Annotated in this window: 46 protein-coding genes (1 of these 46 running past the window's edge); 35 read left to right on the forward strand and 11 right to left on the reverse strand. The window is 45.8% G+C overall.

Going from position 1 to position 57,671, the window contains the following annotated elements:
• The first annotated feature begins 744 nt into the window (after positions 1-744).
• The 7 genes from NV381_RS31810 (at position 745) to NV381_RS31840 (ending at position 8,719) form a co-directional block, all read left to right on the forward strand.
• The gene (locus NV381_RS31810) at positions 745-2,448 is read left to right on the forward strand and encodes an alkaline phosphatase (RefSeq protein ID WP_258217414.1); all 1,704 of its coding nucleotides are present in this window, start codon (positions 745-747) and stop codon (positions 2,446-2,448) included.
• A gap of 85 nt (positions 2,449-2,533) precedes the next feature.
• Complete coding sequence (locus tag NV381_RS31815; RefSeq protein ID WP_258217333.1) at positions 2,534-3,235, forward strand: ABC transporter ATP-binding protein; 702 nt, start codon at positions 2,534-2,536, stop codon at positions 3,233-3,235.
• Positions 3,236-3,264: 29 nt separating this feature from the next.
• On the forward strand, positions 3,265-4,452 hold the full coding sequence (locus NV381_RS31820; RefSeq protein ID WP_308862381.1) for an ABC transporter permease: 1,188 nt from the start codon (positions 3,265-3,267) through the stop codon (positions 4,450-4,452).
• A 16-nt stretch (positions 4,453-4,468) separates the two neighbouring features.
• A complete protein-coding gene (locus tag NV381_RS31825; RefSeq protein WP_258217335.1) occupies positions 4,469-5,302 on the forward strand; it encodes a hypothetical protein in 834 nt (277 codons plus the stop codon).
• Between the two features lie 187 nt (positions 5,303-5,489).
• On the forward strand, positions 5,490-6,233 hold the full coding sequence (gene nfsA, locus NV381_RS31830) for an oxygen-insensitive NADPH nitroreductase (RefSeq protein WP_258217336.1): 744 nt from the start codon (positions 5,490-5,492) through the stop codon (positions 6,231-6,233).
• Between the two features lie 165 nt (positions 6,234-6,398).
• Complete coding sequence (locus NV381_RS31835) at positions 6,399-6,602, forward strand: hypothetical protein (protein ID WP_258217337.1); 204 nt, start codon at positions 6,399-6,401, stop codon at positions 6,600-6,602.
• Between the two features lie 395 nt (positions 6,603-6,997).
• Positions 6,998-8,719 carry a methyl-accepting chemotaxis protein gene (locus NV381_RS31840; RefSeq protein ID WP_258217338.1) on the forward strand — a complete coding sequence of 574 codons (1,722 nt, stop codon included), beginning with the start codon at positions 6,998-7,000 and terminating at the stop codon, positions 8,717-8,719.
• 85 nt (positions 8,720-8,804) lie between these two features.
• Here the strand turns inward: NV381_RS31840 and NV381_RS31845 are convergent, their stop codons facing one another.
• The 3 genes from NV381_RS31845 to NV381_RS31855 are packed head-to-tail and all read right to left on the reverse strand — an operon-like array spanning position 8,805 to position 11,664.
• Positions 8,805-9,587 (reverse strand): ABC transporter permease, encoded by a 783-nt coding sequence (locus NV381_RS31845; protein ID WP_258217339.1) that lies wholly within the window; start codon positions 9,585-9,587, stop codon positions 8,805-8,807.
• A gap of 29 nt (positions 9,588-9,616) precedes the next feature.
• Positions 9,617-10,609, reverse strand: a complete 993-nt coding sequence (locus NV381_RS31850) for an Ldh family oxidoreductase (protein ID WP_258217340.1) — start codon at positions 10,607-10,609, stop codon at positions 9,617-9,619.
• A gap of 20 nt (positions 10,610-10,629) precedes the next feature.
• Entirely contained in the window at positions 10,630-11,664 is a 1,035-nt protein-coding gene (locus tag NV381_RS31855) for an aliphatic sulfonate ABC transporter substrate-binding protein (protein WP_258217341.1), read from the reverse strand.
• A gap of 118 nt (positions 11,665-11,782) precedes the next feature.
• Here NV381_RS31855 and NV381_RS31860 point away from each other — a divergent pair, with 118 nt between their 5' ends.
• Positions 11,783-12,688, forward strand: a complete 906-nt coding sequence (locus NV381_RS31860) for a LysR family transcriptional regulator (RefSeq protein WP_258217342.1) — start codon at positions 11,783-11,785, stop codon at positions 12,686-12,688.
• Between the two features lie 70 nt (positions 12,689-12,758).
• Here NV381_RS31860 and NV381_RS31865 read toward each other — a convergent pair whose 3' ends face one another.
• The 6 genes from NV381_RS31865 to NV381_RS31890 all read right to left on the reverse strand — a co-directional run bounded on the left by NV381_RS31865 (position 12,759) and on the right by NV381_RS31890 (position 19,663).
• Positions 12,759-13,523 carry an ABC transporter ATP-binding protein gene (locus NV381_RS31865; RefSeq protein WP_258217343.1) on the reverse strand — a complete coding sequence of 255 codons (765 nt, stop codon included), beginning with the start codon at positions 13,521-13,523 and terminating at the stop codon, positions 12,759-12,761.
• Positions 13,524-13,726: 203 nt separating this feature from the next.
• A complete protein-coding gene (locus NV381_RS31870) occupies positions 13,727-15,121 on the reverse strand; it encodes a sulfatase (protein WP_258217344.1) in 1,395 nt (464 codons plus the stop codon).
• A 122-nt stretch (positions 15,122-15,243) separates the two neighbouring features.
• On the reverse strand, positions 15,244-16,170 hold the full coding sequence (locus NV381_RS31875) for a TauD/TfdA dioxygenase family protein (RefSeq protein WP_258217345.1): 927 nt from the start codon (positions 16,168-16,170) through the stop codon (positions 15,244-15,246).
• Positions 16,171-16,203: 33 nt separating this feature from the next.
• The gene (locus NV381_RS31880; RefSeq protein ID WP_258217346.1) at positions 16,204-17,763 is read right to left on the reverse strand and encodes an extracellular solute-binding protein; all 1,560 of its coding nucleotides are present in this window, start codon (positions 17,761-17,763) and stop codon (positions 16,204-16,206) included.
• A 54-nt stretch (positions 17,764-17,817) separates the two neighbouring features.
• Positions 17,818-18,684 (reverse strand): carbohydrate ABC transporter permease, encoded by an 867-nt coding sequence (locus NV381_RS31885; RefSeq protein ID WP_258217347.1) that lies wholly within the window; start codon positions 18,682-18,684, stop codon positions 17,818-17,820.
• Between the two features lie 16 nt (positions 18,685-18,700).
• Entirely contained in the window at positions 18,701-19,663 is a 963-nt protein-coding gene (locus NV381_RS31890; RefSeq protein WP_258217348.1) for an ABC transporter permease, read from the reverse strand.
• Between the two features lie 311 nt (positions 19,664-19,974).
• Here NV381_RS31890 and NV381_RS31895 point away from each other — a divergent pair, with 311 nt between their 5' ends.
• The 8 genes from NV381_RS31895 to NV381_RS31930 all read left to right on the forward strand — a co-directional run bounded on the left by NV381_RS31895 (position 19,975) and on the right by NV381_RS31930 (position 28,627).
• On the forward strand, positions 19,975-20,748 hold the full coding sequence (locus NV381_RS31895) for a gluconate 2-dehydrogenase subunit 3 family protein (protein WP_258217349.1): 774 nt from the start codon (positions 19,975-19,977) through the stop codon (positions 20,746-20,748).
• 48 nt (positions 20,749-20,796) lie between these two features.
• Positions 20,797-22,518 carry a GMC family oxidoreductase gene (locus NV381_RS31900; protein ID WP_258217350.1) on the forward strand — a complete coding sequence of 574 codons (1,722 nt, stop codon included), beginning with the start codon at positions 20,797-20,799 and terminating at the stop codon, positions 22,516-22,518.
• A gap of 36 nt (positions 22,519-22,554) precedes the next feature.
• Entirely contained in the window at positions 22,555-23,283 is a 729-nt protein-coding gene (gene tatC / locus NV381_RS31905) for a twin-arginine translocase subunit TatC (RefSeq protein WP_258217351.1), read from the forward strand.
• Positions 23,284-23,370: 87 nt separating this feature from the next.
• Positions 23,371-23,571, forward strand: coding sequence for a twin-arginine translocase TatA/TatE family subunit (locus tag NV381_RS31910; protein WP_258217352.1), 201 nt, complete (start codon positions 23,371-23,373; stop codon positions 23,569-23,571).
• Positions 23,572-23,827: 256 nt separating this feature from the next.
• Positions 23,828-25,459, forward strand: a complete 1,632-nt coding sequence (locus tag NV381_RS31915) for a helix-turn-helix domain-containing protein (RefSeq protein WP_258217353.1) — start codon at positions 23,828-23,830, stop codon at positions 25,457-25,459.
• A 142-nt stretch (positions 25,460-25,601) separates the two neighbouring features.
• The gene (locus NV381_RS31920) at positions 25,602-26,606 is read left to right on the forward strand and encodes an ABC transporter substrate-binding protein (RefSeq protein WP_258217354.1); all 1,005 of its coding nucleotides are present in this window, start codon (positions 25,602-25,604) and stop codon (positions 26,604-26,606) included.
• A gap of 23 nt (positions 26,607-26,629) precedes the next feature.
• Complete coding sequence (locus NV381_RS31925) at positions 26,630-27,649, forward strand: FecCD family ABC transporter permease (RefSeq protein ID WP_258217355.1); 1,020 nt, start codon at positions 26,630-26,632, stop codon at positions 27,647-27,649.
• Complete coding sequence (locus tag NV381_RS31930) at positions 27,650-28,627, forward strand: FecCD family ABC transporter permease (RefSeq protein ID WP_258217356.1); 978 nt, start codon at positions 27,650-27,652, stop codon at positions 28,625-28,627.
• A gap of 342 nt (positions 28,628-28,969) precedes the next feature.
• On the opposite strand, the gene NV381_RS31935 is transcribed toward NV381_RS31930, so the two are convergent.
• A complete protein-coding gene (locus NV381_RS31935; RefSeq protein WP_258217357.1) occupies positions 28,970-30,256 on the reverse strand; it encodes a glycoside hydrolase family 18 protein in 1,287 nt (428 codons plus the stop codon).
• A gap of 227 nt (positions 30,257-30,483) precedes the next feature.
• Between NV381_RS31935 and NV381_RS31940 the strand changes: the two genes are divergently transcribed.
• The 18 genes from NV381_RS31940 to NV381_RS32025 all read left to right on the forward strand — a co-directional run bounded on the left by NV381_RS31940 (position 30,484) and on the right by NV381_RS32025 (position 54,744).
• Positions 30,484-32,316, forward strand: a complete 1,833-nt coding sequence (locus NV381_RS31940; protein ID WP_258217358.1) for a sensor histidine kinase — start codon at positions 30,484-30,486, stop codon at positions 32,314-32,316.
• Entirely contained in the window at positions 32,294-33,352 is a 1,059-nt protein-coding gene (locus NV381_RS31945; protein ID WP_258217359.1) for a response regulator transcription factor, read from the forward strand. Before NV381_RS31940 ends, NV381_RS31945 begins: the two co-directional genes overlap by 23 nt.
• Positions 33,353-33,499: 147 nt before the next feature.
• Positions 33,500-34,462 carry an ABC transporter permease gene (locus NV381_RS31950; RefSeq protein WP_258217360.1) on the forward strand — a complete coding sequence of 321 codons (963 nt, stop codon included), beginning with the start codon at positions 33,500-33,502 and terminating at the stop codon, positions 34,460-34,462.
• A gap of 22 nt (positions 34,463-34,484) precedes the next feature.
• The gene (locus NV381_RS31955; protein WP_258217361.1) at positions 34,485-35,354 is read left to right on the forward strand and encodes a carbohydrate ABC transporter permease; all 870 of its coding nucleotides are present in this window, start codon (positions 34,485-34,487) and stop codon (positions 35,352-35,354) included.
• 38 nt (positions 35,355-35,392) lie between these two features.
• The gene (locus NV381_RS31960) at positions 35,393-36,949 is read left to right on the forward strand and encodes an extracellular solute-binding protein (protein ID WP_258217362.1); all 1,557 of its coding nucleotides are present in this window, start codon (positions 35,393-35,395) and stop codon (positions 36,947-36,949) included.
• 56 nt (positions 36,950-37,005) lie between these two features.
• Positions 37,006-39,768, forward strand: a complete 2,763-nt coding sequence (locus NV381_RS31965; RefSeq protein WP_258217363.1) for an MGH1-like glycoside hydrolase domain-containing protein — start codon at positions 37,006-37,008, stop codon at positions 39,766-39,768.
• Positions 39,769-39,846: 78 nt separating this feature from the next.
• The gene (locus NV381_RS31970) at positions 39,847-40,104 is read left to right on the forward strand and encodes a hypothetical protein (protein ID WP_258217364.1); all 258 of its coding nucleotides are present in this window, start codon (positions 39,847-39,849) and stop codon (positions 40,102-40,104) included.
• Positions 40,101-40,484, forward strand: coding sequence for a retropepsin-like aspartic protease (locus NV381_RS31975; RefSeq protein ID WP_258217365.1), 384 nt, complete (start codon positions 40,101-40,103; stop codon positions 40,482-40,484). Before NV381_RS31970 ends, NV381_RS31975 begins: the two co-directional genes overlap by 4 nt.
• A gap of 417 nt (positions 40,485-40,901) precedes the next feature.
• Entirely contained in the window at positions 40,902-43,181 is a 2,280-nt protein-coding gene (locus NV381_RS31980) for a helix-turn-helix domain-containing protein (protein ID WP_258217366.1), read from the forward strand.
• Positions 43,182-43,658: 477 nt separating this feature from the next.
• Positions 43,659-45,215: an extracellular solute-binding protein gene (locus tag NV381_RS31985; protein WP_258217367.1), complete on the forward strand. Its 1,557-nt coding sequence runs from the start codon at positions 43,659-43,661 to the stop codon at positions 45,213-45,215.
• On the forward strand, positions 45,196-46,161 hold the full coding sequence (locus NV381_RS31990) for an ABC transporter permease (RefSeq protein ID WP_258217368.1): 966 nt from the start codon (positions 45,196-45,198) through the stop codon (positions 46,159-46,161). The genes NV381_RS31985 and NV381_RS31990 overlap by 20 nt, the downstream gene beginning before the upstream one ends.
• 3 nt (positions 46,162-46,164) lie before the next feature.
• Positions 46,165-47,037 (forward strand): carbohydrate ABC transporter permease, encoded by an 873-nt coding sequence (locus tag NV381_RS31995; protein ID WP_258217369.1) that lies wholly within the window; start codon positions 46,165-46,167, stop codon positions 47,035-47,037.
• A 22-nt stretch (positions 47,038-47,059) separates the two neighbouring features.
• Positions 47,060-48,328, forward strand: coding sequence for a sulfatase (locus tag NV381_RS32000; RefSeq protein WP_258217370.1), 1,269 nt, complete (start codon positions 47,060-47,062; stop codon positions 48,326-48,328).
• 21 nt (positions 48,329-48,349) lie between these two features.
• Complete coding sequence (locus NV381_RS32005; protein ID WP_258217371.1) at positions 48,350-49,771, forward strand: sulfatase family protein; 1,422 nt, start codon at positions 48,350-48,352, stop codon at positions 49,769-49,771.
• Between the two features lie 43 nt (positions 49,772-49,814).
• A complete protein-coding gene (locus tag NV381_RS32010) occupies positions 49,815-51,344 on the forward strand; it encodes a sulfatase (RefSeq protein ID WP_258217372.1) in 1,530 nt (509 codons plus the stop codon).
• Positions 51,345-51,447: 103 nt separating this feature from the next.
• Complete coding sequence (locus NV381_RS32015) at positions 51,448-52,689, forward strand: DUF1080 domain-containing protein (RefSeq protein ID WP_258217373.1); 1,242 nt, start codon at positions 51,448-51,450, stop codon at positions 52,687-52,689.
• Between the two features lie 24 nt (positions 52,690-52,713).
• Positions 52,714-54,582 (forward strand): alpha-L-fucosidase, encoded by a 1,869-nt coding sequence (locus NV381_RS32020; RefSeq protein WP_258217374.1) that lies wholly within the window; start codon positions 52,714-52,716, stop codon positions 54,580-54,582.
• Positions 54,583-54,597: 15 nt separating this feature from the next.
• On the forward strand, positions 54,598-54,744 hold the full coding sequence (locus NV381_RS32025; RefSeq protein WP_258217375.1) for a hypothetical protein: 147 nt from the start codon (positions 54,598-54,600) through the stop codon (positions 54,742-54,744).
• Positions 54,745-54,901: 157 nt separating this feature from the next.
• Here the strand turns inward: NV381_RS32025 and NV381_RS32030 are convergent, their stop codons facing one another.
• On the reverse strand, positions 54,902-55,714 hold the full coding sequence (locus tag NV381_RS32030; protein WP_258217376.1) for a hypothetical protein: 813 nt from the start codon (positions 55,712-55,714) through the stop codon (positions 54,902-54,904).
• 430 nt (positions 55,715-56,144) lie between these two features.
• Between NV381_RS32030 and NV381_RS32035 the strand changes: the two genes are divergently transcribed.
• Positions 56,145-57,671 carry the 5' portion of a cyclic nucleotide-binding domain-containing protein gene (locus NV381_RS32035; RefSeq protein WP_258217377.1) on the forward strand. 2,148 nt of this gene lie beyond the right edge of the window, so only the first 1,527 of its 3,675 coding nucleotides appear in the window; its start codon is at positions 56,145-56,147; its stop codon lies beyond the right edge, outside the window.

Consider the following 57,671-nt stretch of genomic DNA (forward strand, 5'->3'; position numbering starts at 1 on the left):
GAACCTGTTCGTCAGTCGACCTGTAATGGTGAAGTGAAGAGCCGTATGCGTTAATAGCGCACGTACGGATCTGTGAGGGGTAAGGGGCGCAATCCAAGAGAAGGAGAGGCCCCGCCTACTCGACTATGTGGGGCGAATGATGAGAATTATGAACAAAACAGAGCGATAGCGGAAGCAACTGTTCCGTTATCGCTCTGTTTTTGTGTGCTTTCTAAGCCATAACGGAACAATTACTTCCGCTAATTCTTCGACTAACAAAGAAAAGCACATGGCAGGTTTACTTAAATAATCGGTGTTGGATGGCAGGTTTCGTTAATATCGGCACTGACCTTTAATCGCTTCCTACGTGACTAGGGCGGGGGATCTGGAGGTATCACCGCAGTCAATGTGCAACTGATGGAGAGATGCGCTCTGAATACTTTCAAGGAGTTCATGGCTATAAATGCCGGATCGAAGACTGGTTAAGAGTAAGAAAGCACGCACAGTAAATAGTAGAACAAAGAGAACATCGGTGTGGGAGGGGGAGGAGTGATAATGAATGTATCTTCATCAAACGGGCTTCGAATAGAAGCCATTCTTTCAGCAACTTAATATAATCTTAAACTGTAGTTTACAATCGGTTGACAATCCGGGGGCCAATTTATATTAGGATATTATATGAACATACATTAATTTATCTGGGGGGACTTTGTTTTGAACAAACTTACTAAAGGATTACTCGCTACCAGCTTGCTTCTATCTATAATGCCAATTCCATTATCCAGTGCTGCGGATGAAGTTAAAACTACAGATTCATCGAAACCAACAGAAGCAGCAAAGCCAGCAGCACCAGCAACAGCATCCAAAAACCTTATTGTTTTAATTGGTGATGGAATGGGACCTGCACAGGTTACAGCTGCTCGTTATTTTTCCAAAGCTGCGCTGGGTAAAGACAAATTGAATTTAGACGGCTATTATGTTGGCCAAGCTACTACATATGCAGATCCAGGTGAAGATGGCGGAGTATTCGTTTCCGGAGCGGTAACGGATTCGGCTTCAGCCGGAACAGCTTTTGCAACGGGTAACAAAACATACAATGCGGGTATCAGTATTTCGAATGAAGATGTTTCCAAACCGTTTGCATCCATTATTGAAGCTGCGGAAGTAAAAGGCAAAGCAACAGGTTTGGTTACTACAGCCAGAATTACCCATGCTACTCCGGCTGTTTATGCCTCCCATGTACGCTCCCGTGATAATGAGAATGCTATCGCATCCCAATACTTGGATAGTGGCGTAGACGTACTTTTTGGCGGCGGTAAAGATTTCTTCGTAGGCAAAGAAGATAAAGGTAAGCGTACAGATAAAGGAATCATTGGCGATTTTGAAGCAAAAGGCTATAAAGTCGTTGAAAATACAGACAGCTTAAAATCCTTGACTGCTAAAAACGAAAAGGCTCTAGGATTGTTCGGTAGATCCCATGTAGCTTATACGCCTGACCGTGACAATACGATCCCAAGCCTTAGCGCTATGACGGAGAAGGCGATTGAAATTTTGTCTGCTCAAAAAAATGGCTTCGTCATGATGATCGAGGGCGGACGTATTGACCATGCTTCCCATGCGAATGACTTCCCAACTGCAGTACAAGAAGCTTTGGATTTCGATGCAGCTGTGAAGGTTGCTATGGATTTTGCTAAGAAAGATGGCAACACATCCGTTGTTATTACAGCTGACCATGAAACAGGCGGACTATCCTTGTCCCGTGACAACATCTACGAGCTGAATATTGATTTGTGGGGCAAGCAAAAGAAATCATCCGAGTTTATCAACGCCGCTCTAGCTAAAGCCAAAACGGTTGAAGAAGTTCGTGCTATTGTTGCTGAAAATACTTGGATCACTGATTTAAGCGATGAGGAAGCTGAGTTTATCATTAAAGGTGACGGTTCCTCTTATAAGCAAGAAGGTGCGTATAACGAAGTCGTGTCCAAACGATTGTTAGTTGGTTGGGCTGGTCATGGTCACTCCGCGGTTGATGTTGGCGTATGGGCTTACGGTCCGATAGCTGATATGGTAAAAGGCAACATCGATAACACACAAATCGCATTCGCTGGGGCAAAAGTTGTAGGTCTGGATCTTGCTGCTACTTCTGCTGAAATGCAAGCTAAATACTTGTACCCTAAGTTTAAAATTACCCGCGAAGGCGCTGTACTTTATCCGGTAAAAGCATTAGCTGACAAATTGGGTGCAACAGTAGCTTGGGACGAAGCTTCCCACAGTGTAAAAGTTACTAAGGGCGCGCAAACCTTGACAGTTAACGTAGAGAACAACAGCGTAACACTGAACGGAAAAGAATCTTCACTTGCAGCTAACCTGGATAATGGAACGCTTTACTTGTCTCTTGATGCATTCAACCAACTGACAGGCATGAGCATGAAATGGGATGCTTTATCCGAGCGTCTAATTTTAAAGTAATTCGATAACGGCTAACTATACTATACCGAAGCAGGAGAACTTTTTAGAGTTCTCCTGTTTTACTCTTGAGGTGAAATAAGTGATCATGATGGACCGTGTTGTCAAAACCTTTTTGTTGAATGGCAAAAGCCTGCCTATACTTGATGTGCCGCATTGGGAAATAGAGCGGGGACAAAGAGTTGCTATTATAGGACCAAGCGGTAGCGGTAAAAGTACGTTGCTGCATTTGTTAAGCGGTATTCTTAAACCGGATAGTGGAAGCATAAGCGTCGATCTTAAGCCGTTGCATGAATTGTCTGAAGCTGCCCGGGATCAATACAGAGCCGAGAAAATCGGTTATATATTTCAGGATTTCCATTTAATTCCATCTTTGAGCGCGGAGCAAAATATTGAGCTTGTGCTCCCATCGCATATAGCAAAAGCAGACAGAAAAAAGAAAGTTCATGAATGGTTACAGAAAGTAGCCATGCTCGATAGAAAAGATCATAGACCTGCTCAATTATCTCGCGGTCAACAGCAGCGTATAGCTATCGTAAGAGCGCTTATCAACAAGCCGTCTCTCATTTTAGCCGATGAGCCTACGGGAAGTCTTGATTTTGAAACAGCCCGACAAATTATGTCTCTGTTAATCGATCTATGCGATGCAGAAGGAAGCACTTTGGTTGCTGTCACTCATGACTTGCATTTATCTGAGCTTTTTCAAAAAACCATTCACATCAATGAAATCAATTCGCTTGTAAAGCGTGATATATCGAAGAACATAACCAATGAAATAAAGGTAGGCTAACCATGTTGAATCTTATATGGAGAAACATTGTGTATCGCAAGACGCTGTCTCTTTTGACTATCATTTCCGTATCGCTGACGGTTGCGCTGGTAGTTATTCTTATGCTCGCCAAAGCGGGAATTGAAGAAGGAGCAGCGAAGGGCTACGGTCCTTTTGAGCTGACTGTCGGCGCCAAGGGGAGCGAATCTCAGCTTGTTTTAAATTCGCTGTATCATGTGGGCACGCCAACAGGAAATATCCCTCATCCTATTTTGGAGAAGCTGCAGAGCAATAAAGAGGTGGATAAAGCTTTTGCTATGACTACGGGCGATAATTATAACGGGTACCCTATTGTCGGTATCGAGCCCGCCTATTTTCCGGTAAGATATGGTGAACGAAGCTTGGCAAAAGGAAGGCTGTACAATCAGCTCGGAGAGGTTGTTATAGGCTCGCATGTCGCGAAGATGGCAAGCTTGAAAGTGGGAGATACATTTAAAGGCGGACATGGTCTTGTTGAACATCATGAAGCGGAAGAGATGGAGCATTCGGATCACGATGCAGAGGAAGAAGAAGCGCACAGCCAATTTATTTATACGGTAGTGGGTATACTCCCCACTCTGAATAGTGCGGATGATCGGGCGCTTTTTACAACCCTCGATTATGCTTGGAAGGTTCATCACAACGAGAAGGCCGAGCAGCAGGAAATAACAGCTATTTTAGTCAAACCGAAGTCTCTGGGGGGTACTCAAGCGATTAAGCTGGAATATGACAAGCTGAATAATATCCAGGCGGTTTATACAAGTAAAGTCGTTGCAGATGTAGTCAATATGGTTGACAGAGGAACTGAATTAATTACAGTCGTAACCGTATTATGTATTTTGCTTGCCACCATTTCTATTGCGCTGTCACTGGTCGCCGCTATTCATGAGAAACAAAAGGATGTTGGTTTATTGAGATTGATCGGCAAATCGGCTTCTTTTATATGGGTTACATTAATTGGTGAAGGGCTGCTTATTACAACCATCGGTCTGGTATTAGGTGTTTTTATAGGTCACCTGGGATGTTATTTGGGCAGTAATATGATGTTTGAGTTCTCGGGTATTCATATCAATGCGTTTGCTATAGAAGCGACCGAGCTTTACTTAGTAGCAGGTACTATCGTGCTAGGTATTCTAGCCTCCGTTGGTCCAGCTTATCGGGTGTACAAGGTCGAAACTCTTCAATTATTTAGAAGCTAACCAGGAGGTGGACATCATGAAGTGGATAAGTTTGTTTGTAGGGCTTGGTATTCTTCTATCCGCGTGTGGAAATAAAGGTTCCGAGCAGCAGGTTCATACGTTTTCTGAAGCAATACCGTTAGTGCAGCCGCAAAAGTCAGCTTCTGCGAGCCCGGTTGTCACCGAAGATAAGAAGCCAGCAGCAGAGAAACCGGAATTGAAAAAAGCTGAACCAGCTGCTTCAGTCGATGCTCCCGTAATTCCAGTATTGAATAATAGCGTCACTTCTCCCCCAGTTGATCCCCCGAAGGAACAGGAGCAAGTGAAGGTAAAGCAAACGGACCAACCCGTTAAACAACCGGAACAGCCGGTTAAGCAAGCTATAGAGACGGCAGCAGCTGTAAAAGTCGAACCACAGGTTGATACTGCAGCTGAGGAAAAGAAAAACACCGAGAAAGAGAAGCAAGAAGCAGCACCTGCGAAGAAGCCGGCGGCAAGCGCTAATCAATCAGAGATTAAATGGGCGGAGTTTTTCGACAACGATAAGCAGACAACTCCGTCGGATAAGTTTTGGGATTTAAGTGGGAAACAGGTGGAAATCAAAGGATATATGGGTGAAGTGCTGTCGATGGAAAAGAACTGGTTCCTGCTTATCCCTCAGCCTGGAGCCGAATGTCCCTTTGATAATGGAGATGAAACCTATTGGAACCAGATCATGATCGTCTATTTACCCAAAGGGGATAAGCTTCGGTTTACGACAGGTCCTCTAAAAATCACCGGCAGACTGGATGTCGGGATTAAGGTTGACGAGTCCGGTTATAAGACTATGTTCAGGATGTATGATGCAAAGTTTGAAAAGATAAAGGAATAGTAATAAGTAGGGAAGTCCTGATCCGTAAAATGAAACGGTGACCCCAAAGATTGGCGCTTTAAGCATAAGCCGATCTTTGAGGCTGCCGTTTATTTCAGTTCGAGGTTTAGCTTGCTTTCGGTAATCGAATCCTAAATAATGGGTAATATAGGACAGAATCATACGAAGTGAGGCGGGATGAAGGGAAATGAATGAGGTTATCGATTTATTAATGAAACACACATCCATGCGCAAATTTACAGAGCAGCCTGTCACCGACGAACAGCTTCGCGCCATTGTAACCTCGGCACAGAGTGCCTCGACCTCCAGTAATGTCCAGGCGTACAGCATCATAAGGGTATCGGACCAAGGAATGAAGCAGCAGTTGTCCGTTCTATCCGCCAATTATTCTTATATCGTAGAGTGTCCATTGTTTCTCGTGTGGTGCGCCGATCTGCATAGACTGCATAAGGCATACGGCAAGCATGAAGATGATGAGCCTGTTTATATAGGCACAACAGAGAATTTGATTGTAGCCACAGTCGATGCTTCATTGGCCGCGCAGAACGCCGCGATCGCGGCGGAGTCGATGGGTCTCGGCATTGTCTACATCGGCGGCATTCGCAACCATATCGCGGAGGTATCCAAGCTGCTTAAGCTGCCGCAACACGTGTATCCGGTATTCGGCATGTGCATCGGATACCCGGATCAGCAGTCGGGGCCGCGTCCTCGTTTACCGCTGGATGCGGTGCTGCATGAGAATACATACGACTCCGACCGTATGACGAAGCCTGTTGAGGACTATGACCGTACGATGAAGGAATATATCACCCTTCGTACAGGTGGCAAAAGAACCTCGACTTGGACCGAGGATATGGCCAATAAGCTTAAAACTCCAGCGCGGCTTCATATGAAGAGCTATCTGGAGGAGCAGGGGTTTGGCAGAGATTAAGTGATCAGCAGAAAAAAGGTCTGACTGGGCGAGGGTCAGGTCTTTTTTTAGAGATAAGAAAGTATAAATTTTTGGAGTTCCCCCACATAGGAAGCGTTCGTAACGAAACATGGAAAGAATGGAGTCGTGTACTGGCGGAAGAGGTGTTCCAGGTGAACCACCGTCATGATACCGCTTAAAGTGGTTCGTGACTTCAATAGGATGGACGACGGGGATCCTGAGGAGCCGCCGCAGTTTAGGTACGAAGCCTGTGATGGAGAGAGGTACCCGGAGTACTACCAAGGGGTACATGGCTATGAATACCGGCTGACCGATAGGTTAGGAGCAGTAAAGAAAGAGGTAGCAGAAGGCAGTAAAGTAGAACCGTAAGAGGGAACGGGTGTGGGATGGAGGAGCGATAGCGTCCGCCTTTGAAGCTTGTGTTCCTCCCGCTGCAAGCCTTCCATTCAAAGGAACACAACTTCAACAGCGGCCGGAATCCCATACCCGATTCCCTCCCCACGCACAAACGTAGATTGTACACCAAGGACGCCGCAAGGCGTTTTTCTTACTGTGAAATGAATGCCATAGCCCATCCGACAGCAGGGATCACTCCGACCAATATTTTTACTTTCAGACTTTTGGCGCGAATGTCTTCAATGAATAGATGAGTGGAGCCGTGCTCCATCTTCAAAACTATTAAACTTAACAAAGGTTATATAGTATAAACGATCTATTTATAGTAAAATAAACAGGAAAATCATAAAAATAAGGGGAGACATTCGTTGAAAAGCCTTCACCTGCGTATTATGCTGGTTTTTTCCATTATTATTTTATTGTCAGGGTCCTTATTAAGCTACGTGATTTATACATCCTCGGTCAGTCTGATCACACATTCGCTGGGAGAACAAGCAAGAAGTATTGCACAATACGCTTCGAAGCAGATTGATCTTGAGAAATACCGCGATATCAATCCTGAGAAGGGGGAAAACGCTTACTACAAAGAGCTCCGTTTAAAGCTGAATGATATTCGAGAGGCCAATAATTTGAAGTATTTATATACAATGGCCGAACGAAAAAAAGGGGATGCTGCGGAATATTATTATATTGTTGACGGGATGCCTCTTGATGCTAAAGGAGAAGATTTTTCCCCGTTGGGTAAAGTGGAGACCAGCATGGGAGTGGTCCAGAAAAAGGCGTTTGCGGATCGTGAAATTCAGGTTGGCGAGCTGACGGAGATTGAGCCTTACGGAGCCCTTGTTTCAGCGTATGTTCCGATTAAGTCCTCTACAGGCGAACTGCTGGGAGTACTCGGAGCTGATTTTGACGCTTCAACCGTTTATGAGCTGCTTCGTGAGAATAAAAGAAATACGATGATCATTGCCGGGACTATTTTGCTAGTTTCAATTGTTATTATTTACATATTTTCTCGAATGATCGTTTCACCTGTGTTGCGGTTAACCCGCGAAATGCAGAAGGTACAAAGCGGGGATTTGACAGCGAAAACGGAAGTGAAGGGCAAGGATGAAATTGGCCGTCTTTCTGATGCATTCCAAAAAATGATTTTTGTACTAAGGGATATGATTCAAGAAATTCAAAACAGCGTTCATAATATGAAGCAGTCCAGTCAAGTTCTGGCGGAGAGCGCGGGAGAGACTAGTGCCTCGAGTGAACAGATAACCGGATATTTGTCGGATGCTGTGGAGGTTGCCAAGACACAGGAGCAGCGAAGCGGTGAAACAGCAAGGGCCGTGGATGAGGTAGGGGCAGGCGTTCAACGTATTGCCGACTCCTTATCTGTAGTTGCTGAGGCCTCCAAGGAAGCTACCGATGCCGCCAGAATCGGCAACGATTTTGTGCTCCAGGCATTGAAGCAGATGGAATCGATACAAGCATCATCCCATTTAATGGCTAAGGATATTGAGCAGCTGGCCGAGCGGTCGGATCATGTTGGCCAAATTGTCGATGTAATTAAAGACATATCTGCTCAAACGAACCTGTTGGCGCTGAATGCTGCAATTGAAGCGGCAAGAGCCGGTGAGCATGGAAAAGGCTTCGCCGTCGTAGCCGACCAAGTCCGCAAGCTGTCGGTTCAATCGGAGGAATCAGCAGCCAGAATCGGCGAATTGATTGGTTATATTTTGGAAGATACGGCCAAGGTTGTAAAAGGGGTTAACATGGATACGAATGAAGTGGAGTCGGGTCTTGTTATTGTAAGGAATGCCGGCAATGCTTTTGGACGTATTCAGTCTGAGGTGGAAAGGGTTGCGAAGCAGGTTCAAGAGGTTTCGGCTGTCTCTGAAGAGATAGCCGCGGGAGCCGAGCAAGTCACGGCATCCGCTGATGAGATGGACAAGCTGTCCAGAGATACCTCAGAGCATTTTCAAGGTATAGCCAGAGCGGCCGAGGTTCAGATGGAAGCTATGCAGCAAATATCGGTTTCTTCTGAAAAGCTTGAAGAAATGTCAGAGCGCCTGGAACTACTGATCCAAAAGTTTAAGCTATAGTACAAATATAAAAGAGCTCCAACCGCGATGTTTGGTTGAAGCTCTTTTTGTCATTTAAACATTTTTCATAGTGTGATCCGATGTATTATTTATCGGCTCCATCGTAGCTGTCTCGCCAGCGCAGCAATCGATCCTCAAGCTTGCGTACAAGAGAATCCGTCAGCTTGCCAACTAAAGCAAATATTACAATGCCAACAAATACGACATCGGTTTGGGCAAATTGTCTCGCGTCGGATATCATATAGCCAACACCAGAATTGGCTCCCATCAATTCAGCAACGATGAGGCTCAGCCACGCCATACCAAGTGAAAGGCGAAGACCAAGCAGGATATTAGGCATCGCGGAAGGTAGTATAAGCTTAGTCACTTGTTTAAACCGGCTGAACTCAAGCACGCGTGAAACCTCGAATAGCTTGGAGTCAATCCCGCGAATACCGAGAAAGGTGTTTAGGTAGAGCGGGAAAAAAGCTCCTTTAGCGATCAGCAGTACTTTCGAAAACTCACCGAACCCGAACCATAAAATAAATAGCGGCATGATGGCCAAATGCGGTACGGTTCTAATCATTTGCAAGGTAGGATCCAAGGTATATTCCGTCTTCCGAAAAAAACCGACCAATAATCCTGATATTAAACCAAGTCCGCCTCCGATAACAAAGCCGACGACAGCACGATAAATACTAACGGAAAGGTTGTCCAGTAGTACACCGTCACCGATCAAGGTTATAAAAGCTTCAAAAATCTGAATTGGTGTAGGAAGCAATTGAGGAGGAACCAGATGCAGCGATCCGACCAATTGCCAAATGGTTAATATAATGGCAGGCAATATGATTCCGTACATATATTTCTTATAATGTTCGCGAGTTTTCATAGAAAGCCCTCTTCAATGGTAGTCTAATTTTATTCATCTTTAAGTTGATTTTGAAGATATTGAATAACAGATTCATGTACGGTAATGACGCCTGAGTTGAGCTGCTCACGATATCGCTGCTCGGATGCTTGACCTGGATACGTAATCGAATGGTCTGGGTCTACAGTCGGTACAGCATTGATCTCTCCTAGAAATCCGGTTACCTGCTCGCGGAAAGATTCTACCGTATGACCAAATATGGTAGGATCGATCAACTGAATGAGCGCACCTCTGCTTTTTCCTGGCCCTTTGGAGCCGATAGGAACATTGACCAAAGCGCCTCCAAGCATTTCGAACGCAAGCGCTAATCCGAATCCCTTATAACCTCCGACAGGTGATAAATACTTCACTTCAGCAGGGTTGGTCGTAGGCTGTCCTTGTTGATCTACTCCCCATGTGTTCGGAATGGCTTCCTGATTATATTTGGCCAGAGTCACATGACCCCAGGCACGCTCAGATGTTGCCATATCCAGAACAAACAACGGATCAGTGTGCGGGATGGCAATCCCAAGCGGTGTGTTGTTAACCGCTGCTGCCATACCTCCAGGTGGAGTCATAACGCTCGTCCCGCCATAAGCGAATACTAGCGTTACTGCACCTTGCTCAGCTCCGTATCTTGCAATAATTCCTGAACAGTTGAACCTTGTAATGTCAGTTAGGCCTATGGATATCATCTTGCGGTCAGGTAAAAATGGAATGGCAAGGTCGATAGCTTCGCGAGCTACGATGTGCCCTAAGTCGCTGTTGCCGGTAATATGCATATAGGATCCATCGAATGGGCCTACCTGGTATACCCCTTTGTCGGTGAAAGCCTCTACGGCATTTCTGAAGTAAGTAAAGCCGTGAGAGAAACGGCCTCTTAGATCAGCGTCCAAATAATCTTCCGTTACGATTTCGGCTTCACGCTTGGTTGCTCCATGCTTGAGCAGAACTTGTCTGCCCAGTTCTCTTAGCTCTTGAATAGGAAGAGTTACATTACTCATAATAGATTCACCTCGAGGTGTTATTTATTGTTTTTGATGTCTTCTAATGCTTTATTAATGAAAGTATTGTCAACAACCTTGGATGGATCAACCAGCTTGTTAATGGCTTTCTCATTGAGAAGAAATTGTGCTAGCTCTTGCTGGCCCTTCACAAATGGGTCGGATACTGGAAGCGTAGCGAAGCTAACATTTTTGATTACGGATTTAACAACATCTGCATTCAACTTGGTTCCTTCGGAGTAAATCTTAACAGCTTCATCAAGATTTTGATTTTGCCAAATCAAGGTTTTCTCCAAAACTTTTAAGTAGGCTGTTACAAGCTCAGGATGTTCCTCAGCGAATTTGGTGCGGGCAATATGGAAAGCCGGGCTTATATAATTGATATTGGATCCGTCCGCCAATACAGTAGCTCCATCATTAACCACGGTAGTGGATAAGTAAGGCTCGCCTATGCTCCAAGCGTCAACGGAACCTCCGATGAAAGCAGCCTTCGCTTCATCAGCGGATAGTTGAATAATCTGTACATCTGTTGCTTTTAAACCTGCTTTATCTATCAAGCGGAACAACATATCATAGCCGCTAGTCGCTTTGGCGACGGCGATTTTTTTACCTTTTAACTGCTCAACGCCTTTAATCGCACTGCCTTTTGGTACTAGTAGAGCATTATTCTTCGAGCCCGTGCTGCCAACGGCGATTTCTTTGAACGGTATGTCCGCTATTTGTGCAGTGATTACTGGAGTATTGCCAGTGACAGCTAGATCAAGGCGATTGGTGAGGATGGCGTCAAATTGGGGAGGGCCACCTTGTACTTCGAGCCAGTTGACCTTCGCGTTATATTTAGCAAATTCTTCTTCGAACCATTTCTTTTGCTGTGCCAATACAAGAGGGGCCACTGCGTGTTGAACGCCAATGTTCACGACAACTTCTTTTTGCTGTTGAGATGAGCTTGGAGCGGCGCTGTTTGATTTAGTATCGCTTGTTTTACTGCCGCATGCTGCTAGAATAAGTATAAGACTTAGGAATAATACTAAAGTGGATACTCGTGATTTTTTCATAATAAATCTCCTTTTCGCATCTTAAAGTATCTAAACTTTACTATATCCGAGTAAACAAGTATAGTAACTATGTGTTATGCTTATATGACTCAAAGTTATGGTTTAAAGGGGTTATGATATGAACATAGAGCAACTGGAATACATTGTTAATATTGCGAGAACGGGCTCTATCTCTACAACGGCTGAAATCATGCATGTATCTCAGGCAGGGATAAGCAAAGCTCTGGCGAGGCTGGAAGCTGAAATTGGTTTTGAATTGTTCGAGCGTACTCGGATGGGAACCGTCCCAACAGATCGTGGAAGAATTATTATTGATAAAGCAAGTGAGGCACTCATCAAAATTCAGGATGTCAGAGATGCCGTACTTATGCAGAATGACCACATTGAAGGGGAAGTTCGCCTGTCGGTAAGCCCTAATTTCATGGCGATTCTTCCCAAATCGATTGTGTCCTTTAAAAATCATTATCCATATGTTCGATTAGAGATAACGGAGAAGGATTCAACTGAAATTATCGAGGATATTAAACAAAACAAGACGGATATGGGTTTAATTTATTTAAATCACGAACCTGGTGTAACGGATGAGCTGTGGTTAACGAAGATGGTTGAATCGCGTGTGGTTGTTTGCGTAAGCAGACATTCATGGCTAGCCACCAAAACGAGTGTTACTCGAAAAGAGCTAATCAATCAGCCCTTTGTTAGCATTAACGGCAGCTTTTCAAATCGCTATATGAGGCAATTCAAGGAAAAGTATGGACCCGTCAACATTATTTTTACATCCAACAATCAAGAGGTACTAAAAAGAACCATAGCTGAGGGAGCCGCGATAGGTATATTTATAGAGTTCAGCATTAAGAAGGATCCTCTAATTACCAGTGGTGAAATCGTGGCGATTCCACTCGTGAACGATGATAGCAACGTTGTGACCTTCGGGTGCGCACGCTCCAAAAAACAGCATTTTCCTAGGACGCACCAAGTGTTTTTGAAATATTTAATGAGGGAGATTCACCTGTTGGAAAAGTAAACAAAAAATCCGACCTGCCGCAGGGGCAAACCGGATGGAAATGACACTTATAATAGCAGTTAGTTTTAGTTTAAATGGAATAGGCAGGTTCAAGATCCTCATAGCCGCTTAAGGCCCATAAAACGCGTTTGCGATATTCCATGAATGATGTGGAGACGCGGGCACGTGGATGAGGCAAGTCGATGGAAATAATCTCCTTAACGGTTCCAGGCTTGGCTTCCATGACAACAATTCGATCGGCCAAGAAGATAGCTTCGTCAATATCATGAGTCACAAGCAGCATAGTCATACGGTTGTCACGCCAAATGTCCAGCAGCGCTTCTTGCATATGGTTTCTTGTAAAGGCATCGAGCGCCCCAAAGGGCTCATCGAGAAGAAGTAACTGAGGCTGACGCATAAGTGCGCGAGCGATTGCTACGCGTTGGGACATCCCGCCTGAAAGTTGTTTGGGGAAAGCTTTCTCAAAGCCGGTCAGCTTTACCAATTCTATAACTTCGTTCACCTTTTGGCGGACGGCAGGATCTTTTAAAGACAAATCCGCTGCGATATTTTTTTCAACCGTTAGCCATGGAAACAACCGATGCTCTTGGAAAATAAATCCCTTTTCAATGCTTGGTTTTGTAACCGACTGCTCGTCTAGAAGAACAGAACCCTGATAGTTTGTGTCCAGTCCGGCAGCTATTTTTAACAGCGTACTTTTTCCGCAGCCGCTTGGTCCGATGATCGCAACAAATTCATCCTGCTTTAGTTCTAAATTGACATTACGGAGTGCTTGGACAGTACTTTCCTTGGAAACAAATGTTTTGTTCACATTCACAAATTTCACGGTCGCCATGCTTACTTCACCTCATGTGTAGGAGATTAAACTTGTCATTCTTAAAAGCTAAAGAGGAGACGGCAGTTTGGGTATTATCGATGATAGTTCATATGACAAGAAATCTTAATTTAAGTTTTAGAGAAAGTCAAGGTAAATTTGAGTGATAAACAATAGAGATGTGGTGGATCCTATTATTTACAATCTGCAGTCTGGGTTTGCTTCTATAAGATAAAATCAGGATTGATTTGTGGAATTCTGGCTCCTACTTCTTGACGCCAATCGGTCAGTTTTTCTTTCATAGACTTTACCTGATCGGGCAGAATGGCAGCCAAATTATGCTCTTCGGAAATATCATCCTTAAGATTATATAGCTCCAATCGGCCGTCTTCAAAAAACTCAATCAGTTTGAAATCCCCTATGCGGATGGATGAGCCCGGCGTACCTCCTTGATTGCCATAATGCGGGTAATTCCAGAAAATGGCTTCCCGATCTAACCGGGTCTCCCCCTTTAGAAGGGGTACGAGACTGCAGCCATCCTTATGCTGTTCGGGACGAAGAGCAATTCCAGCCATTTCGAGAAGAGTCGGGTAAAAATCAGTGCTTATAACAGGCACCTCAGAAACGGATCCCGGCTGACTAACCCCCGGCCATTTCACGATTAAGGGTTCTCTTACTCCTCCTTCGTACATCCAACCCTTTCCTTCACTTAGCGGACTGTTGCAGGTCGGAGAGCCTTCTGCGGTGGCAAGACCTCCATTATCAGATGTGAAAATGATGGTGGTGTTGTCCCATTGCCCGGTTTCTTTTAGTGCGTCAAGTAATCTTCCAATGTTTAAGTCCAAATTATACACCATGCCAGCGTAGACAGGATCGGATTGTATGACTCTTCGTTCTACATTCAAATGCTTTTTATGTTCGCATGGGAACTGCTCTCCTTGGATAATAGCATGGGCATGATCAAGTCCTAACCGTTTTGCTTTGGCAACGAACTGTTCTGTAAACTCATTGTTGACTTGGATAGGAGTATGAACTGCATAATGCCACAAGTTGAGAAAGAATGGACGGCCGTCATTTTGTTTAATCAGCTTGATGGCTTCATCGGTCAGCCTATCGGTTAAATATTCTCCATCCGGCCCATCCTCCAGTGTCTCGATTCCATATGGACTGAAGTAGCCTTGCTTCGGCATTCCCCAATTACAACCGCCAATGTTGATGTCAAAACCGTGCCGATTCGGATAATAAGGCCGATCACCGAGATGCCATTTGCCCACATGCCAAGTGCGATACCCGCCTTCCTTCAGCGCCGCTGCAAGGCTTTTTTCCTCCAAGGGTAAGTGATCGATATAAGGAGCGTCAATTAAACGCCCTTGTGTATGTCCGCCGATCCAATTAGTGACGCCAAGGGTAGCCGGATATTTCCCGCTCATAATGCTTGCACGGGTAGGAGAGCATACCGGACAAGCAGCATAGGCTTCGGTAAATCGTATTCCCTCGTCCGCTAAACGGTCTAAATGAGGTGTTTCATAAAACGTGCTGCCGTAGCAACTGAGATCCTTCCAACCCATGTCATCTATTAAGACGAAAATAATATTCGGTTTATTTGAGTTTTTTTCCATAACAAAACCTCCATATGTAGATATAAAAAGGGAACCCGCTGTAAAGAAATATTCGGAAAGGGGAGGTAAATGCCTACCCCTTGGAGGAATATTTTCAAAACAGCGGGCTCTTTGCCAATGAATTAATAAGGGCGGTCACCCGTTATAGCAACACGTTCCGCAACGCGGCGGTTCGGGAAATAGTCGGAGACTGCATAATGCTGTGTAGCTCGATTATCCCAGAAAGCTATCGAATTGTTTTCCCAACGAAAACGCACCTGATATTCTGGAATATGCGCTTGCTTGAATAAATACTGCAGGAGCTGTTCGCCTTCGTCCGGCTCCAGACCGACAATACGCGATGTGAAATTAGGATTCACATATAAGGTTCGACGACCCGTCTCGGGATGGATGCGAACTATTGGATGTTCAGCCGCAGGAAATTCGGCTTGTTTGGCCGCCAATTCATCCGGCGATAATCTGACGCCAAACGCATGGGTGAAATCATGAATGGCGGTAAGCCCGTCGATTCGTTCCTTGATTTCATCCGGCAGGTTATCATAAGCCGCTCCCATATCAGCCCAGAGCGTATCACCTCCAGCAGGCGGTACTTCGACAAGACGAAGTATGGCTCCAAGCGCAGGTTCTAGTCTCCAGGACACGTCGGAATGCCAGCTGTTCTCTTTACCTTCCGTTTTATCATTTTTGGCGAACCGAACCACTTCGTCTGAATCCCCTTGCGGAAGGAAAGGGTGAGTTTCAAGCTCTCCCCATAATTGGGCAAATGCTTGCTGCTGCTGGCTTGTAATGTGCTGATCGCGGAAGAAAATGACCTTCCACTCCAGCAGAGCCCGGTTTAATTCTTGCTGCAGCTCTGGGGAAACCGGGTTGCGCAGATCGATACCGGTGATTTCGGCGCCGATGAGCGGACCCAACGGGTTGACGCCGAACAGCGTATACGGTTTATCTTCAACCCCCTTTGCTAAACGATTAAGAATACGTGCTCCTGTCTGGATACCGCGATCAGGTAGCTTTAATGGACGCTCTTGATTGGTTAAGACTTCGGACATAGGACATTCTCCTCTCGAATATGTAAAATGGAATTACTTTTTCTTAAGCTCGTCGTTAGCTTCCTTCAAAATTTTGTCGCCTCCGGCTTGTCGCCATTTTTGCCCTAGCTCGGCGATACCTTTATCAACATCGAGTTTTCCGTTTAACAAACTAACGAAATATTGATTGTATACTTCATTGACTGCTTTACCGAATTCAATTTCCGAGCCTGTTTTCTTGTTTACCAGATTCGGCACGATATACTTAGAAGCCACATTAACGGAATCAAGCGCCCGTTCAATTCTTGGCTCGGTTTGCGGCAAGTAGTTCTCGTCGATAGGCCATGTCACATTACCCCACGCCAATGGGTGAGACCAGCCGTTGGGTGAAAAGCCGTCTTTGGCTCGTTCTTCTTCATTGTAGTTAATTTTATCGCCCTGCTTGGTATAATGAACGCCTTCAATACCTAATTGGAGCAGGTCGCGTCCCTCTTTGGATAATAAGAAATCGATAAATTGCGCCGCCTTTTGCGGATTTTTTGCTTGCTTGGTAACGGAAGTATAGAAAGCATTTTTTCCTTTGAAAGCCATTCCCTGCTTACCTTCAGGACCGGCAGGAGGCGGTGCATAGCCTAATTTTCCCGCAGGATTCACCTGCTGCAAGCTGCCCTCAATGCGGCTTACGTGCCGGAACAAGGGACCGTCCATGAAGCCCGCTTTGCTTTGGAAAAACTTTTGCTCCTTCAGCGGCCGGTCGTATACGATAAATTCGGGATCGATCAGCTTCTCCGAATACCATTTTCTTAGCTCCGTCAGTCCCTTCTTGAAGGCGGGATGCTCAAATTTAGGGATCACATTGCCTTTCTCATCCTGAGCCCAATCTCCGTAAGGCAAGCCATACGCATAAAAGACAAAGTCAAAGGCTGTCAGAGCATCCCCTGCTATAGGCTTGTTAGTAATAAAACCATAGGTATCGGCTTTGCCGTTCCCGTCGGGATCCTTTTCTACGACTGCTTTAAGCGTGCTATAAAATTCCTCAATCGTTTTGGGAGGCTGTAAGCCGAGTTTCTCGAGCCAATCCTGTCTAAACTGAATCGTATAATTGGACTTTTCCTGCTGGCTGATGAACGGGTAGCCGTAATATTTTCCGTCCACTGCGGTCCACTTCAGGCCGTCTTCCAGTTTGGCTTTTAGGGAGGGTGTATCCTTTAAATAATCATTCAGAGGGATAATAATGCCTTCTTTTACCCATTGAGATACCGTTTCTGAAGGGTATTGGGTTGTCACGACATCAGGCAAATCGCCACTAGCAAAAGCTACATTAATTTTGTCAAAAGCATTTTCAGGTACGATTTTGACATTAAGCTTAATGTTTAATCGTTTATTAATTTCCGCGATAATGCGATCGTTGGGCTGCAAAGGCTTCGCGCCTTGGTCTCCGGTTGTCAGATAGGTCAGCTCATAAGGCTGATTTGAGTTTGAGCTCGGTTTTCCATCGCTAACTGCAGTGTTCGCCGTACTAGCTGGTGTATTTGAGCATCCAACGGCAGCCATTAAAGCCAATGCATTTGCACCGATAAACCATTTTTTAACTGTGTGTGGGTTCCATTTCATCTTCTGATCCTCCATCGGAATGTTTTCTATAAGTAAGCTGGCAGTAGTCCTAAATCATTCTTTGACACCGCCGACCATAACGCCATTCACAAAATATTTTTGGAAAAAAGGATACACGAGCATAACAGGGATCGTCGCCGCCATCACCGTTGCCATTTTAATGGAGGGGCCCAGCAAGAAAACATTATCTCCGCCGCCTGAATAGGACGATTCGTTCTCAAACAGCATACTTCTCAAAAAGAGCTGAAGCGGCCAAAGATTTTTATCACTTATAAAAAAGATGGCATTAAAAAATTCATTCCAGCGGGATACTGCATAAAACAAGGTAATCGTTGAAATGGCCGGCATGGAAAGGGGAATGACAATTTTAAAAAGCACACCCATATCATTACTGCCGTCTATCCGTGCAGCATCCACAAGGCCTTCAGGGAGAGAGCCAAAGAAATTTCTCATAATAATCAAATTGTAAGTATTAATGGCACTTGGGATTATTAAAGCCCATAAGGTATTCATTAAGCCCAAATTTTTAACGATCAAATAGGTAGGGATGATCCCCCCGCTGAACATCATAGTAAACACAATAAGAAACATTATGACCCGGTGACCTTTGAGCTGCGGTTTGGAAAGCGCGTAAGCCGCCATAACGGTCAATATCATATTGATAGCCGTTCCTACAGTGGTGATAAATAACGTCGCACCGTAAGAAGTCCACAGCTCTTTCATGGAAAATAAATAGATGTAAGCATCGAACGTCAAGCTGGTCGGAAATACATGGATTGTGGAATTTAAATACTCATTCAGCGGGATGACGGACACGATCAAGGTATCCCAGAAAGGGTATATCGTTATGAGTGCCAAAAAGCTTAAGAATAGGAAGTTAAAGATGTCAAAAAACCTTCCTGCTGTTCCAATGCGGTTCATACCGCTTCCTCCCTCCTTAATAAACCCCTTGTTCTCCCATCATTCTTGCCAGCTTATTCGCCATGACCAGTAGAACAAAATTGATAAGGGATTTGAATAATCCTACTGCGGCAGCGAGGCTGAACCGCCCTTCAGTTAAACCGATCCGGTATACATAGGTGTCGATAATATCAGCTACGTTATAAACACCCGGATGATATAGGACGTAGATCTGCTCGAAACCGGCTTCCATAATCCCTCCGAGCCTTAGAATTAGCAGCAGTATGATCGTTCCCCGAATTAAAGGGAGGGTTAGATGCAGCAAACGCTGCCAACGATTGGCTCCGTCTATTACGGCAGCTTCATAAAGCTGCGGATTGATTCCAGCAAGGGCAGCCATGTAAATAATCGTATTCCAACCAAATTCCTTCCAAATCATCGAAAATACGAGGGTACTTCGGAAGTAAGATTCTTCGCTCATGAAGCCGAGAGCAGTTCCCCCCAACGCTTTAATGATGTTATTGATTACTCCATTATCTGTGGATAGCAGATTGATCATTAAACCGCCGAGAATTACCCACGAAATAAAATGAGGTAGATAGATTACAGTCTGCACGGTTTGTTTGAACAGCTTAATGCGCACTTCATTTAAGAGCAGAGCGACAAGGATAGGCGCTGGAAAGCCGAAGGTGAGCCGGTACAAGCTAATAATGATTGTGTTCTCAATAACCTGCCAAAATTTATCTTGAGAAAACAAATAATTGAAGTGCTTCAGCCCGGCCCAGTCGCTACCGAGAATCCCTTTGGTAATGCTGAAATCTTTGAAGGCAACGACAGCTCCGTACATCGGAACATAATGAAATACAAGGTAATAAAGGATCGCTGGAGCCAGCATTAAGTATAAATACCGATGAAACCAGAGGTAGCGCCACAGCTTGGCTTTCTTAGGAACGGTATGGCTTGTATGACTGACCCTGTATTCCCCTTTTGCTAAAGTCACTCCCAGATTCCTCCTTTCTAAAATAAAAAAAGACACAACATGAGTAAGCCATGTTGTGTCTCCGGTTGACCAGTAGACATGATATGAGGGTTTATCCATTCATAAAATCATTTAATTCCGATGAGAATAATGTGAATACTTGATGATTGAATTCTATCATCGATCCCTATATTTGTAAACCCAAATCTTTTCAGTAAATTTTGTGATTCACTTAGTTTTCTTGCATAAAAGGTTGGGCCTTAGTTCAAAATAACCCTACAAATACCAATTTTACAAATAAGTTGACCAAAAACATCAAAGGAGGCTTTTATATGGCGGAACGGCGTAACGAACAGCCGCCTAGCGATTCTCGTCGTCAGTTTCTTAAATATTCGGGAACCGCTATTGGTGGGGCCGTTGTAGGTGGAGTAATTGGTGGAGCAATCGCCGGCGGATTTCGCAAAAATCCGGCCGTGCCAGCACCGGCACCAACTCCGGGGACGGCAGCGCAGACGGCAGATTTCAATCAGGCACCTATGTACTTCAATCAGCTTCAGCTGCAAATAACGGAAGCGGCGGCTGAAAGAATTTATCCCAAGGATGATATTGGACCGGGAGCAGCAGAGCTCGGGGTGGCTTTTTTCATTGACCATCAAATGGCTAGCCCTTGGGGGATAAATGCCCGTGAATATCGGATTGGCCCTTTTATTAAGGGAGAAGTTACTCAAGGAGATTACCAGATCATTCAACGCAATGAGCTGTTTACTATGGGGCTGCAAGCCATGGAAGAGGCGAGCAAGAAGAAATATACGAAATCGTTTGTCGACCTTTCCGACGAAGAGAAGGATGCGATCTTAACTTCTTTGGAGAAGGGTGAAATTCAGGTCATTAACGACGTTACAGGCAAAACCTTTTTTAATTTATTGCGCAGAGTGACCTTGGAAGGAGTGTATTCTGACCCCGTGTACGGAGGAAACAAGAACATGATGGGCTGGAAAATGCGTAAATATCCCGGGAATCAGATGGTTTACACAGATATTATGGAAAAAAACGAGTTTGTTCACATGGAGCCGCGCAGTCTCCACGATCATTTTGCAACCCATTGATATTGAAAAAACATAGCTGACAAACAAAACAGAAGAGAGGCATGCATCATGGCTACTAAAATGCCGAAGGTTCCTGTCGTCGTAGTTGGGATGGGATTTCTAGGAGGTATAATTGCCGCTGAGTTAACCAAGCAGGGCGTCAAGGTTGTCGGATTGGAGAGAGGAAAGCCGCGCAGTACAGAAGATTATTACATGGTGCATGACGAGCTTCGCTATGCTCAAAGGTTGGATCTGATGCAGGATCTGGCCAAGGAAACGATAACCTTCCGCAATACGGAGAAGGTAGCAGCAGTGCCGATGCGGGAGCATGGCTCCTTTTTGCTCGGAGAGGGCTTAGGCGGAGCGAGTGTGCATTGGAACGGGCAAACCTTCCGGTTTCTTCCCTACGATTTTCAAATTTACAGTAAAACGGTTGAGCGCTATGGGAAAAGTAAAATACCTGATGGCATGATAATTCAAGATTGGGGCATTACCTACGATGAAATGGAGCCCTATTTTGAAAAATTTGAGAAAATGGCCGGAATTTCCGGTGATCCTGAACAAAATGAGATGGTCGGTAAGCGCGCCAATCCATTTCCAACGAAGGCGATGATTAGAACGCCGACTATTAAGATGTTCGAGGAGGCGACCAAGAAGCTTGGTTATCATCCTTATATGTGGCCTTCCGCTAATTTGTCTGAGCAGTATACGAATCCTGACGGCATTACTCGTGCAGCCTGTCAATATTGCGGGTTTTGCGAGCGGTTTGGCTGTGAATACGGAGCGAAGGCGGACTCTGTTGTAACGGTATTGCCGGTCGCCCAAAAAACTGGAAATTTCGAGTTGCGAACCTACTCGAATGTTACCAAGGTTTTAAATGACGGCAAAAAGGCAACCGGAGTTGTTTATGTAAACACAATATCAGGCGAGGAGTACGAGCAGCCAGCCGATATTGTTATTCTAACCGGCTATGTGTTTAATAACGTCAGATTGCTGTTAACTTCGAAATTGGGTCAGCCTTATGATCCTGCATCGGGTAAAGGAGTTATCGGTAAGAACTATGCCTATCAAACGAATGGCGGAAGTGCGACTGGCTTTTTTGATGACAAGGAATTCAATTTGTATGCGGGAGCCGGTTCGTTAGGAATGGAAATTCCCGATTTCAATGGAGATAACTTTGATCATACCAATCTCAACTTCATCCATGGAGCAGGTATTCGTTTCGCGCAGCCGGGACAGCGGCCAATTGCCAATAATTCGGTACCCGCGGGAACGCCTAGCTGGGGCAAAGAGTTTAAACAGAAATCAATCAAGTATGCGAACAGCGTTTTGAATGTGGGTGTGCAGGGCAGCAGCTTGCCATGGAAACACCACTATCTGGATTTGGATCCTACATACAAGGATGCTTATGGACTGCCGCTCATGCGAATTACCTTTGATTTTGAAGAGCAGGATCGGCAAATGATCAAATTTGTGGCCGAGAAGGCAGCAGGGATCATGAAGGAAATGAATCCAACTACGATAGGTTCGAACAGTACGTTAGGGCCTTACAACATTGTCCCTTACCAATCTACGCATAACACGGGGGGCGCTATCATGGGTGCCGATCCTTCGACATCCGCAGTTAACAGCTATTTGCAGATGTGGGATGTTGAAAATGTGTTTGTCGTTGGGGCGTCTGCATTTCCTCACAACAGCGGCTATAACCCGACGGGAACGGTAGGAGCTCTTGCATACAGGGCGGCTGAAGGGGTTTCCAAATATATGAAGCAGGGCGGCATCGTGGTGTAACGGTGAGCATGGCTTCGAATGGGTGTGAGATGGAGCATGGAGCAAGAAGATTGGATTTTTCACTTGACGGAAGTACGTAAACGGCTGCTGCTCGTATTCGGGTGGTTTGTAGCAACTTTATGTATTGGCTTGTATGTTTCGCCTAGCATATTGCGATTTATTAAATCGCAGCCTGGAGCAGCAGGCATCGAATGGAATGTGTTTTCTTTCACGGATGGGCTGCTGATCTATATGAAGTGCGCTCTGCTGTTCGCTCTGCTGTTCACACTGCCAATCCTGCTGTACCAGCTGTGGGCATTCGTTCGTCCGGGCTTGACCGATAAGGAAGCGAAAGGCGCGCTTTCTTATGTGCCGGCGTCATTCATGCTGTTTTTGATTGGTCTTGCGTTCAGCTATCTGGTCGTATTTCCGATGATGCTGCGCTTCATGAAAAATATGAACAGTACGATTGGAGCTGTAGAAACGTACGGCATTGACAAATACTTCTCGTTTCTGTTCGATGTCGTGCTCCCTATGTCAGCGGCTTTCGAGCTGCCTGTAGTCATGCTGTTTTTGACACGAATCGGCTTGCTTACACCCGAACGATTAAAGACGGGGCGCAAATACGCCTATGTTGGGCTGGCTATCCTTGGCTCATGTATATCTCCGCCGGATATGCTGTCTCATCTTTCGGTTACGATTCCTCTATTTATGCTCTTTGAAATTAGCGTCTTCGTTTCGGGCAGACAGTGGCGGATGACACAGGAAAGCCCGGCAAACGGTTGACAGTACCGTGAAAAGATACAACGAAAGCCAGTGAATTGCATACGATACAGGTTTCGCTAAAGCGAAACTCATAGGAGGATAAGAGCTATGTTCAACAATATTGGTGTTTCCGGATTGGTGCTTATATTGGCCATTGCGTTAATTTTATTCGGGCCTTCGAAGCTGCCTCAGCTTGGCAGAGCTTTCGGTGATACACTCCGTGAGTTCCGCAATTCCACTCGCGGGATGGTAGAAGATGTCGAGCAGCCCGAACAGCCTGCAGCTAACGAAATCAAGAAGCTGACGTAAGGGAGGAGGAACGGACTTCAAGTCCACCACCTCATTTAGCTTCAAGTTTTATAGCACAGTATCTGCCTACAAAAGCATTGACCATATGTCAGTGCTTTTTGGCTTGGTTGCAATTGAAAACAGGAGAGGTCCATTTGTTTTTCCTCAAAATCTACGAAACGATGCCGTACATGTTAGAATGGAACAAAGCTATTCTTTCGAGAAGTTTGCTTTTTTCGGCTTTTCCATCTTATGCGATTGTACAAGGGGAACAAAGATGATGCCTATGATGCCAAACGATATATTTACCCAGCTTAATGAGCTGATCATCCATGTGACAGACGTGGAGCTAACCGAGTGCTTGCCGCAATGGAGCTGCCAGCCCCAAATTATGCCGTTCTGCCAAATATGGCTCGTTCATAAGGGAACGGCGATATTTGAGCTCAATGGAGAAACCTTCCGGCTTGGAGCGGGGCATTTGTTGTTTCTTTCGAAAGGGCAGAAGTTTCAAGCTGCATCGGATTCTGCGGTTCCTTTGATCTTTTATACAGTAAGTTTTACCTATCAAACCCCATTAAGAAAAACAGACAAAGATTATGTCTATCGTGCCGAAGGTGACTTATTTCCGCTCAATGGAGAAGTGCCTGTACATCATCACCAGCCGCAGGTGCTTTATTTATTTGAGCAGCTATATGGCAGCAGGAGTGAGGGGAACGGAGGACGCCAGCAGTACCGTCAGAAGGGCTTGCTTCATGAGCTGCTGTATCTGGCCGCTTTGGAAATTGAGGGTGGCATCGATCAGCAGCGGAATGGTGTGGAACGGACGGTTGAATATATGCATCAGCATTACACGAAAAACCTGCCGCTTGAGGAATTGTCCGGGCTGGCGGGCTTTAGTCCCAGCTACTACTCCCGCCTATTCAAGAAACTGAAAGGGCTCAGTCCCAACGCTTATATGACGAAGCTGCGAATGAACCGGGCCAAGGAGCTGCTCGTTTATTCTCAAAACTCTTATTATGAAATAGCCCAGTATCTGGGTTATAAAGAGGAATCGTATTTTAGCCGGATGTTTAAGAAGGAGACTGGCTACTCCCCAACGGAATATGTCAAAATGAGCCGAACCATTGTCGTTACTATGAGGCATTCCTTCAACGGCGATTTTCTGGCTTTAGGTATTAGACCGCATGCTGCTGTTATGGCAAGAGGAGCCGAAGCATTCCCTATTCACAATCAGAATGAAGAGACGCCATCCCCGATACTTGTGGACAGCAAAACCTCCATAGAAGATTTGGTCCGCTTGAAGCCAACGCTAATCCTGTGTGACGAGGAATGGGCCAAGCTCCATAAAGAGCTGTCTCATGCAGCTCCTACGGTTACTATTCCGTATTGGGACATACCATGGCGCGAGCGCTTGTACCGAATTGCCGATCTTGTCGGGAGAAGGAAGGAAGCAAAGGCATGGCTGCAAGATTATGAGCAAAAAGCAGAGCAGGCGAGCCAACTCATAAAAGCGAATATCGGGGAAGAAACCATACTTGTTCTTCGTATTGTCGGCGGCAAATTAAGAGTGTACGGCATGGACAGAAATATTGGCTGCACGCTGTACCAGGATTTGAAGCTTACGCCTCCACAGAACGTACGTGCTATCAAATGGAGGAAAACGATCACATTGGAAGAATTGCCGAACTTTGATGCCAATTATGTTCTGCTGATGGGATCGCCCCATAAGAAGGATCAAAAAATGAAGCGAAAATTAGTTGAGAGTGCTGAGTGGCAAGCTTTGACCGCGGTTAAAAACAATCAATGTATACATATCGCACTTTATCCTTGGATCGACTACTCCGCATCAAGTCATGAGTTGGTGATCGATGAGGCTGTCCGTTTATTTGTGCCTCAGGAAGCGAGATAGACAAAAATGTTCAAATAATTGAGCAAAAATCTTCATAGCTAAATGATTGCTCTTTCATATATACTGTTGAATGATCATTGAATGAGAATGATACTCATTGTTAATTGATAGAGAGAAATTATATATGGAGGGGGAAGTTTTAATGTTTACATTTAGAAAGCCGCTGCTTGTTGTGGGGGCAGGGTTATTATTGAGTCTATCTTTTCTGGCAGGATGCGGTTCCGCCAAGCCGGCAAGTGAAGGTACGTCGGCTGTTCCTGCTAAAGCGAGCGAAGGCTCCGCAGCCACAAGCGCAGGTACTGCAGCTTCGGAAGAAAAAACGATCAAGCACGTATGGGGAACAACCCAATTAAAAAAGGTTCCGCAGAAAATAGTAGCGTTAGATTTTTCTTATATTGACATGCTTACGGCATTGGAAATCAATCCGGTCGCCTCTGTAGGTATCGGTGAATCGAGTTTCCCTGAGTACCTCAAAGACCGTTTCAATGCAAAGAACGTAGTTAATGTAGGGCAAGCCAAACAACCGAATCTGGAAGTGCTCAAATCGGTTAAGCCTGATCTTATTATTGCAAGCCCGAACCGCCATGAAATGATCAAGACCCAGCTGGCCGAAATTGCTCCGACGATTGCTTTGGATGACGGCAGCTATCAGGCAGTATTAAGCAACTTTAGTAATCTTGCGGATGTTCTGGACAAGAAAGAGCAGGCAGATAAGGTGAAGAAAAGCATTGCAGACAAAATCTCATCAGCTCAGGAGAAAGTGAAAAACAAGCCCAGCGTGCTGGTCGTAGGAGCATTCGAGGATGATTCTACCGTTTGGCTAAAATCGTCTTTTATCGGTTCCTTGATGACCGAGATGGGCACGCAATATTTGTTTGAAGGCAAGAAGGATCTGTCTGCTGCAGAAAGCAAAACAGATATTGCCAAGCTTAGTTTGGAGCGTTTGGGCGAGTTTAATCCGGATTACGTGTTTATGTATGGCGATCCCGGCAAATGGCTGAATAATCCGCTGTATAAAAACTTGAAGGCGGTTAAAGAGAATAAAGCGGTAGAAGTCAACAGGGATCTTTGGTCTAAGGGACGGGGTCCGCTTGCCGCAGATCTGATTGTGGATCAAGCTGTGAAATTTATGACAGGCGTAAAATAAGCTCGCGGGAGGTAGTGTGAACGGTGAATCGACTGCTGTCGGGCAGACAGGGGCAGACTTGGTCTGTTCCCTTTTTGAGTGTGGGCTTGACCGCAGTTCTCCTTGCTGCCATTCTTATTGGTCTTGTGGCGGGTGTTAAGGGCTTGGGCTGGCGTCAGGCAGGGGAATTGTTAAGCTTGGATACATCGAATTTGCTGGTGTACAAGGTATGGTATGTTCGGCTGCCGCGTGTCCTGTTGGCTATTATTGTAGGTTCGGGGCTCGCTATAGCCGGTTGCTTATTGCAAGGAATTACAAGGAACCCCTTGTCTGATCCCGAAATCATGGGCATTAATCAGGGGGCGTCCTTCTTTGTCGTTTTGTCATTGGTCATGTTCGGTATGAAGGATGTTACGGCTACAATTCTTATTGCAGGCTTCATCGGTGCGGCCGCAGGAGGAAGCATCGTTTACAGTTTATCCCGATTGGCGGGATACACGGTTATGCGTTTGGTGTTAGCTGGGGTCGCGGTTTCGATGTTTATGGCTTCTTTGACAACGGGATTTATTATCCTGTTTGATGACAAATTGTCGGAGATTTTATATTGGATGGCGGGAAAATTGTCAGGGGCGACATGGACGGATGTAAGCTTAAGTCTGGTCAGCTTCGTCCCTGCTGCGATAGGCAGCATGCTGCTGGCGAATCAGTTTAACATTTTTTCACTGGGAGAAGACGCTGCTCATGGGCTTGGGCAAAATGTTGTACGGGTTCGACGGATTGCTTTTCTTATCGTTATTGTCCTTGTCGGAGGATCGGTTGCTCTTACTGGACCGATTGGGTTCGTAGGGTTGATTGTTCCTCATATCGTAAGGTCCTGGGTAGGTACAGATTATCGAATTGTAATTCCCATCTCTGCGCTGACAGGTGCCACCTTGCTGCTGGTTTCAGATATTGGAAGTCAATGGGTGCTATATCCTACCGATACACCGGTCGGGATTCTTACTGCTTTATTGGGTACGCCTTTCTTTCTTTATTTGATGCGCAGGAGAATGGGGGGAGGTTAAATGCGAGATCAGAAGAGGCGATTTCTCTTAACAATGATTACAGGTTGTGTCCTTCTGGCCATTTTTGCGGTGCTAAGCTTGCGGTTGGGTGCGGTGGAAACTCCCTTTGGCCAAATGCTGGAGGAATTGGTTTCCCAGGATGGCGTGATTTACATGTACAGGCTTCCTCGCCTTGTTATTGCCATGCTGATAGGCATCAATATGTCGCTGTCGGGAGCGATACTTCAGGGCGTGACACGAAATCCGCTTGCGGCCCCTGATTTAATGGGAATCACAGCCGGAGGCGGCTTGGTCACAGTTATTATGATTCTGGCAGTTCCTCAATATTCGGCAGTTATGCTTCCTGTATATGCTTTTGCCGGGGCCGTGGGCGCGAGTCTCTTAATATACATGCTGGCTTATCGGAATGGAGTGAAGCCGGAGAGACTTACGTTATGCGGGGTCGCGGTAACGGGAGGGCTGCATGCGATTATCACCTTGCTAATTGTGAAGTTCGCACCTACAGCGGCCCAAGCGCTCGTCTGGTTAAAGGGCAGCCTCTATGCTCGTTCTTGGGAGCATGTCGAAATGGTGTGGCCTTGGACGATTGTTGGAACTGTATTGGCCCTGCTCAGCTGCCGGCACTTAAATACGCTTCTTCTGAATGAGGAGTCGGTGCGTGGTTTAGGGATGCGGATTGATCGCACGCGTCTTTTTTTGATAGCCGTTGCGGTTGGGCTTGCGGGAAGTGTTGTTGCAGTAGCAGGTGCAATCGGCTTCATCGGCTTGGTCATTCCGCATCTTGCCAGACTGCTGGTTGGGGCGAACTTTCGTTATATCCTGCCGACTTCGGCTGTGCTGGGAGCGGTACTTGTGATCGCTGCCGATACAGCGGGACGGATTATTATGCCCCCTATTGAAATTCCAGTCGGGATTATGACTTCCCTCATCGGTGCTCCCTACTTTTTGTATTTGCTGCTGCGGAGGAAGCTGGGGTAATGCTCATGTGCCGTTAGGGTGCGACACATCCCTGCAATAAATCTTATTCATGGGGCTGTCCCAAAAGACATTGTGAGACAACCCCTCCACCTTTTTATCCTGAATAGATGGTAGCAAAAGAGCCCTCAATTCCACTTTAATATAAGCAACAACCAAAAAGCGGCCGAACTCATTTTTGGATTTTCGAACCCCCACTCTGAGGGGAATTTCCCTACGAAAAAGACGCTTCCATTTCCGCTTACATGGTGGTTTTGGAGGCGTCTTTGAACATCGTTTGGGACTGACTCATTCAATGATATTCTTTTGGGACAGCCTCTCCAAGATTATGATAGATGGATCAGCCTATCTCTTAACCACATTGAAATTATCCTCGATCAACAGCCAGTTTTGCGGAAAGCTCAGGCCGAGCTTCCAGTAGCTGATTCCTCGAAGTCCTAATTCCTTCAATAAATTAAACTTGGCTTGGATGGAACGCGCATCCTCGAACCAAACGACATGCTGCTTGCCGGAATGATCCCAATAACTGAAATGCGGAGCTTGCGCTACATAATCGTACTCGATTCGTGCATGCTGATTTCTGGCCAAATCGATGGCAGCTTGCGGACTTAAGGCTTTGGCAAATGGACCGCCTTGTACAAACGGCAATGTCCAATCATATCCGTATAAATTTTGCCCCATCATGATTTTGGAAGCAGGCATTTCACTGATTGCATATTCCAAAACCTTGCGAACCGGACCGATAGGCGAAACAGCCATAGCTGGACCACCGCTATATCCCCACTCGTAGGTCATAATAACAACGAAGTCAGCAACTTCCCCATGCACTTTATAATCATGAGCCGTATACCATGCACCTGTTTGAGCCGAGCTTGTTTTGGGAGCCAGAGCAGTTGACATCAGAAAACCTTCGCGATGCAGCATGCCGGAAGCTTTGCGAAGGAAGCGGTTATAAGCGTCTCTATCATCCGGATGAAGATGTTCGATATCAAAGTGTATGTCTTGAAAATTCAGATCTTTTGCTGTTTGTATTATATTATTCAGCAATTGGTTCTGCACCTGTTCATCATTCAAAATGATGGAGCCGAGCTCGGGGCTGAACTGGTCCTTCTCCAAATTGGTTACGACCATCATTAAGGTAACATTGTGCTGGCGGGCAATCGCATTGAGACCATTCAAAGGCGGCGCTTGCAGAGATCCGTCTCGATTGATGCGAAAGCTGAAGGGAGCAAGATAGGTCAAATAAGGTGCGGTATCCCTTGCGGACTGCAGCAGCTCGGAGGAAATTTCATGTCCTCTAGGCTCAAGGTAGGCATTAACTTCTGCTTTACGGTGCGGTGCTGGTGGAATATAGAGTCTCATTCCGGCATTTAGTGACTGATTCGTGTTTAAATGGTTGACTGATGCCAGTGTCTGAACAGGGACGCCTAATTTGTTGGCTATGCTGTATAAACTGTCGCCAGGCTGCACCCAATAATACGTTCCGACGATAGGAATGACTAATGCCTGTCCTACGACTAGCGATTTTTCGGCAGAAATTTCATTGGCATCGGTTATTTCCTTAACCGTCACCCCATAAGTATTGGCAATCTGATAGAGTGACTGGCCCTGTTGCACGACGTGAATTTGCATAGTTCCCCCTCCTTGTAAGGATTAGATTTGTAAATCACGATATTTTCATTATTGGATAGAGTATGCGGAATAGCCCAAATGGGTGTCTGTCTATACCAAGAGTCTTTTCAACATTTTATGTGTGCTGACTGGTTAAAGGGTAAAAGGGTTAGGCACTTCCCACCATAACCATTTCGTGCTACTTTTAAATAGACATTATTATTAATCTGCAGCAGCGAGGTGGAGAATTGTTTAACAAGAAAGCGCTATCAATAAAAACGAAGCTGGTGCTGCTTATTCTTTTCTTTTTATGTGTTCCGCTGCTTACCTTTGGCACGCTTTGGTATGTAAAGGCTTCGGAGAGCATTGAGCATAACGCAATCGATTACAGTGAGCAGCTAATGGGGCAAATCAATTCTCAGCTGGATGGGTATTTCTCCGACCTGGAGAGAATAACCTACCCGCTGCTGCTGCATCCACAGATTCAATCCTTCATGAAGCTTGGGCCTGAGGACCAGTACGAAAGGTTCCTCATCAGCAAAAAAATATCCGACGAGCTGTTTCCAAACATTACTTTCGGACGCCCTGATATTTATGGTCTATCGATTGTATCCAAGAATGGCATTGCTACCGCAAGCTATAGTGCTACGGCAGCCAAAGCAAGTTATGAACAGTATAAGGATGCGTTGCTGGGTGATCGAAATTACCGGATTGTGGGCATCGAATATATGGATTCAATCCCTGTTTTGACGATTGCCCGCAAGTTTTTGGATACGGTCTCCTATCAATCCAACGGGATGCTGATCGTTTATGCCAGGCTCAATGAAATCATTAAAATTTGCGAGAAGATCAAGCTGGGGGAAAGCGGGTTCGTATGGATTATGGATGCGGATGGACGGATCGTCTACCACCCTCAGAGAGAGAAGTGGGGAGTACCCGCTCAAACACCCAAGCTCAGTGAAATGCTGAAGGCTAGCCAGAGAGGGTACTACGTGGAGAAGGCTCAGAGCGACAATCGGCTTATTATATATGAACGCTCCCAGATGACGGGATGGACTCTGGTTTCCGAAGTATCATTAAAGGAATTGAATGGAAAAATGATTGGCCTGAGGAATGTTACCCTATGGGTCGGCCTCCTGCTGGTAGGACTGGCGTTAATGATAACGGGAGGCTTCTCTTTCTATTTAACACGTTCATTATCCCATCTGCAGCGGCTTATGCGACGTGCGGAAGAAGGAGATCTCAGCGTCAAGGCTCCTGAGAGAAGGAATGATGAATTGGGAGGCTTGAATCGGGGATTCAACCGTATGGTCAGTCAAATTGGCCTGCTTATTGAGGAAGTGCAAACTTCCCATATGAAGGAGCGGGAGATGGAAATACGTCAGCGGGAATCGGCTTTGCAGGTAATGCAATCGCAGATCAATCCTCATTTTCTCTATAATACTTTGGAGATTATTAACTCCTATGCGATTATCGAGGATGTTCAGCCGATTAGCCGGATGGCTACTTCATTGGCTGATATTTTCCGATACAGCGTTGGTAACCCTGGGCAAGCGGTCACGTTAATGGATGAAATCCGGTATATCCGCACCTATCTGGAAATTCAACAGGAGCGCTTCAATGCTCTACAAGTAGAGATTCGTGTGGAGGACGAATTGCTTTCTCAAATACAAGCAGTGCGGCTAATGATTCAGCCGATTGTGGAGAATGCGTTTAAGCACGGCTATCAAGCTCACAAGCAAAAGCCAAGCTACATAGGGATTAGCGGCAAGCTCCAGGATGGGCAATATATGCTGTGCATTGAAGACCGGGGACAAGGAATGGACAGCAAGCTTATGGAACGGTACAATGAAGCCTTTATGATGGACGATAGCAGGGGGCTGCCGCAAAACGGGGATGTTAGCGGAGTCTTTGATACCATTGGTCTATGGAATGTACATCAACGCATCCGAATTAGCTTTGGACCGTCCTATGGGTTATATATCGTCAAGTCCGATGTGACAGGAACCCTTATTGAGATGCGGCTCAAAATGATCAACTGGAGAGAGGGTGAAGAAGATGTACAACGTATTAATAGTTGATGATGAAGTGATGATCAAGCGTAGTCTGACTAAGCTAATTAATGGCAGTTCACATGGATTTCACGTCTTGGGTGAAGCGGAAGATGGGAGTGAGGCGCTTGCTCTATGGGAGCGGCTGAAGCCAGACTTGATTATCACCGATATAAGCATGCCGGTTATGGATGGCCTGGAGCTTATTAAAGAAATCCGCAGCCGGGAACAGGTAACGGAAATTGTCATTTTATCCGGCTATGATGATTTTGGGTACGCGCAGCAGGCAATGCGCCAAGGGATCATGGATTATTTGCTCAAGCCGGTCCGGCAGGAGCAGCTGGAGGATCTGCTCGGCAAAGCGGCAGCGCGTTTGGAGCAGCGAGGGAGAAGCATCAAGGAACGGGGACAGAGGCTCTGGGAATGCAGAGGTATTGCCGCCTTGATTGCCGATGACTTGTGGATGGTTAGAGAGACGGAAGCACTGCGGCACCTGACGGATTATCAGCAGCAGCTGTTGAGTCGCGGATTGACCGTCGCGCAATGCTCCGAGCAACTGGAGGATGCGCTTGTCTTGGCAGAAGCCGAGCTTATTGCCCAGAGCAGCGGTAAATTGCAGGAGCTTTCGAAGCCGCTGCTCACTCCTGCTGCTGTCTCTGCCGAGGAGCTGCTGCTTCGTGCGGGAGAGAGTGTTGCAGCTTACATAGATCAGATTCGTAATATGCGTAATTGGGGACAAAATCAGAGCATTCAGAAGGCGGTTGAATATATTTTAGCTCATTATACGAATGAGCATCTGTCCCTCTCCCATGCTGCGAATGAGGCCGGTATGTCCGACTCTTATTTCAGCAGATGCTTCAAAGATGAGCTTGGACTTAGCTTCATTGATTACGTCATCAAGCTTCGTATGGAGAGAGCCAAGGAACTGCTGGAAGCTGCAGAGAGCAAGACATACGAGGTCGCCTTTACTGTAGGCTACACGGACTATCCGCATTTTTCCAAATCGTTTAAAAAATATTGCGGGTTATCGCCCAACGACTATAAGAAACGGTTAAGCAATAAATAAGACGTGCAGCATTTGCACGTCTTATTTATATTTAGAACTTAGGAGGATCGAATGTGTCAAAAAAGCACAACTTGTTACCTTTAAACACATGGTCGTTCGGAATGACAGCGGTTACAATAAACAGTGTGAAGGGGAGGGAGAGAAATAATGGAGTTAAGAAAGAATAGCACAGCACCGGAACCAGCAGTCTCCATTCCGGTCACAGTCTCGAAGCGAAAGCCGTATTGGTACAAACATTGGCAAATTTATTCGATGGTGCTTCCTGGGCTGATTTATTTTGTTTTATTCAAATATATTCCACTTACCGGCGTAGTTATCGCATTTCAGGATTACAACGTGTTTAATGGAATTTTTGGCAGCAAGCTCGTCGGGCTTAAGCATTTTTACAATCTGTTTACGTATCCCGAATTTCTGAGAGTGCTGAAGAATACGCTGCTGATTAGTATTTATCAAATCGTATTGGGGTTTCCGGCTCCTATCGCTCTGGCTATGCTGATGAATGAAGTTCGCCGGATGTTTTTTAAACGCACGATACAAACCGTTCTCTACCTTCCGCATTTCCTGTCTTGGGTCATTGTTGGAGGGCTTGTCATCAACTTCTTGTCACCAAGCTCAGGGATGGTTAATGACATTCTGAGGTGGATGGGCAAGGAACCGGTATTTTTTATGCAGGAGCCCGGCTATTTCCGTTCGATCGTCGTTATCTCTGCCATATGGAAGGAAGTGGGCTGGGGTACGATCATTTACCTTGCAGCACTAGCGGGCATCAACCCAGAGCTGTATGAAGCTGCTGAAGTCGATGGAGCGGGTAAGCTGAAGCAAGCTTTCAGCATTACACTGCCCTCACTCCTGCCGACTATTATGGTGCTGCTGCTGTTAAGAGTCGGCAACGTGCTTGACCTTGGCTTTGAGCAGATTTATATGCTGCTGAATCCTCTCGTGACGGAGACGGGCGAGATTATAGATACTTACATTTACCGCATTGGTCTCTTGGGCGGGCAGTATAGCTACACAACGGCTATCGGATTATTCAAATCACTTGTCGGTGTCATTCTGGTTGTTGGAGCGAACCAATTAAGCAAGAAAACAACCGGAAATTCGATTTATTGATTACAGAAAGGAGAGCGGTACTTTGATCAAGGAAAATGCTTCACGCCGTGCGTTTATTTATGGCAACTATTTGTTTCTTACCTTTACCGGTTTAGCTATGCTGCTTCCTTTTTTACATATTTTTGCAGGTTCATTGAGCAGTGGAAATGCAATATCTCAAGGCCGGGTTAGTATTTTTCCGGTAGAGTGGACGTTGATTAATTACGAAGCCGTTCTCCAGAACGCGGCCATATGGAAATCCTTTGGTGTGACGATGCTGCTGACAGTGGGCGGAACGGTTTTCAATCTGTTTTTTACCTCACTGATGGCCTATGGATTGTCCAAAAATGAGCTGAAGGGCCGTTCCTTCATTTTGCTGCTGATCGTTTTCACGATGATTTTTCAAGTTCCATTGATTCCCGGTTATTTGCTCATCAAATCCTTAGGGATGCTCAATTCGCTGTGGGCTCTTATTATTCCCGGAACGATAAGCGCTTTCAATTTGATCATTATGATTTCCTTTTTCCGTGAGATACCTGATGGACTTGTTGAGGCTGCTCGTATTGACGGCTGCGATGAGTACCGGACCTGGTGGAGTATCGTGCTCCCGCTGTCGCTTCCATCCTTAAGCACCGTTGGATTGTTCTATGCGGTTGGTCATTGGAACGGCTACTTCAGCGCAATTATGTACATCCGGGATCCCAGCTTGTTTCCTCTTCAGGTAAAGCTTCGCCAGCTACTCGTTGACAGTGATACCGAAGCGCTTATGCAAAGCGTGAACGTGACGCTGCAATCGATGGAAGGCATTAAAATGGCAACGATTATGGTTGCTACTATCCCGATTTTGTTGGTTTACCCGCTGATTCAAAAGCATTTTATAAAAGGTGCGATGCTGGGGTCAGTGAAAGGTTGATATAGAATTCTATTATAATTATAAAGGAGAAGGGTCACATGAGAAAAAAAATGACGATGCTTGCATTATCCGCAGCTTTGGCTGCAGGGACTTTGGCTGGCTGCTCATCAGGCGGCGATACTAAGGGTCAAACTAATCCGCAAGGAAAGACGGACAGCAAGCCGGTTAAGCTGAAGGTAGGAATTGGTACGGAAGGGCTGCAATATATTGAGGGCTCCGCGAATATTAATGAAGACAAGTATACGAAAAAGCTCCGTGAAATTTCTAAAACCGATGTGACCCTGGAGCTAATTCCGCACCGTGAATTTGATCAAAAGCTGACGTTGCTGTTTGCCGGTGGCGAGCTGCCGGACTTGCTGCAAACACATGGCATTAATAAGCCTGAAGTGGCTCCGGCTATCGATACGGGCGTATTAATTCCGCTGAACGAGTTGATTGACAAGTACGGACCCAATTTGAAAAAGAACATCCCGAAGGAATCATGGGATTTCGCCTCCGTCAGCAAAGACGGTAAAATATACGGTATTCCTACAGTAAATGCGACGCCTAACGGCAACGTTATGATGGTCCGTAAGGATTGGCTGGATAAGCTTGGGCTGAAGCCGCCGAAAACGGTAGACGAATATATCGAAATGTTGAAAGCGTTTAAAGACAAGGATCCGAACGGTAACGGAAAGCAAGATGAGATTCCATTCTCCGGACGGGAGAAGCTGGCATTTACCGAGGCATTCTTCGGAGCTTACGATGTCATACCGGCAGACTGGAAGTTTGAGAACGGACAGCTGATTCCGAACCTGATCCGACCGAAGATGAAGGATGCATTGGCGGTTTACCGGACGCTTTATGAACAAAAGCTGCTGGACAATGAAGTATTCGTGCAAAAGCCTAAGGATTGGGATGCGAAAATTAAAGGTCAGGGGATTGTTGGTTTATGGATCCACGGTCCTAGATTAGCGGATAAATGGGCAGCTGAGGTAAGGACAGGGACACCAACGGCTCAATTGGAAATCATTCCGGCGCCTGTTGGACCTGACGGTAAAGGGGGCTTAGGCATCAGCTCCGCCGTTGGCGGCAGCGTATGGGTCATCCCGAAAACAACGAAAAATCCGGAAAATGCTATAAAATTTCTGGATTGGTTTTACTCGGATGAAGCTCAAAAGTTTCTTACCTACGGGATAGAAGGAGACGACTATACGCTAGAGGGCGGAAAGATGAAGTACAAATATCCGGAGAAGCAGGAAGACATCTATAGAGAAGAAATGCATCTGACCTGGCTGCGCATGGTAGGGCCTTCCCACTTGAGTGATGCTGAATTTATGAAAAATCGTCCATCCGGCGATCTTGTAATGAGAGCGATGGATGTGGCTGCCAAGGAAGGCCGCAAAAACGATGGTCTGGGTATGCCGGCGCTGCCGACTGCACAAGCTCGTCCGGAGCTCTCAAGAGACGGCCTCTGGCTGGAGCTGGCTGCAAAAGTCATAACCGGCAAGGAATCACCGGATGCGTTCGATAAGTTTGTCGAGGACTGGAAAAAACGCGGTGGGGATCAAATTATTAAAGAAGCGACCGACTGGTATAAGAGCACACATAAATAAATAGTTGGAGTAGGCATTGCTCTATGCAATGCCTATTTCGTTAAGGAGTGGTGAACATGGAGCATTTGGTTGGAACGCATGATTTGAAGCAGCTCCCATTATGGGGACCGTACACGAAGAAATACATAGGTATTTCCCATATTGCGGACGCTGACAGAGGCTTACGCTTTGATTTGAGCGTATTCCCAGGTTTTTACCGCCGAAAGGTAGACGTACCGAATGTGATGTGGGAGTCGGGCTACCATCCATGGGAAGCGTCACCTGATCTTAGCTGGTTTACGCATAGGCATGAGCTGGAATGGAAGGATCAGGTTTATACGGATATTACCTATGCCGAGATGTCACAGAACGCAAGGCTGGTCCGGTGTGAATTCGTCAACCGGACCGAAGCTGAGCAGAATGTTGTGCTGCATTACATGGCCTCGATGCATTTCCCGCAGGTGCGTGGTCATGGAGAACTGCTGCGGACAGTCCGCCCGGAGCTTCCGGAGGGAGCATTGTGGACAGATGCACTGGACTATGCGGCGTTATCCTACGCAACGCCGCAGCCGAGTGACAATCTGGTATACGACGGCTTTTTTCGCGGCGAAGCACGCGGTCAAGGATTAGTCGGAGGCTCTGCGCTCCGTTTCGGGAGAGAACCGGGGGACCGGGTTTCCTACACGGTTGTGGCTGCCAAGCCGATGGAGCAAGCTGTGCTTCTGCTGCGCTTCCGAATGAAGGAAGGGCAGCATTTAAGTATGCGGCTTGGCGGTGTGATTGATGCTTCCATAGAGCTTACCGGGACAGGTGAGCTGGCTGAAGCGAGTGTAAGCTTAGGAGTGATTGAGGCAGGGCATCATGAGCTTATTTTTACTGCTGGTGAAGGTAGTTACGATGGCAATAATAACGCTGGTGGCAGTAGCAACTACAGCAGGAGTAGTGCTTTCACCGTCTCAGCGGAGTTTGACGGGTTTGTCATTGCAGATCAAAATAGGATTGATCAAGTGCGATTTATACCTGAGTCGGACGAGGCGCATCCACAAATGATCCAGGGGCCAGTTCCGAACAGTCTGCTGCTGAAATATGAGGGAATCGATCACTATTATGGGCTGCTCTGGGTTTATGAGGACTACGAGGTGCGGGAGTTCCATTGTGATGAGCTCGATCGTTTTATGCGTCACAATGTGCATCATCATACTAGTTCTGTATTTAAGGGAGAAGGGCGGGGCCATTTCACCAATGTATATTTGAGACCGATTCCTTTGGCTCCGCGTTCCAGCAAGCTTATACATGGAATGGTTTGCAGCGGAAGCAAGGACGAGGTGGAGCGGCAGCTTTCCTCCAATCTGATTGATCCGAAGCGATGTGAGACGGCTTTCGCATCGTTGAAGGAGCAATCTTTGCAGGCCATGAGGAAGACGTACAATCCGTCCGGCGAGCCGTACCGTTTGAGCCAACAATTGATGGAAGCAACACTCGCTATGAATATTGTCTATCCGGTTTATACAAAGCGCTCTTATATTCGTCACAGTACTCCAGGGCGTTGGTGGGACAGCCTGTACACTTGGGATTCCGGGTTTATCGGGATCGGTCTGGCAGAACTTGACATGGAGCGGGCGGTGGAATGTTTAAATGCTTACGTTACTGAGCCAGGAGATCCGCATGCCGCGTTCATTCACCATGGCAGTATGGTTCCTGTACAGCATTATTTGTTTCTGGAGCTTTGGAATAAGACACAATCCAAAGAGCTGTTGAATTATTTCTATCCAAGGCTTAGGCAGTACTATCTGTTCTATGCAGGCAAGCTTGGGAGCTCAACCACAAGAGTATTATCCTCGGGCCTGCTGAAGACATGGGATTATTTCTATAATTCCGGTGGCTGGGATGACTATGCTCCTCAGGTTGAAGTTCATCGAAGCCGGTTGACGGCTGAAGCGGCTCCAGTGTCAAACACAAGCCATGCCATCCGTATTGCCAAAATTTTAAAAATGGCGGCAGCAGCAATAGGAGGACTTGAAGAGGACGTTGCGGAATATGAGGGAGACATAGCTCTTTTTGGAAAAGCAATCCAGGATTATGCATGGGATGAAGAGAGCGGTTATTTCGGTTATATTATGCACGATACGAAGGGGCAACCGAATGGATTGCTGCGCCATGAGAGCGGGCAAAACTACAATATGGGGCTCGATGGAGCTTATCCGCTCGTAGCGGGTATATGCAATCCCGAACAAGAGCATCGTCTACTTGGATATATATCCGACAGCAGTCGTTTATGGAGCCCTATCGGCTTAACAGCTGTTGATCAGAGCGCTGCTTATTATAAGAAGGACGGCTATTGGAATGGCGCCGTCTGGATGCCGCATCAATGGTTTTACTGGAAAATGCTGCTCAGCCTGGGCTACAGCGAACCGGCACATAGGATCGCCCGCACGGCGCTTGAGCTATGGAAGACGGAGACAGGCGAGACATATAACTGCTATGAGCATTTCATCGTCCAATCCGGAAGAGGAGCAGGGTGGCATCACTTCGGTGGACTTTCCGCCCCGGTGCTGAGCTGGTTTGCCGCCTATCACCGACCAGGGACACTCACCTGCGGCTACGATGTTTGGCTGGAGCACAAGGAGTTTAGCGTGGATAATTCGGAGCTTACCGCCGAAATTCGCTATTTTGGTACAGCCGATAGTACTCATTCGCTTTTGGCTTGCATGAAAGCAGGCGGCAGCTACAAGGTAACTTGGAACGGGAACCCTGTGGATTTCCAATCCGCTGAGGATGGTGTGCTGGATATTCGATTGCCTGGGGAAAGCAGCGGGAGGCTGAGGGTTACTTCGGCTTGAATCGGTCATCCGGTCCTTGTCTGATGAAGTTTTATTTATGATATAATGATGAAGACATATTCAATTGGAGGTGGTCTGATGCTTTGGGTAGAGGTGCAAGAGCGGTTTCCTGATGAGTGGGTAGTGCTGGAAGCGACGAAGGCATATTCAAAAGAAGGACACCGATATATAGAAGAGGTTAATGTTATTAACACGTTTAACGATTCCACAGAAGCTATGCGTCGTTATAGTGAATTACATCGTGAAGAACCTCATCGTGAGTATTGTTTTTTTCATACTTCTAGACCCGAGCTGGTTGCACGTGAACGTTATATAGGAGTACGTGGCCCCAGATGAACATTAATGTGGAGCACGGACTTCCATTTGTAAGCGTTACGGTTATTTATAATGGAAATGAATTATTTCTGAGTAAAGTACTTTTGGATACAGGTTCGGCAGGTACGCTCTTTAATGCTGATCTGGTTCGGGATATTGGGGTAATACCTGAAGGGAATGATGCCGTTGACTCGATCCGAGGGGTTGGCGGGATTGAGTATGTTTATACAAAGAGTCTGGATGCGATTCATTTCGGTAACTTTAGTATAGAGCTTTTTCCAGTACAGATTGGAAGTATGGATTACGGTATCGACATTGATGGAATTATTGGTTTTGATTTTATGGAGGCAGCAGGAATTGTGATTGATACGAAGCTCATGATAGTCAAATCCAATGATTGATAATATCTTCCATGGTTTAATCACGCGTCGGCGAATTGTAGATTTGCCATACAACGGTTCGTTTCCATTCAAAAACCCGCTCTTGGAGCGGGTTTTCCTTTTTTATGCGCTAAGTTGAAGTGCAGCCTCATTTAACAGCAGTAGACAAAAAAATTCTGCTTATGCTTGCACGACATGGTCTATATAATCAGTCTAAGACTACTGGTTACTATCACACTTTTTGATCCACAATAAGCTACTTTATCACCTATAAATAAATTACGGTTGGGTGAATGAGATAAAATTATTGAGGATAAGAACATAATCCGAAAAGATATCAAGCGATGTGAATACATGGTATTATTTATTTGAATCGAAGCGGTTTCTTGGGATAAATGAATCAAATGCAGCTTAAATAAACTTTCGGGGTGATTTTGAATGCGCTTTCCAAAGTTCTTTTTTAAATTAATCCTGTTTAGTTTGTTTCTTAGTATTTTCCCTGTAATCACATTAGGCTTATACTCTTATATTAAACTTACCTCGTCCGTTGAGGATAAAATCTATAAAGCAAACGAACAAATATTGCTGCAAAATCAGATGAGGGTAGAACAGACACTGAAGACGATCGAGCATTCGGTCGTGCAATTCAGCAACTCTCAATTGCTAAACGATAGCTTGGAGCAAAATGTTACTTTCCGTCAATTTGATGTCTTTTTTCAGTTTTATAAAGAACTGAAGAAACTTCAGACGATTGATCTGCCGATTCAAGATATTTATTTGGTTAATTTTGAAAAGGGATGGCTTATTAACAACAACGGGCTGCAAAGTTTGGATGCTGATGAAAAGCGGAAATATGAACAGATCATGATAAATACATCGTGGACTTTGGATACGGACGACTTGAGCGATCGATACACTGGAGGTATTAAATATCTCAAAAAGCTGCCAACCGACTTCGCCGCGCATTATTCATTCCTCATCGTAAAAATTCCATATGCTAATTTAAATAAATTGATAAAAAGTAACAATGAGCTAGGCGACATTATGATTTTGGACAAAAGCTACAGGGTACTGTCGGACAAAAGGAATACGCCGGAGGGAAGCGATCTATCGGACACATTATTGGCTAAGGAATTGACGGCATTTGCCGGAGACTCCGGATATTTGTCGATAAAATCGGAGTCATCGGAGGAAGCGGTCCATTTTCGCAAATCGGACTACAATGGTTGGATTTATATTACGAGAACGCCTGTCCAAACGATTCTGAGCGATTCCAGAGCGATTGGCTGGATTACATTATGGACTTGCGTCGGCATCTTTCTGTTAAATTTGTTCATCTCCTTGTTTATTTCCCGCAGGATGTATACCCCGATTCTAAAACTTTATCAATCAGCGATCCGATCCGCCAGAGGCCCTGAGCCCGAAAACTTGAAGGATGAATTTCAAATTATTACGAACCGGTTCAGCTCGCTACTGCATGGCCAATCTGAATGGATGTTGCGAAACGAAAGACAGCTTCCTCAGCTCAAAGATTTTTTTGTACTTCATTTATTGGACGGCAAAATAAAACACGAGGAAATTCAACATAAGATCGCGTTGTACGGCTTTTCCGGGCCATGGAAACATATGTCGGTCATTGCCACGGAAATTGACGATCTGCATCAAACGCGTTATACGGAAAAGGATTTGGATCTTCTATTGTTTGCCATTCATAACATGGTCGGCGAAATCATTCCGGAAAGCAAGCTTTTTCATTCGATGGTAACCCGGAAGACAGTCGTCGTCCTGCTCGGTGGGGATCACTTGACTGCAGATCATTTTAGACAAGAGCCTTATGTGTTTTCCGAGCTTTTGCAGAGTCAGGTTGCCCAGTTTCTGGATTTAAAAATAAGTGTAGGCATGAGCCGCATATTCGCAAGTTTAATGGATGCTCCGACTGCTTTGGAGGAAGCTCTTGAGGCTTTAAAATACAAATTTCGGGTCGGCGCCGGATCTATTTTGTTTATTGGGGACGTCCAGCCTGAGGATGAGAGCCGGTTTTCGTTCCCGGAAAAATGGGTCAAAGAATTAATCGATGCCGTGAAGCTCGCCGATGAAGCGATGGCCAGGCGATTGCTGACAAGCTGCATCCAAACGATGGCAGAGAAAAATATTACTTATAAACAATATCAAATTTTGCTGGCAGGACTGCTCACTGAATTGATCAAGGAAATTTTGAAAACAGGAGAATATTTCCCCGCGCTGCACGACGGAAAAAAATCGATGTTCGATCAACTGTTTGCTTTGAAAACCGTACCGGACACTGAGCAATGGTTTCTGCATAGCATCATACTGCCAATCGTCCGTATTATGGCCAGGCGCAAATATATACTGAATAAAAAAATATCAGATTTGATCATCGAGATCATTCATGAGGATTATGACAAAGACCTTACGCTAGAATCTTGCGCCGTACGTTTAAATTACCACCCCAATTACATAAAAAGAGTTTTCAGGCAGGACACAGGCAGCAATTTCAGTGAATATTTGTCGCAGTACCGTTTGAAAAAAGCGAAGGAATGGCTGCTTGAAACCGATATGACCATCTCCGAAATTGCGGAAAAATTAAGATTCAGCAACCTGCAAAATTTTAGCCGCTCCTTCCGAAGGATGGTTGGCGTGTCCCCAAGCGAATTTAAAGAACAAAACGAACGAAACTATGGTACCCAAGTTCCCTAATGATATGCCCTTAGCTCCCTAATGATTGATACCATTCACAGCTTAAGCAAGTTCCCTTCGGATTGTAGACGGATAACATCCTTGTTGTATAACCTGTGGGTAAGAGAGCTTCCCGAAGCTTTTCAAACCAGTACACATCGGGGGGATAGCGTATGAAATAGTCGTACGGCGTAAAATCAAGGTTTTAGCAAATGCCTAACTTTCTATTCAGAGTATCACAAAATTTTTGCGGTTTGTAATTAGCAGCTGTGTCCGACAGACAGTCTTGGGAACTCAAAAATTTATTGACTGACCCTCGCTCGAATGTTAATGTAATATAATTCCGATCTGGTTAGTAAGAAAAATATAGGCTAGTCCACCAGACCGCTGGAGACTCATGGGATTTTGTCAGAGGCTCCTTTTTGCGTTATTTAGGGTTTAAGCGGGATACGAGTTCTCTCTATGAAAAATATAACAATTGGGAAGGTGTGCTATTTTATGAAATTTTCTTTACAGACCGGCGAACAGGCGAAATATCGTCATAAAGTCAGAAAAGGGATGATGATTCTGCTCGCATCCACATTTGGTGTATCCATAGCTTTAACCGGGTGCAGCTCGAAGGATGCGCCTGCCGCAGGAGCTTCAGACAACGCCAAAAGCGAAGATAAAGGCCCGACAGAAATCAGTTTTCTCTTAAAGTACTATAGCGCGCAGCCGCCAACCGCGGACGAAGCTCTCAAAATCATTGAACAACATACGAACACCAAGCTGAAAATCAATTGGGCTCCGAATCCGTCTTACGAGGAAAAAGTAAACACGACGCTCGCTTCCGGAAATCTTCCCAATGTCATCCTCGTTCCAAGACGAGGCAACACCAAGCTGGACAACTTTGTCGATGCGGTTCGCGCCGGCGCTTTCTGGGAATTGGGGCCGTATATTAAAGATTATCCAAACTTATCGAAAACGATCAGTAAGGAAGCTTTTTACAACGTAGCTTTTGATGGGAAAATTTACAGCATTCCGTCGCTCAGAAGCAATAACGAATCCACAATCATTGTTAGAAAGGACTGGCTGGATAATCTTGGCTTAAAAATCCCGACGACGCTCGATGAATATTACGAAATGATCAAGGCATTCAAAAATAACGATCCGGATAAAAACGGCAAACCCGATACGGTAGGTCTCGTAGAGTCCAGCGACGGAAGCACTTTTCACCGAGTCAAAGTGTGGATGGACGCACCGAACAACTGGGGTGTGATCGACGGTAAAGTTACTCCCGATTTCATGACCAAGGAATATGTGGACGCGATGAATTTTATGAGAAAGCTGTATAAGGAAAAGCTCGTCAACGAAGACTTTGCCGTGGTCACGCAAAATCAGCTGATCGATTACATAAATAAAGGCAAAGGCGGCTTATATGCCGGAGCTTTCGCCCAATTGACTAATGGGCAATATAACCCGTTAACCGAAGCGGATCCTAAAGCCAAGTTAACTTTGTTCGACAGGATGAAAGGGCCATCCGGGGAAAACAGAAACCCTGTCGGGTCAGGCTTCAACGGAGAATTTATGATTCCGAAAAGCAGCGTGAAAACGGAAGCGCAGCTAAAAAAGATTTTGTCCTTCTTTGATAAAATGTGCGATGACGATATGAAAAAACTGGTTAGCTTAGGGATCGAAGGCAAGCATTTCAAGACGGATAACGGCAAAACCTCAGTAGTGGATGCAAAAGCGTTTACGAACGATATTGTGCCGCTTAGATGGATCATGGTCGCTGACGGCATAACGGACCGAGTTACGGCTGGCTTGAATCCTTATGACACGGAAATTGCCAAGGTAGTTACCGATAAAGAATTGAAAATGGTCAATGATTTATCCATCCCTTTTACGTCCAAAACCGTGGTTGATCCCAAAATTATTGACGATGCTCGGACCAAGTACATTATGGGGGAACTGGATGAAAAGGGCTGGAGCGATGCTATTCAGAAGTGGCGCAGCAGCAACGGGGATAAACTGATTAAGGAGTATGCGGACCAGTATGCGAAAATCGGCAAATAGTCAGTCGCTGCAGCCGTATGCGGCTTATCGAGGGAATGCAGGAAGCAGTCTCCTCCGTTATGTGATCAAAAAAAAGTGGTCTTACTTCATGCTGCTGCCAGGTGTTTTATACTTCATCATCTTTAAGTATTTCCCCATGTGGGGAGTCATCATCGCATTTCAGAATTACCAGCCTTTTCTTGGGTTATTTCACAGCCCTTGGGTCGGTTTGGAACATTTCCACACGTTTTTTTCGGATGCATCGTTTTGGCAGCTCTTTCGCAATACAGCCATTTTAGCGGTATACAATCTCGTCTTTTATTTTCCTGTGCCGATTATTGTCGCTTTAATGCTGAATGAAGTGAGAACAGCCGTGTTTAAACGATTCGTTCAGACAGTCATCTATATCCCTCACTTTGTTTCATGGGTTGTCGTTATAGGAATGGCGTATGTGTTTTTTACGACAGAAGGTGGAGTGATCAACGAACTTATTGCGAGAATGTTCGGTCAAAAATTGAATTTACTCGTAAGCGCCAGCTGGTTTCGTCCGATGATGATGTTCGAGGTGATCTGGAAGGATACGGGATGGGGAACGATCATCTTTTTGGCGGCACTTGCCGGGGTCGATCCCCAATTGTATGAAGCAGCACGGATGGATGGAGCAGGCAGAATGCGGCAGTTGTGGCATATTACGCTTCCGGCCATCCGCAGCACGATCGTGGTTCTACTTATTTTGAGGCTCGGACACTTCCTGGACACCGGTTTTGAACAAATCTTTCTAAGTCTTAATGCGATGAACCGCGAGATAGGCGAAGTGTTTGAAACGTACGTATACCGGATGGGGATTCAACAAGGACGTTTTAGCTACAGCACAGCCGTCGGACTGTTTAAGTCTGTGATCGGTTTAATCTTGGTGGCCGGAGCGAATTACCTTGCCAAGAAACTAGGGGAAGAAGGTGTATACTAGCAAATGATTGATGACAAGAGCTTGTCCCCCCGGCTGCTTGATCTATTTATTTACGTCTGTTTAACCGCGATGGCCTTGCTGACACTGCTGCCTTTTGTATACATCCTCCTATCCTCTTTCGCATCCACAGAGCAGGCACTTAGCAAAAGCGTCGTTTTGATACCGACACAGTATTCACTGGATGCTTATAAGTTTATATTCTCATCGTCAACGACAGTGAGAAGTTTAATCTTCAGCATTCTGATCACCGTCGTAGGAACCGGAGTAAATCTTGTGTTCACTTCATTGATGGCGTACCCCCTGGCGGGAAAAGACTTAAAAGGCAGGCGGGCCATTCTGCTTATGGTATTGTTTACGATGCTTTTTAACGGTGGAATCATTCCCCTGTTTCTTGTCGTAAAAACGATGGGACTGCTGGATTCTTTCTGGTCGCTTGTTATTCCTTTTGCCATAAGCCCTTTTTATCTAATTATTATGAAAAACTTTTTTCAGCAGCTTCCGGATGGTATTGAAGAATCCGCGAAGATGGATGGCTGCAATGAACTGCAGATATTGATCCGCATCGTGCTGCCGCTGTCAGCGCCGGCGCTCGCCAGCTTCGCCTTGTTTTATGCGGTATATCACTGGAATTCTTTCTTTCATGCCATCATGTTCATCAATGATTCGAAAAAATGGCCGATCCAGGTTTTGCTCCGGCAAATCGTCATCCTTTCTTCCGGAGCTTTCGACCAGTCGAGCAGCGAAGAAGCGATTCCCCCATCCGAGACGATTAAAAATGCGATTATCATTGTGTCTACGGTGCCGATATTAATGATTTACCCTTTTTTGCAAAAGCATTTCGCCAAAGGGCTGTTGCTTGGTTCCGTCAAAGGATAATGTCTGAAGAAGAAGGGTGGTCATGCTTGTGGTGGAAGCGGATACAAAAGGAAGGCCGAATATTATCATTATTGTCGCTGATGATATGGGTTATGGCGACCCCAGCTGTTATGGCGGCTGGATTAACACTCCGAATATCGACAGCCTTGCGGCCGAAGGGTTGAAATTCACCGATTTCCACTCGAGCGGAGCCGTATGCAGTCCGACACGGGCTGGCCTATTAACCGGCCGTTATCAGCAAAGGTCGGGCATTGACGGAGTGATTACTGCGGCGGCACATCGCCATCTGGGCTTGCAGCCGCATGAGATTACGCTGAGCAAATTGTTGAAAGGCGAAGGTTACGCCACCGCAGTTTTCGGCAAATGGCATTTGGGATACGATACGAAATTTAATCCGGTTCGGCATGGCTTTGACAAATTTATAGGTTATGTGGCCGGCAATGTGGACTATATCTCTCACGTGGATCAAACCGGTTGTTCCGATTGGTGGGAAGGAGATACGTTAGTCGAAGAACCGGGTTATGTCACTCATTTAGTTACGAAACATTCTGTCGATTTTATTCATGAACATAAGCATCGCCCTTTTCTACTCTACGTTGCTCACGAAGCTCCGCATTATCCTTACCAGGGACCTAATGACAAGGCCGACCGTACGGTAGGAGGTACTTTCCCCGCTTATGGAAGCCGGGAGGATCAGAAGGAAGCTTATCGCGAAATGGTCGAAGAGATGGATAAAGGGATTGGAGACATCATAGAAGCACTGAAACAGAACGATTTGGACGAGAACACGTTAATTATTTTTTTCTCGGATAACGGCGGTGTACCTATCGGGTCTAACGGGCCATTGCGTGGGTACAAAAATGAACTATGGGAAGGTGGTCACCGGGTGCCTGCGATTGTCCGGTGGTCAGGACACATTAAGCCGGGGACCCTCTGTGACGAACCTGTTATATCCATCGATATCATGCCTACTGTTCTGGAGCTGTGTAGTAGGGATATTCCGCATGGCCTTCGTTTGGATGGGGTCAGTATTGCTGCGCTGCTGCTGGATAGTAAACCGGTCGCCCCAAGAACATTGTTTTGGGAAAACGGCAACCAGCATGCCGTGCGTGAAGGAAACTGGAAGCTGGTTCTACATGCGAAAGGACTTGATGGCGGTATCGGACTGTATGATCTCTCCAACGACTTGAACGAGCAGTACAACAAGGCCGAACAATGCCCTGAATTGGTGAGTGAGCTCCATCAGAAGCTAAACGAATGGATTCAAGATGTGCATAAAGACAGGTTATAGAATGATAAGGAGGCTAACCGTTTGAACACGAATCGACCGAACATCGTAATTATGCTGGCAGACGATCTGGGGTACGGGGATGTAAAATGCTGTAATCCCGATTCGAAAATTGATACGCCCTTTATGGACCAAATGGCTTCCGAAGGCATGAGATTCACTGATGCCCATACTAGCTCGGCTGTATGCACGCCATCCAGGTATGCGTTATTGACGGGACGATACTGCTGGAGGACCCCGATGAAAGCAGGGGTTTTATTCGGATATGATTCCGACCTTGTAGAACCGGAAAGAACGACGCTGCCCAAGCTGCTTAAACAGGCCGGCTATTATACGGGATGTATAGGAAAGTGGCACCTCGGCATGACATTCAAGACAACGGACGGAGTGCCGGCCAATCAAAACGAAGGCGATACGATAGATTGGGAGGCGGAAATCGAGGGAGGTCCGATCGGCGCCGGCTTCGATTATTATTTCGGAATCAGCGCTTCTCTCGACATGTCTCCTTATGTATATATCCGCAACAATAGGTTTACGGATGTGCCACTAAATAAAAGAGAACGAGACCGTCGGCCTTATTTCCGCAATCGGGACGGTTGGATCGCGCCGGGATTCAAGGATGAAAACGTGCTTCCGGACATTACCCATGAAGCCGTGCAATTTATAGAGCAAAGAAGCGGAACCGGGGAGCCCTTCTTCTTGTATTTTCCAGTCAATTCGCCGCATACTCCCGTAGTGCCTACAGACGATTTCAAGGGCAGCAGCGGTGCCGGCAGTTATGGGGATTTTGTGCGACAAACCGACGGGGCAGTGGGACGTATTATGGAAACTCTTGAAAAGTGCGGCATCGCAAACAATACATTGTTTATTGTAACCAGCGACAATGGTGCGGAAAGTATTACGCTGCATTTGAGAGAAGACTTCGGGCATTATCCTTCCGGACATTTGAAAGGGATGAAACGTGATTTATGGGACGGCGGTCATAGGATGCCTTTTATTGCAAAGTGGGAAGGAACCGTTCCCGAGGGGTCTGTGTGCGATAAACCGATCTGCCTGACGGACGTGATGGCCACGTGCGCGGAGATGATCGGAGCTGAGCTGCCGCATGATGCGGGGGAAGACAGCTTCGGCTTTCTGAATTATTTGCATAACGAACCGGATAAAGTCGGGGAACGCGCGGCAATTATCCATCATTCCTTTGACGGTAGTCTGGCGATCAGGCACGGAAAGTGGAAATATATCGACTGTACGGGATCGGGCGGCAACACCTACGACTTCCCGGAATGGCAGCAGTTGGATGAATATCCTGGGCAGTTATACAACATGGAAGAAGATGTGAGCGAGAAGCGCAATTTGTTCGGCCAGTATCCGGAAATTGTACACGATTTGAAACAGCTTCTTGAACAGTTAAAAGCTGACGGACGCAGCAGACCCGTGAAGGTATAAAGTAGTCCTCATTGAGAATCGTTAAGAAAGGAGAGTTTGTTTTATGAGTAAGCCGAATATTGTGTACATCATGTCCGATGATCATTGTGCAAATGCGATCAGCATTTACGGCTCCAGGATCGCTAAGGTTTTCCAAACGCCTAACCTTGACCGGATCGGGAAAGAAGGAGCCGTATTAAAAAGCTGCTTCTGCACCAACGCCATCTGCTCACCGAGCCGGGCTTCGATAATAACGGGGCTGTATCCGCATAAGCATGGGGTTAAAACGCTTAGCGACGCCCTCGATCCGGAGCTGGACACATACCCGAAACGAATGCAAGCGGGCGGCTATCAAACCGCGTTGGTAGGCAAATGGCACTTACACGGAGTGCCTCAAGGCTTCGATTACTATGAAATATTGCCGGGACAGGGAGAATACTTTTCTCCCTATTTTTTGGATCAAACGACCGATTGGGAGGCGGTGGAACGATTTATGGACCAACAGGAGGATTGGTCCAAGGTCAAAAATTACGGACATTTCGGCCAAAAACACGAGGGATATGTAACGGATTTGATCACAGATAAATGTGTAAGCTGGCTGGAGCAAAGGGACCAGGGCAAACCGTTCATGCTGATGTGCCATCACAAAGCGCCGCATGACGATTTTGAGTATCATCCCCGTTATGAGAGATTGTTTGACGATGTGGAAATACCGGAACCGGAAAGCTTGTGGGAGGATAAGGGTCACCGCTCCGCAGGATCGCGGGAGTACGGTACTACCGTATCTGAAAAAAATCCGCGGCGCAACGCGGTTACAACGATGAGCCGTTCGGGGTATCCGACCGGACCGCTGAATTTGGAAGGTTTGGACGCTGTTGGGCGGACAAAAGCCGCCTATCAAAAATATTTGAAAGATTACCTTAGGGTAGTCAAAGGAATTGACGACAATGTAGGAAGATTGCTGGATTATTTGGACAAAGAAGGGTTGGCGGAAAATACCATCGTCATTTATACATCCGACCAAGGAATGTTTCTAGGTGAGCACGACTATATCGACAAACGATGGATTTTCGAGGAATCGCTGCAAATGCCTATGCTAATAAAATATCCGCAGGAGATTAAACCGGGCAGTATCGTCGAGGATATTGTGACCAACGTTGATTTTGCGCCGACTTTGCTTGATTACGCAGGATTGGATGCCGCTGCCAATATGCAGGGACGCAGCTTCCGCAAGGTAATCGAAGGACAAACCCCGGATGATTGGCCGAACAAGGTTTATTATCGCTATTGGATGCATATGGCCCATCACGATAACCCCGCCCACTACGGAATCCGCACAAAGGAATACAAGCTGATCTTTTTCTACGGGCTGCCGCTGGATGCGTCCGATGCTCTGCCGGAGCCAACGCCGGCTAGCTGGGAACTCTATGATTTGCGAAACGATCGGGAGGAGCTTGCCAATGTTTATGACAATCCGGCTTACGCCAATGTGGCACAACGACTCAAAGAGCAACTGTTTGAAATGAAGACCGAAGTTGGAGATGGGGACGACTCGTACCCCGAGCTTCTTGGCAGGGTTCTGGAAACCAGATAACGACAGCAGCAGGGGAAATTTCATCCGTTTTTCGGAAATATAAAAAAATTGCTGGAGGGATTTGTAAATATATGCTGAACAAAACCCACTTGATATGTTTCATATGCCAAATGCTGAGGATGCTAATTATGATCATGCCAGTACATTTGCAACTGTGCGTTCGCTCAATCCGGATGCAGTGATGTCTTACAATCATTTTATGGGCACGGGAGCTGAAGATACGGCTAACACGGAAACCGCAGCGGGAGCGCATTATTGGGAGCAGGAGGACTTCGGCAGCTTTGTTCCGTATAGGAGTGACCCTTGGGCTCATTCAATAGGAGTTATGCTGGGGACGAACTGGGGGACTACGGACTCCATGCCGTTGGTCAATTTATTGAATATGATCAGCACCTTGGGAGCTGTAGGAGTTACCGTAAACCTGGCAATGGGTCCGGATATTACCGGACAGTTTACAAAGGATCAGATAAACAAGCTTCAGCAAATTGGCAATTGGCTCATTCCGCGTAAGCCCTATATGTCCGGTGCGCTTCCCAACCTGGATGCTGCGGTTAGCGGGTATGGCGGCTTGTCTTACGTCAATACGGTGGGCGGCAATAATACGGTCCATTTGCTTACAGGATCCAAAAGCAAGGTAGCCTTACCTGCTTCTATCGACTTGAATATGACAGGTGTAACGGCAGTGAAGCTGGCTCCGGGCGGGACTTCAATCCCTTTTACGAGCAATGGTAATAAAACGACAATTAACTTAGCGGGGGTTGCCCAGGATACTTACGATACGATGATTTCGGTGGAAGGAGGCGGGGTTCCAACCTTGTTTAATGCTTACTTTACCGATGGCACTTCAACCGGATGGACGGTAGAAGCTGGTTCCTGGAGTGTGATTACCGATGCTCAAAACGTTAAATCCGCCAGCAACAAAGTATTTACAAATACGAATACGACTTCAAAAGCTAACGCCGGTAGTACTTCCTGGACCGACTATACTACCAAGGTGAAAATAAAAATCGAATCGGCTGTGGGCACTTCCAATCAATCGGCTGGATTTAGCACAAGGTATACAGACAGCAATAACAGGTACAACTTTCTATATCATCATGATACAAAAACGTTAAGAATTATGAAATATGTTAGTGGAACGGGTACGGTTCTGGCTACTCAATCGTATACACTAAACGATGGCAATTGGTATAACTGGAAGGTCGAAATGAATGGGAGCAGTATAAAATGGTATATCAACGATGCCCTTGTACTATCGACCACAGACTCTTCCTTAACATCGGGAAAAATAGCCATCCATACTAACAACACAACGGCCAGATTTGACAATATCACGGTAAAATAGCGATTAAAAGCGGGAGGGATTCGATTGAACAGACATCGAAGTTCTATGCTTATGAAGATGATGGTGCTGCTTTTGGTTTTTGTGGTGGCATTGCCCATATACCCGAATGAAGGGAAAGCTGCTTCCAACTTTTTGCCTGTAGATAAAGAAATTACATTACAGGATCCGGTTAGCGCCGTTAAAACGACGGAAGATTGGTATAGGGGGCAAGTATTGGCTATTCGCATCCCTTGGACCAGCTATATTCGCGACAATCCGCATGCTTCCAATGCGGGAAGCAATTTTAATGCTGGCCAGTGGGTAAACATGGTGAAAAGCTCCGGTGCGGACATGATGATGCTCGTTGTGCAGCATGAAAACAGCAATGGATTTCTTCTGTACCCATCCGCTCTTACAGATGCCAATAATCGCTCCCCCATTGATTATCCCGCCTTGTTAAAAACCGAGCTGTTGAATCAAGGAATGAGTATGGGGGTATCGATTAACCAAGTCGGCATTACTAATCTGGCTGCATACGGAGGCAAAACCCGTGATAATATTTACCAAAACCTAGTGCAAGAGATCAATACGAGATACGGTAATTTTCTGAAAGAGATTTATTTTGATATGTTCCATATTGCAGGTGCCGCCGGCGGGAATTACAACCACCAAGGCGTGTTTCAAAAGGTACGCACCGGAAACAGTCAGGCGGTTATGGCTTACAATCATCATAAGGGCACTGGCGCTGAAGATATTAATGTTACCGAATCGGCAACAGGGCTGCATTATTGGAATCAGGAGGATTTTGACGCCTTTATCCCGTATCGCAACGAGGATTGGGGGCATGAATTTACCGTCATGCTCGGGAGTAATTGGGGCACAACGGACTCCATTCCGCTGGTCAACCTGCTTAACATGATATCGAGATTGGGATCCATGGGCATTACCACTTCCTTGACCATGGGGCCGGACATAACCGGCAAATTTACGACCGATCAAATCGACAAGCTGCAGCAAGTCGGAAACTGGCTCACTCCACGAAAGCCGTATATGGATGGAGCGATACCCGATTGGAATGTAACAGTTACAGGTTATAGCGGAATGAATTATGTCAATAATGTAGGTAATAAAAGAAGTGTCCACCTGCTCTCGGGTTCTGCGAATCCGGTTAGCTTGCCAAGCAGCATTACGTTGAACATGAGCGGTGTAACGGCAGTGAAGTTAGCTCCAAGCGGTAACAACGTATCGTTTACAACAAACAGCAACGGAACGACCATCCAGCTTTCCGGCATTCAGCAGGATACTTATGATACCATTCTTTCTGTTGAAGGGGGAAAAGCGGTCGCGCCGGCACGAATATTCCAAAATGACTTTAACAGCATGACTACGGGAGAGGCTCCGACGACAGGATTTATTTTGGATACCACTTATGGTTCGATCACGGTCGAAGACGTTCCGACAGCAGTGAATAAAAGTATGAAGATAGTCGACACCAATCCAACCGGCTACTATGGAGTAAAAGCAAAGAAGACTTTTTCCGCGAAGTCGAATAAAGTCCAATATGAAGTGAGGATGAGAGCTGACCAGACAACGGCCGCTTCCTTCATTGAGCTCCAGAACAGTGTCGGCGATATAGCGGTTCGTATTGGTTTTGCCGGCAACGGCCAAATCAGGCGGTGGAATAATGCCTCTGCTTACACTGACCTGACCGGCTACAAGCCCGTTAAATGGTATACCATCAAAGTGGAAGCTGATATTGTGGCTCATACTTATAATGCGTATGTCAATGGTGTAAAGAAGGTATCGAATGCGGCATTCTACACGCCTGTTTCCACTATCGATCAAATCGAATGGGTCAATGATTTCGGGGCGGGTACCTTTTATACAAATTCGATCTACGTTGACGGAAACTGAATTAGGATAAGCGTAATGGAAGAAGAAGGTCATATGAAGTATAGAGAGCTTGGATACTCAGGTTTGAAGGATGCAGCGGGATTGTTTTATTTTATCTACCAAAGCCGTACCAAGTACACCGAACGAATCTCCTTGTCCCCACGTAAAGAAGGCACTAAATAACCTGAGTCGGGTTAGTGCCTTCTTTTTGGCTTTATGGTGTGGTGACTATTTACGAGAGATCAGATAGGGGCCAATCCCATGGCGTTCGCTAAGCAAAATTTCGCATAACATGAGACAAGGGGTGGAGAAGGGTGGAATAAGTTGCTGCCAATCTGATTTATGGCATTTGTGCCTTCGCTGCCGAAATAATATGGCTGATCTTGTTTTCAAGATTGAAGATGACTTGCTTCTCTTCATTGATTTGATGGGATAAGGATATCAGGGATGCGAGCGTGTCCAGAACGGTGTCGGGATCGTTATTTTTGGCTGCTTGTTTAAACGTATTCCACACTGTGGTTATATCGGTTTCGTTAGTTTTGATTGCACTTCGCTTATTTTTAATTTCCAGATTAACGGGGGTGATTTCTTCCAATCTGCCTCGAAGCTCTTTCTTCTTTTTGGCTGCATTTTCCTTGGCTGCCCGCCATTCATTTTCTTTGGTATTGATGTTTATACGGGCTGCTTGAACAGGGATTTTTATGAGATTAACTTGGAATTGGAACAGATTGGTTAAGTCCTTGCTTTTCAGTGCTCTGGCTGCTTCAATCTGCTTGTTCAAAGAGCTGTAATGGGAGAATAGCGCTTTGTACCGTTCGCGTATTTGTGTAACTTCAGATTCGAGCTTGTCTAAGCTTTCGGCATCGATTTGTTGAATTTCTTTATTTAGAGCCACCAATGTATCCTGGTTTCGTGTGTGGAGCTCTTTGATTTCTACATCCCAGTCTTGTAATTGTTTCTGAACCGTGAGTAGTTGATCGTACAGCGAGCTAATTTTATCCGCTTGATTAGCGTTTGCAACTGCAATTGTTTTATCGAGAGATGACTTGACGGAGGTTGTGAATTTAATAGGGGCAGCGGCTACTGTAGTAGGGATGGTGGAAGCAAGTATAGAAGCGGCGAGCAAGGCTATGAAGATTGATCTAGTGTTCATTGAATTCCTCCTTAGTTACGAATAGAATGCGAGGTACCGGATTGCAGCAAAAAAAGCACCGATAAGAAAGGCAATTAGCCTTCTCTTACCGGTGCTTCCGTTGTAAGCGATCGTATAAATGATATGTGTAATTACTATACAGGATGCCTCAATGGCCTGTCAACAACTTATACAAACCGGGAGACAAATTGTTTCAGCCAAATGAGTTTGCTTACTATTAACCGTGTACAGGTGTAATCATCAACTCTATCAAACTTTCTTTATGACCTTAAAAGATTAATAAGAGATAGATAAACTATGTAAATAGATACTGGATAATTTTAACTGGAATAATCTTATAAAATACTAGTACCTTGGAACTAAGTTTATAGTACAATTATGTAAAATAAAGTCACGTTCATTTAATGAAAAAGAATGGAGAGTAAGCCTCATGCTCAAGCTTTTCACAGGTAAGACGATGGTAAAGGCAGCTCAGAGGTTTACAGAGGATAAGGAAGAATATACGAAGGTACTATGGCTGTTTGGCTATTTGTTTTGCGTAGTATCGGCATCCACGTTAGGGCGGACTTCAGCAGATGCCCTGTTTCTATCGCGGTTTGACGCCTCTCAATTATCCATCATGTATTTGCCTCAATCGGCTGCGCTTATTTTAATTGGATTTTTATTTCAAAGGTTTGGCAGTCGTTTTCGTTTGGATCGTTTGATCAAAGCTTTGATTCCTATCGTTTCCCTGCTGGTACTCATCTCCAGAGTAGGGGTAGGTCAAGATTACACATGGGTTTATCCTGTTATCTATGTGATATACGATGTGTTTAATTTTCTGATGATCGTTATCTTCTGGCAATTTGCCACCTCTGTGATGGACCAGCGAAAGGTGAAACGGATGATTGGTTTGGTTGGGAGCGGGGGGATCATTGGGGGGATTATTAGCGGTTTTGGATTAAAGCTGTTAGTTCCGCTGACAGGTACGGCCAACTTAATCTATTTTTATGCAGCACTCCAATTACTGGCATTGATAGCTGTGTATCGTGTTATTGGAATGAGTAAAGACCCGGAGGAATTATTTTCAACATCGAAAGCAAGATCGAAGAAACCGACCAATGAACGTAAGCGGCAGGGGGAACAAAAGGCTGGCTTGTTTCAAAATGTCCCTCACCTGAAGTACGTTGCAATTATGTCGGCAACCTTGGTGCTTTCGCTCACCTTTGTCGATTATCAATTTAAGGTCATTCTTAGAAACACGCTGCAAAATGATGCTCTAGCCGGATTTATGGGGAGCTTTTACGGATTCTCCGGGCTGTTGGCCTTGTTCGTTCAGCTGTTTGTCGCAAGTAAATTATTAACTAGATTTGGAGTAATGACAGCCATTCTTGTATTCCCTATTGCCTTGTTTACAGGTAGCTTGGGCGTTCTATTGATGCCTGTTCTTGCGCTGGCAGTTATCGTTAAGGGAAGCGACAAGGTAGTTGGGGATACGATCTATTCCTCGGTAAGCCAACTGATTATGTTTCCAATTTCTCCGGAATGGCGGAATCGTGCCAAAGGCTTTTTGGACGGCGTCGTACGAAATGGAGCCAAGGGAATAGCGGGTATCAGTCTAATTATATTATCTCCGCTGCTTAGTGCAGGGCAGTTTAGTTATGTCATTCTCGCTTTGCTCGCCTGCTGTGTAGTAGCGGCTGTCAAAGTAAAAAAGGCTTATTTGCAAACGCTGCTGTCTACTTTGGAAACGAGGGGGACGGATCTTCAAGAAACGGAACTCGATTTAATGGACCCTGCAAGTAGACAAATTCTAATCTCTGCATTAGAGAGTTCGGATAGGCATCAGGTCATGTATGCTTTAAAGATTTTACGCGGGCTGGATGGATTTGATCTATCTCCACATATTCCGGCACTGCTACGCAATCCATATCCAGAGGTCTGTGTAGAGGCTGTCATCTATATCGAGCAAATGACT

Source organism: Paenibacillus radicis (ex Xue et al. 2023) (assembly GCF_024722015.1).
Classification (GTDB): domain Bacteria; phylum Bacillota; class Bacilli; order Paenibacillales; family NBRC-103111; genus Paenibacillus_S.

Coding starts and splice junctions, on each gene's coding strand:
- NV381_RS32015 (WP_258217373.1), top strand. CDS start 51,448: ATGCCAAATGCTGAGGATGCTAATTATGATCATGCCAGTACATTTGCA.
- NV381_RS31895 (WP_258217349.1), top strand. CDS start 19,975: ATGGCGGAACGGCGTAACGAACAGCCGCCTAGCGATTCTCGTCGTCAG.
- NV381_RS31885 (WP_258217347.1), bottom strand. CDS start 18,684: ATGAACCGCATTGGAACAGCAGGAAGGTTTTTTGACATCTTTAACTTC.
- NV381_RS31865 (WP_258217343.1), bottom strand. CDS start 13,523: ATGGCGACCGTGAAATTTGTGAATGTGAACAAAACATTTGTTTCCAAG.
- NV381_RS31825 (WP_258217335.1), top strand. CDS start 4,469: ATGAAGTGGATAAGTTTGTTTGTAGGGCTTGGTATTCTTCTATCCGCG.
- NV381_RS31850 (WP_258217340.1), bottom strand. CDS start 10,609: ATGAGTAATGTAACTCTTCCTATTCAAGAGCTAAGAGAACTGGGCAGA.
- NV381_RS32030 (WP_258217376.1), bottom strand. CDS start 55,714: ATGAACACTAGATCAATCTTCATAGCCTTGCTCGCCGCTTCTATACTT.
- NV381_RS31855 (WP_258217341.1), bottom strand. CDS start 11,664: ATGAAAAAATCACGAGTATCCACTTTAGTATTATTCCTAAGTCTTATA.
- NV381_RS31995 (WP_258217369.1), top strand. CDS start 46,165: ATGATTGATGACAAGAGCTTGTCCCCCCGGCTGCTTGATCTATTTATT.
- NV381_RS31880 (WP_258217346.1), bottom strand. CDS start 17,763: ATGAAATGGAACCCACACACAGTTAAAAAATGGTTTATCGGTGCAAAT.
- NV381_RS31975 (WP_258217365.1), top strand. CDS start 40,101: ATGAACATTAATGTGGAGCACGGACTTCCATTTGTAAGCGTTACGGTT.
- tatC (WP_258217351.1), top strand. CDS start 22,555: ATGGAGCAAGAAGATTGGATTTTTCACTTGACGGAAGTACGTAAACGG.
- NV381_RS31810 (WP_258217414.1), top strand. CDS start 745: ATGCCAATTCCATTATCCAGTGCTGCGGATGAAGTTAAAACTACAGAT.
- NV381_RS31835 (WP_258217337.1), top strand. CDS start 6,399: ATGATACCGCTTAAAGTGGTTCGTGACTTCAATAGGATGGACGACGGG.
- NV381_RS31970 (WP_258217364.1), top strand. CDS start 39,847: ATGCTTTGGGTAGAGGTGCAAGAGCGGTTTCCTGATGAGTGGGTAGTG.
- NV381_RS32025 (WP_258217375.1), top strand. CDS start 54,598: ATGGAAGAAGAAGGTCATATGAAGTATAGAGAGCTTGGATACTCAGGT.
- NV381_RS31910 (WP_258217352.1), top strand. CDS start 23,371: ATGTTCAACAATATTGGTGTTTCCGGATTGGTGCTTATATTGGCCATT.
- NV381_RS31915 (WP_258217353.1), top strand. CDS start 23,828: ATGATGCCTATGATGCCAAACGATATATTTACCCAGCTTAATGAGCTG.
- nfsA (WP_258217336.1), top strand. CDS start 5,490: ATGAATGAGGTTATCGATTTATTAATGAAACACACATCCATGCGCAAA.
- NV381_RS32010 (WP_258217372.1), top strand. CDS start 49,815: ATGAGTAAGCCGAATATTGTGTACATCATGTCCGATGATCATTGTGCA.
- NV381_RS31980 (WP_258217366.1), top strand. CDS start 40,902: ATGCGCTTTCCAAAGTTCTTTTTTAAATTAATCCTGTTTAGTTTGTTT.
- NV381_RS31875 (WP_258217345.1), bottom strand. CDS start 16,170: ATGTCCGAAGTCTTAACCAATCAAGAGCGTCCATTAAAGCTACCTGAT.
- NV381_RS31815 (WP_258217333.1), top strand. CDS start 2,534: ATGATGGACCGTGTTGTCAAAACCTTTTTGTTGAATGGCAAAAGCCTG.
- NV381_RS31985 (WP_258217367.1), top strand. CDS start 43,659: ATGAAATTTTCTTTACAGACCGGCGAACAGGCGAAATATCGTCATAAA.
- NV381_RS31920 (WP_258217354.1), top strand. CDS start 25,602: ATGTTTACATTTAGAAAGCCGCTGCTTGTTGTGGGGGCAGGGTTATTA.
- NV381_RS31900 (WP_258217350.1), top strand. CDS start 20,797: ATGGCTACTAAAATGCCGAAGGTTCCTGTCGTCGTAGTTGGGATGGGA.
- NV381_RS31860 (WP_258217342.1), top strand. CDS start 11,783: ATGAACATAGAGCAACTGGAATACATTGTTAATATTGCGAGAACGGGC.
- NV381_RS31960 (WP_258217362.1), top strand. CDS start 35,393: ATGAGAAAAAAAATGACGATGCTTGCATTATCCGCAGCTTTGGCTGCA.
- NV381_RS31950 (WP_258217360.1), top strand. CDS start 33,500: ATGGAGTTAAGAAAGAATAGCACAGCACCGGAACCAGCAGTCTCCATT.
- NV381_RS31845 (WP_258217339.1), bottom strand. CDS start 9,587: ATGAAAACTCGCGAACATTATAAGAAATATATGTACGGAATCATATTG.
- NV381_RS31930 (WP_258217356.1), top strand. CDS start 27,650: ATGCGAGATCAGAAGAGGCGATTTCTCTTAACAATGATTACAGGTTGT.
- NV381_RS31935 (WP_258217357.1), bottom strand. CDS start 30,256: ATGCAAATTCACGTCGTGCAACAGGGCCAGTCACTCTATCAGATTGCC.
- NV381_RS31945 (WP_258217359.1), top strand. CDS start 32,294: ATGTACAACGTATTAATAGTTGATGATGAAGTGATGATCAAGCGTAGT.
- NV381_RS32000 (WP_258217370.1), top strand. CDS start 47,060: ATGCTTGTGGTGGAAGCGGATACAAAAGGAAGGCCGAATATTATCATT.
- NV381_RS31870 (WP_258217344.1), bottom strand. CDS start 15,121: ATGGAAAAAAACTCAAATAAACCGAATATTATTTTCGTCTTAATAGAT.
- NV381_RS31990 (WP_258217368.1), top strand. CDS start 45,196: ATGCGAAAATCGGCAAATAGTCAGTCGCTGCAGCCGTATGCGGCTTAT.
- NV381_RS31965 (WP_258217363.1), top strand. CDS start 37,006: ATGGAGCATTTGGTTGGAACGCATGATTTGAAGCAGCTCCCATTATGG.